Source organism: Palleronia aestuarii, assembly GCF_003253995.1.
Classification (GTDB): domain Bacteria; phylum Pseudomonadota; class Alphaproteobacteria; order Rhodobacterales; family Rhodobacteraceae; genus Palleronia; species Palleronia aestuarii.
The window spans coordinates 1-56,482 of sequence record NZ_QKZL01000022.1; the positions used below are offsets into that span (position 1 = coordinate 1).

Annotated in this window: 53 protein-coding genes and 1 pseudogene (1 of these 54 cut by a window edge); 25 read left to right on the forward strand and 29 right to left on the reverse strand. The window is 61.7% G+C overall.

What is annotated here, in order from left to right; all coding sequences use genetic code 11:
- Together LX81_RS17145 and LX81_RS17155 are read right to left on the reverse strand one after the other, a co-directional pair.
- Window positions 1-207, reverse strand: a 207-nt coding sequence (locus LX81_RS17145; protein ID WP_211322804.1) for a phage integrase N-terminal SAM-like domain-containing protein, incomplete at its 3' end; no start/stop codon positions are given.
- A 757-nt stretch (window positions 208-964) separates the two neighbouring features.
- Window positions 965-2,755 carry a methyl-accepting chemotaxis protein gene (locus LX81_RS17155; protein WP_170134012.1) on the reverse strand — a complete coding sequence of 597 codons (1,791 nt, stop codon included), beginning with the start codon at window positions 2,753-2,755 and terminating at the stop codon, window positions 965-967.
- 1,022 nt (window positions 2,756-3,777) lie between these two features.
- Here LX81_RS17155 and LX81_RS17165 point away from each other — a divergent pair.
- Window positions 3,778-4,275, forward strand: a complete 498-nt coding sequence (locus tag LX81_RS17165) for a cupin domain-containing protein (protein ID WP_111538539.1) — start codon at window positions 3,778-3,780, stop codon at window positions 4,273-4,275.
- Window positions 4,276-4,686: 411 nt separating this feature from the next.
- On the forward strand, window positions 4,687-6,099 hold the full coding sequence (locus LX81_RS21935) for a hypothetical protein (protein ID WP_146259465.1): 1,413 nt from the start codon (window positions 4,687-4,689) through the stop codon (window positions 6,097-6,099).
- 398 nt (window positions 6,100-6,497) lie between these two features.
- Here LX81_RS21935 and LX81_RS17170 read toward each other — a convergent pair whose 3' ends face one another.
- The gene (locus tag LX81_RS17170; protein WP_111538540.1) at window positions 6,498-7,259 is read right to left on the reverse strand and encodes an SGNH/GDSL hydrolase family protein; all 762 of its coding nucleotides are present in this window, start codon (window positions 7,257-7,259) and stop codon (window positions 6,498-6,500) included.
- A 145-nt stretch (window positions 7,260-7,404) separates the two neighbouring features.
- Window positions 7,405-7,734, reverse strand: coding sequence for a hypothetical protein (locus LX81_RS21940; protein ID WP_146259466.1), 330 nt, complete (start codon window positions 7,732-7,734; stop codon window positions 7,405-7,407).
- Window positions 7,735-7,862: 128 nt separating this feature from the next.
- Between LX81_RS21940 and dsbD the strand changes: the two genes are divergently transcribed.
- From dsbD to LX81_RS22570, 9 genes and pseudogenes are all read left to right on the forward strand, one after another.
- On the forward strand, window positions 7,863-9,635 hold the full coding sequence (dsbD, locus tag LX81_RS17175; RefSeq protein WP_111538541.1) for a protein-disulfide reductase DsbD: 1,773 nt from the start codon (window positions 7,863-7,865) through the stop codon (window positions 9,633-9,635).
- Complete coding sequence (locus LX81_RS17180) at window positions 9,632-10,450, forward strand: TlpA disulfide reductase family protein (RefSeq protein ID WP_111538542.1); 819 nt, start codon at window positions 9,632-9,634, stop codon at window positions 10,448-10,450. Before dsbD ends, LX81_RS17180 begins: the two co-directional genes overlap by 4 nt.
- Complete coding sequence (locus LX81_RS17185; protein WP_111538543.1) at window positions 10,447-11,172, forward strand: L,D-transpeptidase; 726 nt, start codon at window positions 10,447-10,449, stop codon at window positions 11,170-11,172. Before LX81_RS17180 ends, LX81_RS17185 begins: the two co-directional genes overlap by 4 nt.
- Window positions 11,172-11,777 carry a DsbA family protein gene (locus tag LX81_RS17190; RefSeq protein WP_111538544.1) on the forward strand — a complete coding sequence of 202 codons (606 nt, stop codon included), beginning with the start codon at window positions 11,172-11,174 and terminating at the stop codon, window positions 11,775-11,777. Before LX81_RS17185 ends, LX81_RS17190 begins: the two co-directional genes overlap by 1 nt.
- Before the next feature lie 3 nt (window positions 11,778-11,780).
- A complete protein-coding gene (locus tag LX81_RS17195) occupies window positions 11,781-13,361 on the forward strand; it encodes a bifunctional metallophosphatase/5'-nucleotidase (protein WP_111538545.1) in 1,581 nt (526 codons plus the stop codon).
- 72 nt (window positions 13,362-13,433) lie between these two features.
- Entirely contained in the window at window positions 13,434-13,976 is a 543-nt protein-coding gene (locus LX81_RS17200; protein WP_111538546.1) for a L,D-transpeptidase, read from the forward strand.
- Window position 13,977: 1 nt separating this feature from the next.
- The gene (locus LX81_RS17205; protein ID WP_111538547.1) at window positions 13,978-14,565 is read left to right on the forward strand and encodes a L,D-transpeptidase; all 588 of its coding nucleotides are present in this window, start codon (window positions 13,978-13,980) and stop codon (window positions 14,563-14,565) included.
- 64 nt (window positions 14,566-14,629) lie between these two features.
- Window positions 14,630-14,866 (forward strand): annotated as a pseudogene (locus tag LX81_RS23370) (TSUP family transporter); the annotation flags it as partial.
- 52 nt (window positions 14,867-14,918) lie between these two features.
- Window positions 14,919-15,416 (forward strand): sulfite exporter TauE/SafE family protein, encoded by a 498-nt coding sequence (locus tag LX81_RS22570; protein WP_211322805.1) that lies wholly within the window; start codon window positions 14,919-14,921, stop codon window positions 15,414-15,416.
- A gap of 40 nt (window positions 15,417-15,456) precedes the next feature.
- Here the strand turns inward: LX81_RS22570 and LX81_RS17215 are convergent, their stop codons facing one another.
- The gene (locus LX81_RS17215) at window positions 15,457-16,377 is read right to left on the reverse strand and encodes a hydrogen peroxide-inducible genes activator (protein WP_111538548.1); all 921 of its coding nucleotides are present in this window, start codon (window positions 16,375-16,377) and stop codon (window positions 15,457-15,459) included.
- A 110-nt stretch (window positions 16,378-16,487) separates the two neighbouring features.
- Here LX81_RS17215 and LX81_RS17220 point away from each other — a divergent pair, with 110 nt between their 5' ends.
- Genes LX81_RS17220 through LX81_RS17235 form a run of 4 tightly spaced genes read left to right on the forward strand, consistent with a single transcriptional unit; the run spans window position 16,488 to window position 21,485 of the window.
- Window positions 16,488-18,182 (forward strand): bifunctional protein tyrosine phosphatase family protein/NAD(P)/FAD-dependent oxidoreductase, encoded by a 1,695-nt coding sequence (locus LX81_RS17220; RefSeq protein WP_111538549.1) that lies wholly within the window; start codon window positions 16,488-16,490, stop codon window positions 18,180-18,182.
- 51 nt (window positions 18,183-18,233) lie between these two features.
- Entirely contained in the window at window positions 18,234-19,970 is a 1,737-nt protein-coding gene (locus LX81_RS17225) for a SulP family inorganic anion transporter (RefSeq protein WP_211322806.1), read from the forward strand.
- 11 nt (window positions 19,971-19,981) lie between these two features.
- On the forward strand, window positions 19,982-20,881 hold the full coding sequence (locus LX81_RS17230; protein WP_111538582.1) for an MBL fold metallo-hydrolase: 900 nt from the start codon (window positions 19,982-19,984) through the stop codon (window positions 20,879-20,881).
- 4 nt (window positions 20,882-20,885) lie between these two features.
- The gene (locus LX81_RS17235; RefSeq protein ID WP_111538550.1) at window positions 20,886-21,485 is read left to right on the forward strand and encodes an SAM-dependent methyltransferase; all 600 of its coding nucleotides are present in this window, start codon (window positions 20,886-20,888) and stop codon (window positions 21,483-21,485) included.
- A gap of 232 nt (window positions 21,486-21,717) precedes the next feature.
- Here the strand turns inward: LX81_RS17235 and LX81_RS17240 are convergent, their stop codons facing one another.
- Window positions 21,718-22,158: a DUF6691 family protein gene (locus LX81_RS17240; RefSeq protein ID WP_111538551.1), complete on the reverse strand. Its 441-nt coding sequence runs from the start codon at window positions 22,156-22,158 to the stop codon at window positions 21,718-21,720.
- A gap of 2 nt (window positions 22,159-22,160) precedes the next feature.
- Window positions 22,161-22,619 carry a YeeE/YedE family protein gene (locus LX81_RS17245; RefSeq protein WP_111538552.1) on the reverse strand — a complete coding sequence of 153 codons (459 nt, stop codon included), beginning with the start codon at window positions 22,617-22,619 and terminating at the stop codon, window positions 22,161-22,163.
- A 107-nt stretch (window positions 22,620-22,726) separates the two neighbouring features.
- Here LX81_RS17245 and LX81_RS17250 point away from each other — a divergent pair, with 107 nt between their 5' ends.
- The gene (locus tag LX81_RS17250; RefSeq protein WP_111538553.1) at window positions 22,727-23,026 is read left to right on the forward strand and encodes an ArsR/SmtB family transcription factor; all 300 of its coding nucleotides are present in this window, start codon (window positions 22,727-22,729) and stop codon (window positions 23,024-23,026) included.
- A 120-nt stretch (window positions 23,027-23,146) separates the two neighbouring features.
- On the opposite strand, the gene LX81_RS17255 is transcribed toward LX81_RS17250, so the two are convergent.
- From LX81_RS17255 to LX81_RS17290, 8 genes are all read right to left on the reverse strand, one after another.
- Complete coding sequence (locus LX81_RS17255) at window positions 23,147-25,360, reverse strand: heavy metal translocating P-type ATPase (protein WP_170134014.1); 2,214 nt, start codon at window positions 25,358-25,360, stop codon at window positions 23,147-23,149.
- Window positions 25,357-26,502 carry a c-type cytochrome gene (locus tag LX81_RS17260; RefSeq protein ID WP_111538555.1) on the reverse strand — a complete coding sequence of 382 codons (1,146 nt, stop codon included), beginning with the start codon at window positions 26,500-26,502 and terminating at the stop codon, window positions 25,357-25,359. The genes LX81_RS17255 and LX81_RS17260 overlap by 4 nt, the downstream gene beginning before the upstream one ends.
- Window positions 26,495-27,220 carry a c-type cytochrome gene (locus tag LX81_RS17265; protein ID WP_170134015.1) on the reverse strand — a complete coding sequence of 242 codons (726 nt, stop codon included), beginning with the start codon at window positions 27,218-27,220 and terminating at the stop codon, window positions 26,495-26,497. The genes LX81_RS17260 and LX81_RS17265 overlap by 8 nt, the downstream gene beginning before the upstream one ends.
- Window positions 27,217-27,855 (reverse strand): c-type cytochrome, encoded by a 639-nt coding sequence (locus LX81_RS17270; RefSeq protein WP_111538557.1) that lies wholly within the window; start codon window positions 27,853-27,855, stop codon window positions 27,217-27,219. The genes LX81_RS17265 and LX81_RS17270 overlap by 4 nt, the downstream gene beginning before the upstream one ends.
- Window positions 27,852-28,475 carry a cbb3-type cytochrome c oxidase subunit II gene (locus LX81_RS17275; protein WP_211322807.1) on the reverse strand — a complete coding sequence of 208 codons (624 nt, stop codon included), beginning with the start codon at window positions 28,473-28,475 and terminating at the stop codon, window positions 27,852-27,854. Before LX81_RS17275 ends, LX81_RS17270 begins: the two co-directional genes overlap by 4 nt.
- Before the next feature lie 10 nt (window positions 28,476-28,485).
- Window positions 28,486-30,078, reverse strand: coding sequence for a cbb3-type cytochrome c oxidase subunit I (locus tag LX81_RS17280; protein WP_111538559.1), 1,593 nt, complete (start codon window positions 30,076-30,078; stop codon window positions 28,486-28,488).
- A gap of 82 nt (window positions 30,079-30,160) precedes the next feature.
- Window positions 30,161-31,510, reverse strand: a complete 1,350-nt coding sequence (locus LX81_RS17285; RefSeq protein WP_111538560.1) for an ATP-binding protein — start codon at window positions 31,508-31,510, stop codon at window positions 30,161-30,163.
- Window positions 31,510-32,178 carry a response regulator gene (locus tag LX81_RS17290; RefSeq protein ID WP_111538561.1) on the reverse strand — a complete coding sequence of 223 codons (669 nt, stop codon included), beginning with the start codon at window positions 32,176-32,178 and terminating at the stop codon, window positions 31,510-31,512. Before LX81_RS17290 ends, LX81_RS17285 begins: the two co-directional genes overlap by 1 nt.
- A gap of 356 nt (window positions 32,179-32,534) precedes the next feature.
- Here LX81_RS17290 and LX81_RS17295 point away from each other — a divergent pair, with 356 nt between their 5' ends.
- Window positions 32,535-33,446 carry an MBL fold metallo-hydrolase gene (locus LX81_RS17295; RefSeq protein WP_111538562.1) on the forward strand — a complete coding sequence of 304 codons (912 nt, stop codon included), beginning with the start codon at window positions 32,535-32,537 and terminating at the stop codon, window positions 33,444-33,446.
- Between the two features lies 1 nt (window position 33,447).
- Here LX81_RS17295 and hemA read toward each other — a convergent pair whose 3' ends face one another.
- From hemA to LX81_RS17355, 12 genes are all read right to left on the reverse strand, one after another.
- Window positions 33,448-34,671 carry a 5-aminolevulinate synthase gene (gene hemA, locus LX81_RS17300; RefSeq protein ID WP_111538563.1) on the reverse strand — a complete coding sequence of 408 codons (1,224 nt, stop codon included), beginning with the start codon at window positions 34,669-34,671 and terminating at the stop codon, window positions 33,448-33,450.
- Window positions 34,668-35,099: a DUF302 domain-containing protein gene (locus tag LX81_RS17305; protein WP_111538564.1), complete on the reverse strand. Its 432-nt coding sequence runs from the start codon at window positions 35,097-35,099 to the stop codon at window positions 34,668-34,670. Before LX81_RS17305 ends, hemA begins: the two co-directional genes overlap by 4 nt.
- Before the next feature lie 82 nt (window positions 35,100-35,181).
- Window positions 35,182-36,534: a c-type cytochrome gene (locus LX81_RS17310; RefSeq protein WP_111538565.1), complete on the reverse strand. Its 1,353-nt coding sequence runs from the start codon at window positions 36,532-36,534 to the stop codon at window positions 35,182-35,184.
- Complete coding sequence (gene soxC, locus LX81_RS17315) at window positions 36,518-37,696, reverse strand: sulfite dehydrogenase (RefSeq protein ID WP_373280295.1); 1,179 nt, start codon at window positions 37,694-37,696, stop codon at window positions 36,518-36,520. The genes LX81_RS17310 and soxC overlap by 17 nt, the downstream gene beginning before the upstream one ends.
- A 94-nt stretch (window positions 37,697-37,790) precedes the next feature.
- Entirely contained in the window at window positions 37,791-38,222 is a 432-nt protein-coding gene (locus tag LX81_RS17320) for a DsrE family protein (RefSeq protein ID WP_111538566.1), read from the reverse strand.
- Between the two features lies 1 nt (window position 38,223).
- On the reverse strand, window positions 38,224-39,921 hold the full coding sequence (gene soxB / locus LX81_RS17325) for a thiosulfohydrolase SoxB (RefSeq protein WP_111538567.1): 1,698 nt from the start codon (window positions 39,919-39,921) through the stop codon (window positions 38,224-38,226).
- Window positions 39,922-40,006: 85 nt separating this feature from the next.
- Window positions 40,007-40,852: a sulfur oxidation c-type cytochrome SoxA gene (soxA, locus tag LX81_RS17330; RefSeq protein ID WP_111538568.1), complete on the reverse strand. Its 846-nt coding sequence runs from the start codon at window positions 40,850-40,852 to the stop codon at window positions 40,007-40,009.
- A 32-nt stretch (window positions 40,853-40,884) separates the two neighbouring features.
- Window positions 40,885-41,214 carry a thiosulfate oxidation carrier complex protein SoxZ gene (gene soxZ / locus LX81_RS17335; protein ID WP_111538569.1) on the reverse strand — a complete coding sequence of 110 codons (330 nt, stop codon included), beginning with the start codon at window positions 41,212-41,214 and terminating at the stop codon, window positions 40,885-40,887.
- A gap of 21 nt (window positions 41,215-41,235) precedes the next feature.
- Complete coding sequence (soxY, locus tag LX81_RS17340; protein WP_111538570.1) at window positions 41,236-41,652, reverse strand: thiosulfate oxidation carrier protein SoxY; 417 nt, start codon at window positions 41,650-41,652, stop codon at window positions 41,236-41,238.
- An 11-nt stretch (window positions 41,653-41,663) separates the two neighbouring features.
- The gene (gene soxX / locus LX81_RS17345) at window positions 41,664-42,149 is read right to left on the reverse strand and encodes a sulfur oxidation c-type cytochrome SoxX (RefSeq protein ID WP_111538571.1); all 486 of its coding nucleotides are present in this window, start codon (window positions 42,147-42,149) and stop codon (window positions 41,664-41,666) included.
- Between the two features lie 98 nt (window positions 42,150-42,247).
- Entirely contained in the window at window positions 42,248-42,829 is a 582-nt protein-coding gene (locus LX81_RS17350; RefSeq protein ID WP_111538572.1) for a thioredoxin family protein, read from the reverse strand.
- Between the two features lie 11 nt (window positions 42,830-42,840).
- Window positions 42,841-43,581, reverse strand: coding sequence for a cytochrome c biogenesis CcdA family protein (locus LX81_RS17355; protein WP_111538573.1), 741 nt, complete (start codon window positions 43,579-43,581; stop codon window positions 42,841-42,843).
- Between the two features lie 35 nt (window positions 43,582-43,616).
- On the opposite strand from LX81_RS17355, the gene LX81_RS17360 reads away from it, so the two are divergent.
- From LX81_RS17360 to LX81_RS17385, 5 genes are all read left to right on the forward strand, one after another.
- Entirely contained in the window at window positions 43,617-44,003 is a 387-nt protein-coding gene (locus LX81_RS17360; protein ID WP_234822672.1) for a thioredoxin fold domain-containing protein, read from the forward strand.
- Window positions 44,004-44,106: 103 nt separating this feature from the next.
- Window positions 44,107-44,436, forward strand: coding sequence for an ArsR/SmtB family transcription factor (locus LX81_RS17365; RefSeq protein ID WP_234822673.1), 330 nt, complete (start codon window positions 44,107-44,109; stop codon window positions 44,434-44,436).
- A 21-nt stretch (window positions 44,437-44,457) separates the two neighbouring features.
- On the forward strand, window positions 44,458-45,516 hold the full coding sequence (locus LX81_RS17370) for a YeeE/YedE family protein (protein WP_111538574.1): 1,059 nt from the start codon (window positions 44,458-44,460) through the stop codon (window positions 45,514-45,516).
- A gap of 929 nt (window positions 45,517-46,445) precedes the next feature.
- Complete coding sequence (locus LX81_RS23375) at window positions 46,446-47,294, forward strand: metallophosphoesterase family protein (protein ID WP_373280296.1); 849 nt, start codon at window positions 46,446-46,448, stop codon at window positions 47,292-47,294.
- 587 nt (window positions 47,295-47,881) lie between these two features.
- Window positions 47,882-48,454 carry a hypothetical protein gene (locus LX81_RS17385; protein WP_111538577.1) on the forward strand — a complete coding sequence of 191 codons (573 nt, stop codon included), beginning with the start codon at window positions 47,882-47,884 and terminating at the stop codon, window positions 48,452-48,454.
- 362 nt (window positions 48,455-48,816) lie between these two features.
- Here LX81_RS17385 and LX81_RS21945 read toward each other — a convergent pair whose 3' ends face one another.
- On the reverse strand, window positions 48,817-50,598 hold the full coding sequence (locus LX81_RS21945) for a restriction endonuclease subunit S (RefSeq protein WP_146259468.1): 1,782 nt from the start codon (window positions 50,596-50,598) through the stop codon (window positions 48,817-48,819).
- 658 nt (window positions 50,599-51,256) lie between these two features.
- On the opposite strand from LX81_RS21945, the gene LX81_RS17390 reads away from it, so the two are divergent.
- The 3 genes from LX81_RS17390 to LX81_RS17400 are packed head-to-tail and all read left to right on the forward strand — an operon-like array spanning window position 51,257 to window position 55,250.
- Window positions 51,257-52,021, forward strand: a complete 765-nt coding sequence (locus LX81_RS17390) for a hypothetical protein (RefSeq protein ID WP_111538578.1) — start codon at window positions 51,257-51,259, stop codon at window positions 52,019-52,021.
- Window positions 52,018-54,240 (forward strand): TnsB C-terminal domain-containing protein, encoded by a 2,223-nt coding sequence (locus tag LX81_RS17395; protein ID WP_111538579.1) that lies wholly within the window; start codon window positions 52,018-52,020, stop codon window positions 54,238-54,240. Before LX81_RS17390 ends, LX81_RS17395 begins: the two co-directional genes overlap by 4 nt.
- Window positions 54,237-55,250, forward strand: a complete 1,014-nt coding sequence (locus LX81_RS17400; RefSeq protein WP_111538580.1) for a TniB family NTP-binding protein — start codon at window positions 54,237-54,239, stop codon at window positions 55,248-55,250. The genes LX81_RS17395 and LX81_RS17400 overlap by 4 nt, the downstream gene beginning before the upstream one ends.
- 345 nt (window positions 55,251-55,595) lie before the next feature.
- On the opposite strand, the gene LX81_RS17405 is transcribed toward LX81_RS17400, so the two are convergent.
- Window positions 55,596-56,482, reverse strand: partial view of a TniQ family protein gene (locus LX81_RS17405; RefSeq protein ID WP_111537489.1) — the end only. Its footprint extends 967 nt past the window's final position; only the last 887 of its 1,854 coding nucleotides appear in the window; its start codon lies beyond the right edge, outside the window; the stop codon is at window positions 55,596-55,598.

Sequence of the window (56,482 nt, forward strand, 5' to 3'; positions counted from 1 at the left end):
CGTCGATGGTGTGACCCCGGTGTCGGTCATGTGGAGCTGATAGGCGCGAAGATCCTCCGGCGTCGCCGTGTCGGGTGATCGCCCAAGAAAGGCCGCGAAATCCTTGATCGCGCGGATATGGGACTTCTGCGCCTTGTCGCCCATCCCGCGGATGCGCATGTCTTCGATCATCCGCTGGCGCAGCGGGGTTGCTCTCTCCTCCTTCATGGGAACCTCCTGTCTGATGATTGAGAAGGCCCCAATCGTCAGCCAGGTCGTGCAGATCACGAAATGCGCGCCGCTATGGGCGGCTCACTCCATCAGCCAAATGCGCCAATGCCGCGGAGCGGCTTCGTCCTTGGGCCGAAACCAGTCCCGCCAGCTGGCATTGCCAGACGACACGCGTGGATACCCGGCGAAAGACATCCTCGATCCAGCGTTGCCGGATGCGGGCCGGAACTACAGCGCAGCGTCGAACGGAGGCCGGCCGCCCTTCTAGCGCGGCGGTCGACCGAGCGCCTTTTGCAGCACAGGCTGAAACATCCCGAAGTCCACCGTCGACGTTAACGTCTCCAGCGGATCGTCCCCCGTCGTCGCGACGGTAGGCTCTGGGCCGAAATCTCCGCCAGCCGGTCCGCGATCGACCAGAACCCCAGCTGACCAGTCATCGCGTTACCTCCACCTTGTCAGAACAACCGATTACGATTCAGCGCTCAGGGCGAGATTTTCGGAGGTGTTCAGTTTCACCCCCAGGCACGTGATCCTGCGATCTGTGCCGGCGAGAAGCAGATCAACCAGGGAGATCGCGCCCACCACCTCCACCGCCGTTTCCGGCGCCCGGGCGGAGTCTGGGGGTGACTGGCCTTCACCGTTCCGCAAGTGAATTGGCCAGGGTCCGACCTGGCAGCGCATCCTCTCTCCGAAACTGGCAATCCAAGGGAGGTACGAAAAGCCTCCCCCGTCCATTTCAGGTTTCGCTGCCGGATTACCCAGCGTAGCGCTGGAAGTCCGCGTCGGAGACCTCTTCGGAGGTAAGATCGAGATTAAGTACGCCCGGCATTTGCGCGCGGGGAGAGTGCTCCGCCTGGGGACTGGCGACGGCGGCGACCTTGGGGGCCTTCTCAGGACGGGGCGCGGCAGACTTGGAGGCCCCGGCGTCTACCTCAAAGTAGGAGATGACGCCGGTCAGTTGTTCGGACTGGGCGGCAAGCTCCTGACTGGTAGCGGCGGCCTCTTCGGCGGCGGAGGCGTTCTGCAGGATCACCTGATTCAGTTCGCGGATCGCCTGGTTGATCTGCTCGGCGCCCACGTTCTGCTCCCGCGTGGAGGCCGAGATCTCGGCCACGAGATCGGCGGTGCGTTGAATGTTCGGGACCAGCGCGTCGAGCATGCGCCCGGCCTCGCCCGAGACTTCCACCGTCTCTTTCGAGAGCTGGCTGATCTCGGCCGCCGCCTGCTGGCTGCGCTCGGCAAGCTTGCGTACCTCGGAGGCCACCACCGCGAAACCCTTGCCGTGAGTCCCGGCGCGGGCCGCTTCCACCGCCGCGTTGAGTGCCAGCAGGTCGGTCTGGCGGGCGATCTCTTGGATGATGGTGATGCGTTCGGCAATGGTCTTCATGGCGTGCAGCGCATTGCCCACCGTCTCGCCAGAGCGACGCGCGTCGTCGGCCGACTGGCCCGCGATCTTCTCGGTCTGGGCCGCGTTGTCGGCGTTCTGGCGGATGTTGGCGGTCATCTCCTCGATCGAGGCGGAGGCCTCCTCCACTGCGGAGGCCTGCTGGGTCGAGCCTGCCGAGAGCTGCTCGGCCGTCGCGGACATGTTCGAGGCCCCGTCGGAGACATGGGTGGCGCTGACGGCCGAGTTCGAGATCACCTCGCGCAGCTTCAGCACCATGTCGCGGAGCGCGATCCCCAAACGGTCCTCCTCGGAACGCGGCGTCACGTCTACCTTCAGGTCGCCTTTCGAGATCGCTTCGGCTGACCGGCTCATGCCCTTCAGGTCACCCACCATCTTGTCCATGGCATTGAGCAGATTGCCGATCTCGTCGCGGCTCCTGGTCGAGGCGTCCACATCGAGATTGCCGCGGGCAACTTCCGTGACCACCCGTTCGGCGCGGCGGACATTGCGCGAGATCGCCGTTGCCAGGAAGGCCGCGACGGCCAGGCCGATGGCCAGGGCGATGGCGGTCAGGGCGATCATCGTGCGGGTGATGCTGGTTTCCGTCATCTCGGCGTGGTGCCGCTCCTTGGCCATCTCCTCGGCCAGCAGATCCAGCTCGTGGGAGATGTCCACGAGGACCGTGGCGAAAGCGGCCTCGGCGGTGCGATAGATCTCGTGGACCTCCTCGGCACCATCCGGCCCGGCGAGCGCTACGGGACGCAGCTGCGCTTCCAGGACGGTATAGGCCTCCCAATCGTCCCGCAGTTCCTCGAGGACCGCGACCTCCGCCTCGGAGGCCTGGGCCTCCAGCTCGACGAGGAGCGCGTCCACCTCCGTCGCGCCCCGATCGAAAGTCGCGATCGCCGCGTCGATCTCGGCAGGATTCCCCCCGACGAGGGCGTCGTCGATATAGGCCAGGACCGCGCGGTCCATCTCCATCATGGTGGCCCGGACCTCCTGCATCACGGCGCGCTTCCGGGCGGTCGTATCCACCAGGAGCTCGACGTCGTGTCCGATGGTGCGGATCCCGTGCAGCCCGGTCAGGGCGGTGATTCCGGTCAGGGCGATCATCACCGCGAAGCCGGCGATGATCTTCGTCTTGATCGTCAGACGCATTGTTTCGCCTCGCCTCCAAGCCATGGGGAATGAACGGAGCACCGACCGACGTGACAGGGGTGGAGGACGTTGGCAGCGCACCTCCCAGGCGGTTATCCAGATGTCGAGTGTCAGCCGAGGAAATGCCGGTTCCGGCTCAGGGTCGGGGCCAATCAGCGAACCACCCGAGTTTCCCGGCCTTTTGCCGGGCGACAGAGTTTCCGTAGCTGCCGCGTTATCTTGCGGAATTACGGGTTAAATCGGCAGTTTGAATTAAAGACATCTGAATCTGCTCCGGGTGCGACGGTCTGTCCTTGCCAAATTCCGCGAGAAACCCGCGCGACCTGTCCAAATGGATAGGGTCGGGAGATCGTCCGGAAAATATCTCAGAAACAATGCAAGCAGGAGTAGAAGTTTGTTCTAGAGCGGACGCTCATCCGACCAGGACGTTCTCGAAGCGACCGAAGGGGATCGTCTAAAAGGATCAAAAGGTCAGCAAAGCCGCGATCCGTTCGAGATGCTGATCGCAACCGATGCCAAAGACGCGCGGCGCCGGTTCGGAGCCCTTGCCGGGCAATTGGTGCAGCCGCCGCTCGGATCGTTCCACCTGGTCGTCGGGGGAGTCGATCGATTTCGGTTTCGCTCCCCGTCGGCCCCGATCCGATCTTTCCGATGCAGAGATCCCGGCTACAGCCGACATTGGAGCGCTATGCAGCGAAAGTCCGCTCGGACCCGCTCAGCCGACCTTGCGTCCTCGCGTCCTCGCCAACGTTCGCAAGCGCAGCGAATGGCAGGTGTGGTGAAGCTGCGGCGCGGCGTAGGAATGGTGACTGGAAGTCCGCTCTGGGCCGTGAGCGTTGGCGGGATCTCCTCGGCGGCCATCTCGGAGCGCCGCGCTGCCGCAAGGCGGCTTCGAGCTCGTTCCACCGAATGATTTACGGTCTTTCGACGTCGGCTTCAGCGATCCCGCGCTTGACGGAACTCGATTACAACGGCCTGAGGGTGGTACAACAACACTGAAGCGAATGGTCGGGGATGCAGGCATGAGTAGAGTTGCGGACGGTACATACATCGTAACGGCCTCCGAGATCGCCAGCATGGAAGGGCTCGCGAAGACGCACTTCCTGAACCCGAACGCCCGCCGGGTGAACAAAAGCCTAGGGGATTTAACCGGCCTGACCGGCTTGGGTTTTCATGTCATAGAGGTGGAGCCGGGCCACGAGACAACCGAGCACCACGTCCATCATCATGAAGACGAATGCGTTTACGTACTGGATGGAGAAGCGACGGCGGTGATCGGCGAGGAAGAGCATCCGATCGGTCCGGGGGACTTCATCGGCTACCGCAAGGGCGGGTACGCGCATTCAATCCGCAACACGGGCGACCAAACTTTGCGCTGCATCGTCGTTGGCGAGCGTTTAGCGCACGATGTTGGTGACTACCCACTGCGGGGAAAACGCCTCTACCGTAACCGTGGTCTGGCTTGGAACGTCGTCGACCACGATGCGATCAGCGAACCGAAGGCGGGCGCGAAAAAGTAGAGATCGTCTGCGCCGAGCGGCCGACAGGCCTACCCGACGAGAACGGACGTTCGCATCAATCGCGGCGAGTAATCATTCCGTCCCGCAGAGAGTGAGTTCGGGGATGCCTCGATCTCGCGACCGCGGCGAATGGCCGGTTCGGTGGGCCGCGCCGCGGCATCCAGAGAAGACGTGAACGGCAGCTGTGGGCCGTGAGCATGGGCGAAACCTCATAGGTCGCCATCACGTACCGCCGCGCTGCCGCAGGTCCGCTTGGAGCGCTGTTTGCGCTTTCGACAGGCTGCCGCGAAAGGTCACTAACACCCTTGAAGCAAGTCAGTATAGCTGCGAGGCATGGCATTACGCTTTAATAAAATTAAAAAACTTCCCGATTATTATAGAAGAATTACAAAAATGTAGTATGGGGGATACATGATTCAGCGTAAATCATTTTTTTTCTATCGACTGAAAGCTTCAGCAGTTATTTTTTTGCTGTTTGCCGCTCCCGTCTATGCTTTTGCACCGACGCTAGAAGGAGTCGACGAATCCTTTGTCCTGAAAATGATGGAGCGGCTAGCTTCAATGGATTGGGTAGACGCTTCGCGTAAAGATGGAGTTGTCTATGCTCTCCCATCTACACGCTACAGCTACGTAAAGATTGGAGTCTCAAATGAGCGTAATCTTGAAAGTCGGAATCAGCAAACACTGCACAATAACCCCTATGCTAATCTCAGCAAACAGGGGAGGGTGAAGCATAGATGCGGTGAAAGATTGAGATGTTGGATCCTTGAACAGACAGTCCAGCACCATTTACAACTTGAGGGCAATTGGCTTGCTCCTTCCTTAGAAACAGAATTCAGTTCGAGGGAGATATACGATATCTCTCCGCATAACGCGCGGATACTTATTATTGCTTACGATAGGGCACTAAAACCCTTCGATAGGTTTATTTCAAAAGCAGCGAAGGTGATGGAAAAAAGTAAGGTCCGCGCTCCCGCTCTGGCGGCACAACTTGCCAAAAAGAGTGCCGCAAGGTCTGCAGTCTTGGCACGGCTCGTGAAGTTCGGCAAAATATCGTCTCGACGCGCTGGTTGGGTCGGTGGGATGCTGCTGATTTATGACTTATACGATTACTCGTTCCCCGCCGAGCAAGATGATTCCGAGCTGAAGCAAATTGCACGGTCTAGAAAGCTTATCCAAGAGGCTGAAGACGAAATTGCCGCGCAAAAGCTCTATACTTGGCTTGATGAAATCGGTTCGGAGCTATCTGCGGATTTGTGGGAATGCACATGGGTTGATGACGAGAGGGTCGATGTGCTCGGCAAGGAAATTGGCCGGAGCAGATTCGAAATTCTGCGCAAGTTTCCGACCTCAGAGTTTGGCTCAATAAGCTGTTCAGAACCGCTTGATCAGCAATGGGATGCCGCGTGGAACGCTAGGTCTATCGTTTGGTTCAGCGACTTGGATTCAGATCACCCTGATTTGTTTGAAGCATTAACGACTGATCAAACTTACCAGGTGCCCGCAGAACCGAGAGTGTCTGCCGAAATAGTGCCATCCGTTAGTGACGAAGACTTCCGCAGATATTGTGGATGGGTTTTCAGATTCGGAGCCGAAAGAGTAGTGAATTCTTTAGCGTGGAGGTACCGATTTTTTGCCTTGAAGTTGCACGGGTGGCGGCTCGGAATGGGAGCTCTTCAAGATATGCGGGAGGTCAAGGAACTGTTCACAAATTACTACGGCGAGGCGAAGCGGCTAAACGCTCGTATGGAGTGGCTAGATAACTTCAGTTCACGAATGGTTCGAGCATGTCGACAAGAAGGCGAAGCACGAGGACTGCTATGAATACAGCTGTCTCTTAAAACGAGTCCAACCGAGATGAGGCTTAGTGGCAGTTGGTCGCTCAGGGCCGAACGACTGGATTGTCCGCATAGTGTGAGTTCGGCTGCCGCGATGCTTTGCGACCGCGGCGAATGGCCGGTTCGGCGGGCTGCGCCGCGGCATCGAAAGCGAAGGCGAACGGCAGGTTTGGGCCGCATGCGCTAGGTGCGATGATGTCCCGAGATGTGGTGTAGCTCACCGCGGGCCTCGCGCTTTCAAGCGGGCCGAGCTGGTCAGTTGCGCTGCGCTGCAGGCAGGCAGAGGTGGTCGCGAGATTTCGGACCAGTTGCCTCTCGACCCTGCGTCCTAAACGCTGCGTGCTTCGCCCGCTATTGGATGTGGCGGGCGAAGCGCGGTGCCAATCAATCAAGTATGGATTTCACCTTCTCCGCGACGCCTCGCCCGATATTCCCGTGGGCTTCGGCCGAGAAATGCACACCATCTATCCCATCGGTTTCGGCTAGGGTCCCGACATCGAGAAATTCCGCCCCAGCGGCCGCGGCGATGGCCTCGTAATATTGCGGAAGCGCCTGCGTTTTCTCCACGCCCCCGGCGAACCGCTCAGCGCGACCCTCGGGGAACAGATCCCCGAGCGGGGGCGGTGCCAGTACCAGGATCTCGGGTGTGTGATAGTCCGTGCCGACGCCGCTGCCGGTTTGCTGCACGATGTCAACGAGCGCTCCCATCCCAAGGCCGATCCGAAATGGAGACCGGTCGAACTGGACCTTCACGTCATTGGTGCCAAGCATGATCACCACGAGATCGAGCGGCAGGTGCGATGCGATGATTGGCGACAACGCTTCGGACCCGTCCAACCCTGCACCAGAGATGTGCGGCAAGCTGGGATCGGCAACGTCGGTGGTTCGCGCGCTCAAGCCTTCTTCGATGATCTCGAAATCATCCCCTAGTTCTGCCTGCATCACGCCCGGCCAGCGAATATCGGCGGGATAGCGTTCGGTCGGGCCGCTCTCGACGGGAATGTAACCCCAGGTATTGGAATCGCCGTAGATCAGGACGCGTTTGGCCTCTTCTGCTTGTTCTTGATCCTGTGCGTGGACTACCCCCGCCGAAACAAGCGCAAACGTGGCGATGGCACCTAGAAGTCTACGACGCGTAGTGGACATGGTTTTCCTCCCCATTGAGAAACCGAGGTTAGCAGGGTCGCGGTCCCAGTCCAAATCGTCGATCGGTGGAGGCTGGTCCTGTTCGCCACCTCGGAGTGGTACGATTGACGCTCTGATCCATGAAGTGGCGCACCAAACTGCGTGATTAGTCAATCGTTTCCTGGGCGGCACCCGAGTGAGGTCGCCATCGCTCTTTGCGGCTGCGGCGAACGGCCAGTTCGGCGGGCCGCGCTGCGGCATCAAAGCCGGCGTTAAACGGCGGCTCAGGGCCGAGACCAGCCATGAAATCGAACCCGCCGGTTCCGGCGGACGTCGAGGCGCCGGTCGTCGATATTGTCCAGAGGCCCGGGACCTTCGTCATGGGAGTGAATTCGAACCCGGAGAGACGCGAAGCAAATTCGGGGCCTGCCCGGAATGCCCCGACCCACAGAACCGCACCGCCGCCGAAGATAAGAAGTTGCCGTCGTGTTGCCATGTCGTTCCTTGTCATCGTTCCAGGCCATTAGTGGCGCGACAGGCTTATCAACACCTTATGGGCGTCACTCGGGAAACTGCCCCCTCATCTTAAGTTTGGCATAAGGTGGCGCCGGCATCGCCGGGGCCATGATACGCTCACACGCACTCCCCGCCCTGGTCGCACTTCTACTGTCCCTCGCGTCGGGTGTGGCCACCGCGCAGTCCGGCACGCCCTTGCACCCCTCAGAGGCTTTCCGGATCTCCGCGGAAAAGACCGACGACGGGACAGTGCTGCACTTCGACATCGAAGAGGGGTACTACCTCTACCGCGAGTATCTTGCCGCGGAAGAACCCGGCGGAGAGATTCCACTCGAGACGATGCCCGGAACGGTCAAGGAGGACCCGACTTTCGGGCGAATGGAAGTCTACTACGACGAGGCGTCGGCACGACTGCCAGCGTCGGGCGGACCGGTAACGGTAACCTGGCAAGGCTGTCAGGATGGCGGGATTTGCTATCCTCCGCAGACGGCGTCGCTGAACGAGATCCCCGCTTCAGCGGGCGGTGCCGGAACCGCAGGTGATGCCTTTGTCGAAGGTGCCGGTGGGCCCACCGCCGTTCAGGAGCCATCGGGCATCCAGCTCGCAGAGGAAGCCGGCCTGGCGGGTCTTGATGGCGGCGCCGGCCTCGTCGTTCTGACGTTCTTCGGTCTGGGCCTCCTCTTGTCGGTCACGCCCTGTGTGTTTCCCATGTTCCCCATCGTGGCCGGCATGGTCACGGGACAGGGCAAGGATCTGACCATGGGGCGCGGCATTGCGCTGACCGGGGCCTACGTGATTGCGATGGCGGCGGCGTTCGGCCTTTTGGGCGTCGCGGCGGCGTGGTCCGGGCAGAACTTGCAGATGGTGCTGCAATCTCCCTGGGCGGTCGGCAGCATCGCGGCGCTCTTCGTCGTCTTCTCGCTCGCCATGTTCGGAGCCTTCGACATTGCGCTGCCCGGGGCGCTGACCAGCCGGGTGCAGCGGCTCGGCAGTCGCGGCGGATCGCTTAGCGGAGCGGCGGGACTGGGCTTTACCTCGGCGTTGATCATCGGGCCTTGCGTCACCGCGCCGTTGGCCGGCGCGCTCCTCTACATCGCGCGGACGGGCGACGTGTTGCTTGGCGCCGGCGCACTCTTCGCGCTTGGGCTGGGGCAGGGCATGCCGCTCCTGGCGATCGGAGCCTTCGGGTCGCAGATCCTGCCGCGTGCGGGCGTATGGATGGAGCGCGCCAAGCAGGCGTTCGGCGTGGTCTTTCTCGGCCTTGCGATCTGGATGATCGGGCGGATCGTTCCCGGGCCGGCGGTCCTGGCGCTCTGGTCCGTGCTCCTGATCGGAACAGGGGTGTTCCTCGGCGGGCTCGATTGCCCGGCACCGGGCGCCGGCCCGGTTCGGCGCGGGGCGACAAGTCTTGGCGTGCTGGCGCTGCTGGCCGGGGCGCTGCAGGGGATCGGCGCGGCGTCCGGAGCGAGCGATCCGCTGCGTCCGCTCGCGGCCTTTGCCGGAGAGGCAGCAGCCGACGATCCCAAGGCGGTGTTTGCCCGGGTTACCGACAGGCCGGGGCTGAAGGCGGCGCTTGCCTCCGCAAGCGGTCCCAGCATGGTCTACGTCACCGCCGAGTGGTGTACGTCCTGCCGGGTGATCGAACGCCATGCCTTGGCCAATCGAGATGTACAGGCGGCCCTGGCGAGCCTTGGAGCGGTCGAGGTGGACGTCTCCAAGTTCACTGAAGAGTCGCAGGCGCTCCTCGACGAGTTGGGATCGGTGGGACCGCCCACGATGGTGTTCCTCGATGGATCACGGCGCGAGGTGCCGGATACCCGCCTTGTGGGCGAGGTCGGTGCATCCGAGGTAATGACTTCCCTTGCTGAGATGACCCGATGAACGCCGTGCAGATCGGCCCGCTCCTGTTCGATGGCGCCCGCTTCACCGCGATCATAGCGGCCCTGGCCTTCGCGGTTACAGCCGGGATCGTCTCCTGGTGGTACGCGCGCCGAGGAATGGAGACCCGTGTCCCGGTGTTCGCCCTGATCGTTGTGTGGATCGTGGCGGCGCGAGTAGGGTTCGTGGCGATAAATTGGGAGACCTTCGCCGCGCATCCGCTCGAGGCCTTCGCCCTGTGGCAGGGAGGCTTCTCGGCCCGTGCCGGAACGATCGGCTTCGCGGTCGTGGCACTGGCCGCCATCCTTTCGCGGCCCGGGACCGTCGCGCCGATCCTCATAGGAGCGGGTGTGGCGGTCCTGGCCGCGAATGCGACCGAGTTCGCCCTCCGGGACGGGTCCGCCGCGACCCTGCCCGGGACCGCCTTCTCCGCCTACGAGGGGGCGCCGGTGACCCTGTCGGATCGGAACGGTACGCCGCTTGTCGTGAATCTCTGGGCCACGTGGTGCCCGCCCTGCCGGCGGGAGATGCCGATGATGTTAGAGGTCGCGGGCCAGGCTGAGGGCATCGACGTGGTTTTCGCCAACCAGGGCGAGACCCCGCCGCAGATCGCAAGTTTCCTCGACGAGACGGGCTTGGACGGCGACGGCATCGTGTTCGATCCAGACGGCCAGCTTCTGGGCGGGCTTGGGGCCATGGGTCTGCCAACGACGCTCTTTTTCGACGCCCAGGGGAGCCTTGTCTCCGCCCATACTGGAGAGATTTCCCGTGCGGCCTTCACCTCGGCCATCGAGGACCTTGGGGGTAAGGTTCGATGACAAGGGTTTCTCTGGCATTCGCGTTTCTTCTCGCCCTCGGGGCCTGTGCGGCGCCGCCCCCGGTGGACACGACCCGGATCGCACCACCCCCTCCTCAATTCGATCCCGAACTTTCCCGCATGTACGGTGCAGTCGCGGACCGCGAGGTCGCCGTGCCGGCGGTGCCGCCTCGATACCTTTCGCAACGCAACAAGCGCCAGCGCGTCGATTACTGGTCGGACGAACCGCCCGGTACCATCGTCGTCGATCCCTACGAGCGGTTTCTCTACCTCGTGCAGGAGAACGACACCGCGCTGCGCTACGGCATCGCCGTGGGCGAGGCGGGACGCCAATTCTCCGGCGAAGCGACGATCCCCTACCAACGGGACTGGCCCTCCTGGACACCGACGAGGAACATGATCGAGCGCGAACCGGAGGTTTACGGGCCATTCGCCGGCGGGCAGGACGGTAGTCTCGAGAACCCTCTCGGAGCCCGTGCCCTCTACCTGCATCGCGGCGGGGAGGACACGCTTTACCGCATCCACGGCACATCGCAGCCCTGGTCCATCGGGCAGGCCGCGTCGTCGGGCTGCATCCGCCTCTACAATCAGGACATCATCGATCTGGCCGACCGGGTACGGAGCGGAACTAAGGTCGTGGTGCTCACCCAAGCGCAATCGGGGCAGGGCACCCGCCTGCCCGGAAGTCTTCCCACACCCTCTCTCGGAACGGAGCTTTACTGATGCATCTGAGCAGACGCAGTCTCATCGGCGCGGCTGGGGCAGCCCTCGCCCTGCCATCGATCGTCCGTGCGCAAGACCGTCAACTGACGGTCGAGGAAGTCCTCTACGATACCGACGCGCCGGTCCTGGCCAATCCCGAGGGCGATGTCACGGTGGTGGAGTTCTTCGACTATCAATGTCCCTACTGCAAGCGGGCGCATCCGATGCTGATGGACGTCACAGCCCGTGACCCCGGTGTCCGTCTCGTTCTGAAGGATTGGCCGCTCTTCGGTGCGCCATCGGTGCGCGCCAGCCAACTCGCCCTCGGCGCGGTGGAGCTCGGAGCATACGGGGCCGTGAACGAGGCCTTGATGGCGACCGAGGGACGCCTCAGCATCGAGACCGTCGAGGAGACGGTGGGATCGGAAGTGGCGGCCGAGGCAGCGATGACGTCCTACCGCGATGCTCGAACGAAGTGGGACGGCCTCATGAGCCGCAACCAGATGCAGGCTGCCGCCTTCGGCTTCCAGGGAACGCCTTCCTTCGTCATAGGAACCACGCTCTTTGGCGGGATGATCGATCGCGACACGCTGGACGCCGCTATCCGCGAAGCACGAAAGGCCTGATCCATGGTACGAACATCGAAGTACCGGCTGATACGGAACCTGACCGTTTTTGGAATGCTCGCCGCCGGTTCCACCGCCGTGATGGCTGAGGAGCGCAGTCTCACAATCCTGCATACGAACGACATCCATGGCCGATATGCGGCTTTCGAGGTTGCACCCGGAAACGCCACTTCGCAGACGGGCGATCCGGGCCGGGATCCGGAGGAGTTCGATCGCTCCGGTGAGATTGGCGGCTTTTCCCGACTGGCGACCAAGGTACGGCAGGTTCGGGAACGGCATGATGCGGAGAATGTCCTCCTCGTCGATGCCGGCGATACGTTCAGTGACGACCTTGTCGGCAACGAGACCGAAGGTGAAGCAATCATTACCCTCATGAATGCCGTGGGGTATAATTTCATGGCGCTCGGGAACCACGATTTCGACTACGGCCTGGAACGAACGCGCGAACTCGAGACATTCGCCACCTTCCCGATGCGTGCCGCCAACATACTTGAGGACGACCAACCGGTCTTCGGAAAGCCCTGGCAGGTGTTCGAGCGGGCAGGGATGCGGATTGCGGTCGTCGGCATCGGCTATCACAATACCGATCAGACCAGCGGCGCCAGTAACATACGCGGATTGTTCTTCACCGACGGGATTGCGGCGGTCGAAGACCTCCTGCCGGAAATGCAGGAGGCATCCGACATCGTGGTCGCCATTTCCCATCAGGGCACGAAGGCGGATCGCTTGCTTGCCTCGCGCGTGGACGGGATCGACGTGATTGTCGGCGGTCATTCGCACGACAGGTTGCAGCCCCCTGAGAAGATCGAGGGCACCTGGATCGTTCAGGCTCTCGCCGATGCGGCGATGCTGGGTGAGCTGACGCTCGTGGTCGACGAAGCGAACCGCCTGCGTCGTGTCGAGGGGGCCGTCCATCTACTCTGGGCGGACGAAATCGAGCCCGACCCTGAGATCGCCTCCCTCGTTACCGATCTTGCCGAGCCATTTGCGGACGCGCGCGATACGATCCTTACGGAGAGCGTCGATCGTATCGGGCGGCAATACCGCAGCGCCAGTCCGTTCGACACGCTCGTCGGCGACATCCTGCGCGACCATACCGGGGCGGACATCGCGATGATGCCGGGCGTCGGTTACGGGCTTTCGTTTGGTCCCGGGCCGGTGACGCGCGGAGCACTTTATACCCTGCTGCCGCATCCCGCCAAGCTGGTGACCTTCGAGATGAGAGGGGAAGATATCGTGGCTGTACTGGAGCAGAGCGCCACGAACCAGAGTCCGGTCGACCCGCAGGACACGGTCGGCGGGCTGGTCCAGACATCCAATCTTGGATGGACCGTCGATCTGACGCGACCCGTCAGCGCGCGCATCTCCGATGTGACGATCGAGGGCCGGCCGATCCAGATGGATGAATGGTACCGCGTCGCGACCAATTCGGGGATGGCCAACGGTCTGCACCGGTACGACTTTTCGGACATACGCGAGAAGACGGTCCACGAAGTGTCTGTCACCAGTGTCGTGGAGGACGAGCTCGCGCGGCGTGAGAGCATCACGGCCCCACCGACGGACCATGTCAAACTGATCCGATGAGGCTCAACGGCCCTTAAGGCTCGCTTAAGCCGGGGGGTCGAGACGGCTCGGAGCACCAGAGCGGAGAGCAGAATGACAGTTTACCTTTCGCGGCGGCGCTTCCTCGCGACGACGTTGGTCGGCCTCGCGACACCCGCCATCGCACGTGCGTCCGCGACCCGCCGCAACGCGTCGAGCTTCCGCATGCAGGATTGGCGGGAGCATTTCGACGATCTGGGCGTGGGCACGATCATCGCCGACACGCGATCCCGTGCCGTGCATTTCTGGAACGGCGACGGGAGCGACTATCGCGTCTACCCCACGTCGGTGCCGACATCGGACGAACTGACCAAGCGCGGCTATACCGAGATCGTGCGCAAGAAGGTCGGTCCGGACTGGACGCCCACGCCGTCGCAAAAGGAGCGGTTCGGCTGGGAATACATGCCGCCGGGGCCCGACAACCCGCTCGGGACGCACGCGATGTATCTCTCGTGGCCCGCCTACCTGATCCACGGAACGCATGATACGCGCAAGATCGGCCGGCGATCTTCGGACGGCTGCATCGGTCTCTACAATGCCCAGATCGAGGAGCTTTATGCCCTTTGCCCGGTCGGGACACAGGTCCGGGTGATCTGAGATGACTATTGCCCGCCGTCGATTCCTTACTGGCGTGGCCGCGCTTGCCTCGGCACCTCTGGCCCTTCCCGCGCAGACCTTCGCACCGGTCATGGAGCCGCAGGTCGTCGCGTTGCGCCATCCGCTGCCGCCCGGTGAGGTCCATGTCTTCCCCGATCACTTCCGGCTCTACTGGACGCTGCCGGAGGGGCGGGCCTGGGTCTATCCGATCCGCGTCGGACGCGACGATCTCTACGAGGCGGGAGAATTCTATGTGGGCGCCAAGAAGGAATGGCCGTCTTGGATGCCGACGCCGGGTATGATCGAGCGCGAGCCGGAGATTTACTCTCAATATGCGGAGGACGGGATGGAGGGCGGCCCTGGCAATCCCCTGGGGGCCCGCGCCCTCTACCTCTTCCAGGAGGGGCGCGGCGACACCTTCCTGCGCATTCACGGAACGAACGATCCGAACAGCATTGGTCGGGCGGTTTCGAACGGCTGCGCGGGTCTGACGAATGCCCACATCGTAAAACTCTACGACCAGGTCCCCCTTAACACCCGCGTGATCCTCTATCCCAAGATGGGATCCTCCGCCTTCACGGCAGGATGAGCAGGCAACCCCGGAACTCCGCCGCGCGGCATGTCGCGAGTGCCGGCGGATGGATGCGTCGAGCATGAATGATCTTGGAGCAATCCAGTACGGTCTTGGTGCAGTCTTGGGCATCCTGATCGGTGTAAAGCTCGGGCTCTTCGGTGGCGGCGGATCGATCCTTGCCGTTCCTCTGCTGATTTATCTCGTGGGCGTCCCGTCCGCGCATATGGCGATAGGAACGAGTGTGTTGGCCGTCGCCGCGAATGCCCTCGCAAGCCTTGCGAACCACGCCCGGCACAGTTCGATTCGCTGGGCCGCCGCATTCGCCTTCTCGGCTGCCGGCATTCTCGGAGCCTGGGGTGGATCCAGCCTTGGAAAAAGCTTTCGATGGCGATCGCCTTCTATTCTTCTTCGCGCTTCTCATGATGGGCGTAGCCATCGCGATGTTTCTGAAGCGCGATACGTCGGGTGGAGCCGCGGCGAAACGGAAGGCCGGCCGTTGGGCAATCGCCGTCGCGGGCGGTGTGACGGGCCTTCTGTCCGGCTTTTTCGGGATCGGCGGCGGTTTCCTGATCGTGCCCGCGCTCATGTGGACAACGGGAATGCCGATACTCGATGCGGTGGGGACGTCGCTCTTTGCGGTCGCATCCTTTGGCCTGACCACGGCGTCCAACTACGCATTCTCGGGCTTCGTCGACTGGCCGCTGACCGCGGCGCTCGTCGCCGGCGGAGCCGCTGGGAGCGTTTTGGGAGAACGAGGAGCCCGCTACCTGTCGACGAAGGATGGTCGGCTCGACATCGGGTTCTCCGCTCGGGTCTTCGTCGTTGCCATCTACATGGCCATCGAAAGCCAGTATGCCGTCTCGTAGCAGGAATGAGGAGCGATTGCATTTCTGCGCCGGACACCTGCTATGCTGGCCAGTGGGCCTCTGCGAAGAGGCCATCTCGCGCCTCCCGGAGGCAACCTCCGATACGGTCGAACGTCTCGGCACGGGCCGAGCTCTTCCGCCAGGCCAGCACGATCTCGCGTGGTCTCGCCCCGCGGAGTGCCGTTAGCGAAAGATGCTGACCCGTGACTGCACCGGCGGCGATGGCCAGGTCGGGCAGCAGCGTGATGCCGAGACCCTCCTCCACCATGGCCGCAAGCGTGGGCAGGCTCGTGGCGGCGAAGCTCTCGTCCTCGCCCAGAAGCGCCTCGGGGAAGGCCGAAAGGGCGTGACGTTGAAGGCAGTGGCCCCGGTCGAGGAGAAGCAGGCGGCGTCCGCTCAGATCCTCGCCGTCCACGATACCGGCATTGGCAAGCGGGTGATCTACGCGCGTGGCGAGATGGTAGCTGTCTTCGAACAGGGCCCGGGTTTCCACACGGGCCGGGACAGGGTGCGGCAGCGCCATCAGTACAAGGTCGAGGCGTCCGGCCAGAAGTGCCTCGATAAGGCTGTCGGTCAGTTCCTCCCGCAGCGAGACCTTCAATCCCGGCAGGTGCTCGCGAATGAGCGGCAGGGCGCGCGGCAGGACGAACGGCCCGACCGTGGGGATCACCCCCATCCTGAGAAGCGCGCCGCCCGTCCCGGCCTCCCGCGCCGCGTGATCCTCGAGATCGGCCACGGAAGCGAGCACATCCCGAGCCCGGGCGGCGAGGTCGTTCCCGAGCGGTGTCATCGATACGCTCTGCCGTGTCCGCTCCGCCACCTGGATACCAAGCCCTTCCTCCAACTCCCGGATGCCGGCCGAGAACGTGGATTGCGTGACGTGACAGCGTCCTGCCGCCTGCGAGAAGCTGCACGTCTCGTCGAGGGCGACGAGGAAGCTAAGCTGGCGGAGCGTGGTCATCCGTTATCGATACAGTCGATCACAACGCGCTGTAAATTCAATTTCACCGCAGGAAGTGGTTATCCTAATAATTGCGGATATTGCCGTCAGGGTCCGAGGAGGAGAAGACCATGGACGTGAAGAAACTCACCGACAGGCTTTCGGTCGGGCCGCAGATCACTCCGGCCGACGTGGCTGACCTGAAGTCCAGGGGCTTTCGATCGATCGTCGTGAACCGGCCCGATGGTGAGGGCGGCGATCAGCCTGCCTTCTCCGAGATCGAGGTGGCCGCACGGGAGCAGGGACTGGAGGCGCGGCACATCCCGGTCGAGACCGGCAAGGTCTCGGACGCCGACGTAAAGGCTTTCGCCACGGCGCTCGAAGAGTTGCCAGGGCCGATCTATGCCCATTGCCGGTCGGGAATGCGATCCGCCACGCTCTGGGCCCTGAGCCAGGCGGGTCATCGTCCGATGGCCGACATCCTCGCGCGCGGTAAGACGGCGGGCTTCGATCTGAACGGTGTCGCGCGGCGGATTGCCAATGGCGGCCGCGTGCCGACCGATACGGGCGACGCGAAGTACGACGTCGTCATCGTCGGCGGCGGGGCCGCCGGGATCGCCGTGGCCGCCTCGCTGAAGTCGCGCCGCTCGGGGCTCTCCATCGCCATCGTCGAACCGGCGGAGGTGCATTACTACCAGCCGGGCTGGACCATGGTCGGCGCCGGCATCTTCACCGCCGACGAGACGGCGAAGACCATGGGCGCTTTGATCCCGAAGGGCATCACTTGGATCAAGGGCGCGGTCGCGGCCTTTGAACCGGAGAAGAACGCCGTGGTGCTCGAGGGATGCCGGGTCGTGACTTACGACCGGCTCGTGGTTTGCCCGGGGCTGAAGCTCGACTGGAACGCAGTCGAAGGCTTGAGCGAGACACTGGGCCGGAACGGCGTAACCTCGAACTACCGCTACGACCTCGCGCCCTATACCTGGGAGCTTGTGCAGGAAATGCGGGGCGGGACAGCGGTCTTCACGCAGCCGCCGATGCCGATCAAGTGCGCCGGTGCGCCACAAAAGGCAATGTATCTCTCGGCCGATCACTGGAACAGCAAAGGGCGGCTCAAGGACATCGACATTCACTTCGCCAATGCCGGCGGCGTGCTCTTCGGCGTCAAGGATTACGTGCCCGCGCTGATGGAATACGTGAAGAAGTACGACGCCACGCTCGATTTCTTCCATAATCTCGTCGCCGTGGACGGGTCGGCGCGCAAGGCGACCTTCAAGGTGACGAAGGAAGGCGAGGAGCCGACCATGCGGGAGATGGCGTTCGACATGCTCCATGTCTGCCCGCCGCAGACCGCACCCGACTTCATCCGAGTCTCGCCGCTGGCCGATGACGCCGCCGGTTGGGTGGACGTGGACCAGCACACCCTTCGCCACAAGAGTTTCGACAACGTCTGGTCGCTCGGCGACGTGATGAATGCCCCCAACGCCAAGACGGCTGCCGCGGCCCGGAAGCAGGCACCGACCGTGGCCGAGAACATCGTGGCGGATATCAAGGGCGGATCGGCCGTCGCTGCCTATGACGGGTATGGCTCCTGCCCACTGACGGTGGAGCGCGGCAAGATCGTGCTGGCCGAGTTCGGCTACGGCGGCGCGCTGCTCCCGACCTTCCCCAAATGGATCCTCGACGGGAAAAAGCCTACGCGGCTTGCGTGGATGCTCAAGGCGCAGATGCTGCCGCCGATCTACTGGCAGGGCATGCTGAAGGGGCGTGAATGGATGGCCGCCCCGGGCCTCGCGCCGCAGGACGCACCAACCGAACGGGCGTGACCTCTACGCCGGCGGCATGGCCGCCGGTCCTCCCGAACCACCGAGTACCCCATGATCCGCACGCTGCGCAGATACCTCCCCATCCTGGACTGGGGCCGCCACTACGATGGCGCCGCGTTCGGCAGTGATGCGCTGGCGGCCCTGATCGTGACGATCATGCTGATCCCGCAATCACTGGCCTACGCCCTGCTTGCCGGGCTGCCGGCCGAGGCGGGGATCTACGCCTCGATCCTGCCCATCGTGCTCTACGCGATTTTTGGGACGTCGCGATCTCTGGCCGTCGGGCCCGTCGCCGTCGTCTCGCTCCTCACTGCGACGGCTGTCGGGCAGGTCGCCGAACAAGGGGCGGCCGGTTATGCGACTGCCGCGCTGACGCTCGCGGGGCTGTCGGGCATGTTCCTCATTCTTCTCGGCGTGTTCCGGTTGGGGATACTTGCGAACTTTCTCAGCCATCCGGTGATCGCCGGGTTCATCACCGCCTCGGGCATTCTGATCGCTACCTCGCAGCTGCGCCATATCCTCGGTATCGAGGCCGGGGGGCACACGCTGATCGAGATGGTCGCGTCGATCGGCGCCAATCTGGGTCAAATCCATCTCGCCACCCTGGCGATCGGGGTTCCGGCCACGGCGTTCCTGTTCTGGGTGCGGCGGGGCATGAAACCGGCGCTGCTGAAGCTGGGCGTTTCGGCGACGTTGGCCGATGTCATGACGAAGGCCGGCCCGGTGCTGGCGGTCGTGGTGACCACCTTGGCGGTCTGGGTGCTGTCGCTTGATCGGGTGGGCGTTGCCGTCATCGGAGACGTACCGCAAGGCTTGCCGCCCTTCACTCTTCCGGGTCTCTCACCGGATCTGGTCCGCCAACTCTTGGTCCCGGCGATCCTGATCTCGATCATCGGCTTCGTGGAATCTGTCTCTGTCGCACAAACGCTGGCCGCAAAGCGACGTGAACGGATCGATCCCGACCAGGAGCTGATCGGGCTCGGGGCGGCCAATCTCGGCGCCGCGTTCACCGGCGGCTATCCGGTGACGGGGGGCTTCTCGCGTTCCGTCGTCAACGACGATGCCGGAGCGGCGACACCCGCGGCCGGGGCCTACACTGCCGTGGGCCTGGCCTTTGCGGCGGCGTTCCTGACACCCCTGATCTACTACCTGCCGAACGCCACTTTGGCGGCAACGATCATCGTGGCCGTTCTCGGCCTCGTGGACCTCTCGATCCTGCGTCGGACCTGGGCTTACTCAAGGGGCGATTTCGCCGCTGTAGCGATCACCATCCTTCTGACGCTCGGGGCGGGCGTCGAGATCGGTGTGGCGACCGGCGTGGTCGTGTCGCTGCTGCTGCATCTCGTAAAGACCTCGAAGCCCCACGTAGCGGAAGTTGGTCTCGTTCCCGGCACCCATCATTTCCGCAACGTCGACCGTCATGCGGTCGAAACCGACCCGGGCCTGCTGACGCTCCGGATCGACGAGAGCCTCTATTTCGTCAATGCGCGGTTCCTCGAGACGCTTGTACAGGATCGCGTCACCGAAGGCTGCGCCCTGCGTCACGTGGTCCTGATGTGCCCGGCGGTGAACGATATCGACTTCTCGGCCCTTGAAAGCCTTGAGGCGGTAAACCTTCGGCTGACCAAGCTCGGCATCGGTTTTCATCTCAGCGAGGTGAAGGGGCCCGTCATGGATCGCCTGAATACCACGCATTTCCTCGACGCGCTGAACGGCCGCGTCTTCCTTAGCCAGTACGACGCCTGGACCGCGCTTGCCGGGACGTCGTCGAGATCCGCAGCAGAATGAAAGAGGCGAAGATGGACATCCTGTCGAAGGTCAGCCCCTCCACCGGGCCCGGCTCCCCCCGCGTGGTAGGGTTCTACGAGCCGGTCTCGGGGTCGTGCCAGTACATCGCGATCTGCGAGGCGACCCGCAAGGCTGCGCTGATCGACGTGGTGCTGAACTTCGACGCGGCCGCCGCGCGGACCTCTACCGAACACGCGGAATGGGCGCTCGCCTATCTGGAACGGGAGGGGCTCGAGCTCGACTGGATTCTCGACACACATCCTCATGCCGATCACCTGATGGCGTCGGCCTGGCTGAAGGAGCGCACGGGCGGGCCCACGGCCATCGGCGAGAAGGTGCGCGACATCGCCGGGCTCTGGAGAGACCTCTACCACATGCCGGACGCCTTCGATCCCGACGTGGATTTCGACCGACTTTTCGCCGACGGTGACACGTTCCGGGTAGGGGAGTGCGAGGTAAAGGTCATGCTGTCGCCCGGCCACACCTTGGGCTCGATTACCTACGTGATCGGCGATGCGATCTTCGCCCACGATACGTTCATGCAACCCGACGCCGGAACGTCGCGCTGCGATTTCCCGGGTGGCTCGGCGCGGGACCTCTATGCTTCATTGACGGCCATCCTCGATCATCCGGACGGGCACCGGATCTTCATCGGCCACGATTACGGCACGGACAGCCGCGATGAGCCCGCCTGGGAGAGTACCGTGGCCGAGCAGAAGGCGTCGAACAAGCATATGGGCGGCGGCACTTCGGAGGACGAATATGTCGAGATTCGCGAGACGCGCGACGCGACGCTCGGCCTGCCGACCCAGATGCTCCACGCTCTTCAGGTCAATCTACGCGGCGGTCGCCTGCCGGAACCCGAGGCCGACGGGCACAGCTATTTCAAGATCCCGGCGAACAGGTTCTGAGGCGATGGATTGGGACGCACGATATGCCGAGAACGCTTTCCTGTTCGGCACCGAGCCGGCGGCGTTCCTTACCCGCCACGCGAACCAGGTTGCCCCGGGGGACCGGGTACTCTGCGTCGCCGACGGGGAGGGGCGCAACTCCGTCTGGCTCTCCGAGCGGGGCGCCAACGTCACGGCTTGGGACGCCTCTCCGGTGGCGGTAGAGAAGGCGAGAGGTCTTGCCCAGGCGCGCGGGGTCGACGTGGCTTTCTCCGTCGATGACGCGGATACGTACGATTGGTCCGAGCGATCCTTCGATGCCGTCGTCGCAATCTTCGTCCAGTTCGCAGGGCCGGAACTCAGACGTCGCATGTTCGCCGGCATGAAGCGCGCAGTCCGGCCCGGTGGAACGCTCCTGCTGCACGGCTACACGCGGGAGCAGATCGACCTCGGCACGGGCGGACCGTCGCAGGTGGAGAACCTCTATACCGAGGAAATGCTACGGGAGGCGTTCGGCGATTGGGAGCTCTCTTTCCTTTCAGCTTATGAGGCCGTGATCGAGGAAGGTTCGGCGCATGCCGGACGGTCCGCACTGATCGATCTCGTCGCCCGTCGGCTGGCATAGCCGAGCGGCGTCGACTGGATCACGATGCGACATCCGTTCTCTCGGTCAAGCAGCGATCGTTCCTCAAATCGTAGGTGCAGACGGCATTAACGAGCGCGATTTTCTCCGTGTTCGGGCCGGAGAATATGAGCTTGATCGACCCGGTACCGGACTCGGACGCCCCAGACGGCTGGATCACCCGCACCTGCTCCCTCGGAGTGGCGCACGACCCGCTGTTGCCGTTTGGCGTGGCTCATTGGAGTGCTCTTTTCGGTGCGAAGATGTCGAGCGATTTCGCCCGTGCGCCGAGCCAGAGGCCGACAAGCATCGCGGGCAGGAAAATCAGCGTGCCGGGCGCGAGCAGCGGCAGCGCCGTCCAGGCGGGGCCGGGGCAGAAGCCGCCGATGCCCCAGCCCGTGCCGAAGAGCGCCGCACCGGCGATCAACGGCCGGTCGATCCGGGTACTGGTAGGGACGTCGAACGCGGTTTCCAGCGCCGGTGCCGCCCGCCGCCAGACGAGGCGGTAGCCGAGAAAGGCGGTCGCGGTGGCGCCGGCCATGACGAAGGCGAGGCTCGGGTCCCACGTCCCCGCGAGATCGAGGAAGTTCAGGACCTTCGCCGGGTTCGCCATGCCCGAGATCACGAGGCCCAGGCCGAAGACGAGACCGCTGAGAAAACCGAGGGCGGGACGCATCTTCATGCTCCTCCAAGAATGTGGCGCAGTACGAAGACCGTGGCGAAACCGGCGGCCATGAAGGTCGTCACCGCCGCCAGCGACCGGCGCGACAGGCGCGCCAGCCCGCAGACGCCGTGCCCCGACGTGCAGCCGGAGCCGAGCGCCGTGCCCAGGCCCACTAGAAGGCCGGCAGTTGCCATGCCGGGAAGGTTCGAGGGAACGGAGTGCGCGACCGTTCCGCTAGCCAGCAGGATCGCGAAAGGCGCGGCCATCAGGCCGAGCAGGAAGGTCAGACGCCAATCCCTGTCCCGCGGCGAGCCGGGCGTCGGCAGGACGGCGCCCAGAAATCCCTGCGTGATCCCGGATATCCCGGCGATCCGGCCGAACAGGCCCATCACCATCACCGCGCTCAGGCCGATCAGGCCCCCGCCGGCGAGCGATGACCACGGCGTGAACGTCGTCTGCAACTCCATCTCCATGACATGCCCCCGTTCTATCGCCCGCGCTTGCACCAGCCGGGATTGCCGGCTACATATGAGTAACAACTAAATAAGTCAATTCTAATATAATGAATTTGGATGCAGACATGTCCGTAATTGCTCTCCAAGGGCGGGCCGATTACGTCGCTGCTCGCTTGGCGCTCGTCTCTAACGCGAAGCGGCTTCTGATCCTGTGCGAACTGGTGAAGGGCGAGCGATCGGTGGGCGCGCTTCAGGCTGCCGTGGGGCTGAGCCAATCGGCCCTGAGCCAGCATCTTGCTAAGCTGCGCGAGGCCGGCATGGTGGAAACCCGGCGGGAGAGCCAAACGATCTACTACCGCATCAGCGACCCGGACCTCGAAGTCCTGATGGCGGCGCTCTACCACTCATTCTGTAGGGACCTCTGAGGCCCTCCCTGCCCGATGCCCCTGATGGCCGAAATGTTCGCTTTTCCGGCACGGTCTGCAAACTTCAGGCCCGAACTGTTCTTCGCAAGATGTCCAATGTGCAAGAAATCCGTGTTCCAACTACGAAGCGGCGTTCGGGGAAGGCGCGGCCCATACCGGGCGGTCTGCGCTGATCCGTCCCGATGCCCACCGGGCGGTATATCTGAGCCGCATCGCATTGATCACGACGCAGAGGGAGCTTGCGGCCATCGCGAGGGCCGCTGCGAGGGGAGGGACCGCACCGGCCACGGCGAAGGCGAGAGCGCCTACGTTGTACGCGCAGGCAAAGACAAGGTTCTGTCGTAGGAGGCGGGCGGTTCGGCGGGACAGAGCATCGAGCTCGAGAAGTGGCCTTAGGCCCCTCCGGGAAAAGACCACGTCCGCGACGGCAACGCTGGCCGAGGATGCGTCGCTCACGGCGATACCGACATCCGCGGCGGCAATGGCGCCGGCATCGTTGAGCCCGTCGCCGGCGAAAGCCACTGGCCCGGGGAGGTCGCGCAGAAGGGCGACCTTCGCTTCCGGTGTGAGGCCGGCATGGAGTGTTTCGGGGGCGAGCCCGAGATCCCGGCCTAATGCTACGACCCGCGCCGCTGTGTCGCCGGATGCCACGAGGACCCGGTAGCCATGCGCCTGCAGCGATGCCACCAGGGCCGGAGCCTCGGGCCTCATGGCGTCCACGATGTCGATATCTCCGGCATGACGGCCCTCGATCGCGACATGGATGCCGGTCGCGTCCTCGGGCACCGACACGCCGTGCCTGGAAAGGAAGGCCCTGTTGCCCACGCACACGCGCATCCCGTCCACCTGCGCGGCGACGCCATCCTCGGACCTTTCACTGTCCCGCGTCTCCAGGCACGTCTCCCTCGCAGCCCGGATCGCGTCGGCGATCGGATGGCGGACATCCCCTTCAGCAGCGGCCGCGATGTCGAGCAAATGCTGCGGATCCATCGACGTGGCGACCGAGCGGATCCCGGGTCGACCCTCGGTCAGCGTTCCCGTCTTGTCGAGGACGATGGTGCGTACGGCGGCGAAACGCTCCGCGGCTTGCGGGCGGCGCAGAAAGATACCCGCGCGCGCCGCGACCGACGCGGCGCGAAGATGGGTGAGCGGAGCCGCCAGCGCCAGGGCGCAAGGACAGGCGACGATAAGGACGGAAAGGGCACGGATGGCACTCTCGGACCCCGGAAGGTCGAACGCGAACCCTGCGAGAAGCGTCGCGCCCGCCAGGCCGATCGCCAAGGGCGCGACCAGGCGGGCCGTACGCGTCGCCAGGGCATCCATTTCCGATCGGCCATGCAGCATCTCGGCGATCGCCTCGCCCATCCGGTCCACGTGTCGCGCGCCGACCCCGGCGATCACCCTGGCCGAGACGGAACGGTCGAGATTGATGAACCCCGCCTCAATCGCGGCCCCTGACCCGAGCGGGCGCGGCGCGCTTTCGCCGGTCAGGCTGGCGGTGTCGAACCGGCTTTGCCCTTGCGTGATCTCGGCATCGAGCGGCACGCGCTCACCGGGGGCGATCCGAATGATCGCACCCGGTCTCACGTCGCTCGCCATGACCTCGCGCACCCGGTCGTGCGTCTCGAGGGCAGCCCTCTCCGGCAGCGCATCCTCGACCGCGGCGATGGCCGCGCCGGAACGGCGCAAGGTGGCGATCTCGATCAGCCGAGCGACGAGAAGCAGGATGACGAGCATGACGGCCGTGTCGAACCAGACTTCGTTCCTCCCGAGACCCAGGGAGGCGACCGATCCGATCGTAGCCGCGAGTGCGCCCAGGGCCACGAGCGTATCCATTCCCGGAGCGCCCGCGCGCAACGTCCGCCAGCCGCTGAAAATCAACGGCGCTCCGGCGCCGAACATTACCGGCAGCGCCGCCAGGCCTGCGCCGGTGGCAAGCATCCGTTCGGGCAGGCCGCTGCCGCCGAGATAGATGAGGATCGACAGCGTCATCGTCCACATGCCGAACACGACGGCGATGGCCAGCCGGATGGCGAACCGGCGCTGCTCGGCTGCAATACGCGCATCGCGGTCATCGTGCCCGCGGCGCGGCCCAAGCGTATAGCCGAGCCGTGTGACGCGGCGGGCGATCTCGCGCAGATCCGTGCCCTCCGACCACAGGATCGCAGCCGAGGCGCTGGCGAAACTAACCTCGGCCCGAGCGACGCCCGGCGTGGTGGCGATCATACGTTCCACCGCCCCCGCGCAGCTCGGGCACCAGAGCCCGTCGATGGCGAAGATGGCCCGGTCCGTCTCAGCATAATCGGCCGGATCGAACGCGGGGGCAGCACTCATTTCGGTGCGGCGGGATCGGGGACGACGGTCCCTGTCGCGGAAGGCGTGTCGGCCGGGTCGCCCGAGACGCCGGCACCGAGAACGGTGCCGTCGACTTCGGCCCCGTAGAAGCCGGGATCGTCGGAATGGAACCGCTCCTGCGCCTCCGCCACCGTCAATCCGCCCTGCGACTGGCGCGGGTCGGCGGGGCGCTCCTGACTGTTGATCCAGGCAGCCACGTCCCATGCCTCTTGTGGCGACAGCGAATAGGGCAAGCCGAGCGGCATGTTGGCGTAGATGAACCCGGCCGCCGTGTTCACGCGGTGCATCCCGGCCCCCCAATTGTAGGCGTCCGACCCCCAGAGCGGCGGAAAGACGTAGCGGCCGTTTATGTCCTGCCGGCCCTGGCCGGTCTCGCCGTGGCAGACCGAACACCGCGCGGCGAAGACCTCCCGCCCGCGCTCGCGATCGTAGCCGGCTTCCGGCATGTCGGGCGTCGGGTATCCGCGCCCTGGAAGTTCGACATTCAGGGGCGCACCGGTCGCGAGCCAGTAGAAGTAACTCTCGAGATCCTTATAGATCTGATGCCCCTTGGGCGGCGCGGCGCCGGATGGGGAGGCCTGGGCGTTCATGGAGTAGGTGAAGCATCCGTTCACCCGATCCTCCATCGTGTTGATCATCTTGTTCTTGCCGCGCCAGGCGGGATATTCGCCCGCCGCGGCCCACATCGGCGCGGCATTTGCAAGACGACCGGCATCGAGGTGGCAATTGGCGCAGGCCAGGGAATTGCCGACATACTCGGTGGCGTTCGCCGCCGGATTGAGGAAAATTTCGCGTCCCCGCCGCACCGACTGGCCGAACTCGTCATCCGGGATCGATGACGGATCGGGCGGCTGGAAATATCCCTCCGCTCCGATCGGCACCGCGGGGGCATGCGGCGCGTTCTCCTCCGCGCCAAGATTGGCAACCTCGTCGTCGAAAGTTGCCCGCGCTTCTCGGCCGGCGCGGGTGGCCGCCTCGCCCGCGCTTTCGGTTTCGGCGGTTCCGGCGATCCGCGCGAGCGTGTTGTTGCGGTAGAGCCCGCCGCCCACGACAACCAGGGCCGCGACAGCGAGGACGATAAGGATTGCCCTGGAGACAGTCGTGCGGTGCCTGTCACTCATCTTGCGGCTCCCGGGTCAGCGATACGCGATCGCGCGGTTGAGGTGGGGGAAGTTCGGCCAGGTAATCCGACACGGACTTTATATCGCTGGCCGAAAGTCCCTTTGCGACGGAATGCATGAGGCCGAGCGGCGAGTTGGCCCGGTCGCCGGACTTCCAGGCGGAGAGCTGGCGGTCGATATAGGCGGCGTGCTGTCCCGCGATCGGCGGGAAGGCCTGCTCGACACCCCAGCCGGACGGGCCATGGCAGGAGAAGCAGGAAGGGACGTCGACCGTCCAATCCCCTTCAAGCGCCAGCGTCCGTCCGCGCGCGAGATCACCGCCCAGTGTGGCCCCGGCCGTCGGCTGCCGAATCTGCGCCGCGTAATAGGCACCGAGCGCCGCCATCTGCGTCGCGTCGAGCCGGTTCGCCACATACTGCATGTTGTCGTTGAGGCGCGCGCCCGCGGCATAGTCATGGAGTTGCTTGACGATATAGCCCGCCGGCAGACCGGCGAGGGCCGGGATCGGCCCCGCGCCTTGGCCGTTCTCTCCGTGGCAGGACGCACAGGCCCAGGCGCCGTCAGTACCCTCACCCTCAACAAGCGGGATCGCGATCAACGGGTCCGCCTCCGCTGCGGCATCCGCGTAGGTCTCTGCGGCGCTCCAGTCCGGCGGTTCATCCTGCGCCAGGGACGCCAGCGGGACGAAAGCCACGCAGATTGCGGCGCGCAGGATCATCGGTCGGCCTCCGGTGCGGGGGCGTTTGTGGGTATGGCGAAGAGTTCTTCGAGCTCCGAACCGCCATCGAGCGGCAAGGTCGCGGCGTCGCCAAGTCCGGCACGGCGGGCCGCGACCTGATCGGGAGAGATCTCGTCGGCGCTGTTCGACCATGACGCCCGAATGTAGGTCAGGATCCTGGCGATCTGCCCGTCATCGAGCGTCGGACCGAAGGTGGGCATGCGGCCGGTATAGATCTCTCCCTTCACCTCGATCGGGCCAGCGATGCCGCGCAGCAGGATGGTGATGGGAACATCGGCGTCGGCCGTGACGTAGCGCGATCCGTCGAGGGGCGGGATCGCGGCGCGGATGCCGGACCCGTTCGCCTGATGGCAGGTGGCGCAGTAATCGCCGAAAAGCGTAGCGCCGTCCGCCGACTCCATGATCGTCTGGTCGGAGCCCGGATCGGCCACGTTCTTTGCGGTCCCCGTTTCGGAGGCCTGCGCATCGAGCCAGAGCGTGACCGCGCCCCAGACGACGAGCGCGAGGACGACGGCGATCAGCGGCCAGGGGATCGGATTGTCGCGCTCGTGCAACTCGAACGCCGGGTCCCGGTCTTGCGCCGAGGCGCTGAAATCGTCGGGTAGCCTGCTCATCCCGACGTCTCCTCGCCCTCGACGAAGCCGTTGTCGCGGAGCGTTGGCTCGTCGGCCGGATAGGTTCGGTCGAGCGAGAGCAGGTAGTCCACGAGATCGAGGGCAGATTGTCTCGCCACGACGACCTCCCCGTCCGGTCGCATGCCCTCGGGCACCTGAACTTCGACATCGCCGTCTTCCACCTCGGGCTTGGTCTCGAAGAGGAAGGGGAAGCCCGGCATGATCGAGGTCGGCGAGATCGCGCGCGGCTGGTAAAGATGCGTCAGGTGCCAGGCACGACTCGGCATGCGGGCGCCGATGTTCAGAAGATCGGGGCCAGTCCGCATTGTGCCGAGCAGATGCGGCGCGTCGTAGACGTAATCGGCCGCGGTCGAGGCGCGCCCCCAGCCACGCTGCACGTCGGGCCCCTGGGCCGGGCTGCGCGGCTGCTGCGAGTGGCAATAGACGCAGCCCAGATCGACGTAATGCGCGCGGCCCCGGAGCTCGGCCTCCGTGTAGGGGGCCAGACCCTCGGGCGCCGCGATCGTTCTGATCTCGGCCGCCGGGACGATCACGAGGAACACGGTGGCGAAGGCCAGGATGCCGGCGGAGAGGAGGATGAGGGGAACGAAGCGGTTCACGGCAGGTCCCTCACTCGGCCGGGGCGAGCGTGTCGGCGGCCGGTGCCCGTGCAGCGCCATATCCGATGAGGATGGCCCCGAGATTCACGGCGAAGAGGACGTGACCGAGTGTCATCAATGCCCCGCCCACGGATCGTCCCTGCAGGTAAGGGATGGTCAGCTCCATGCTCTCCATCCAGTCGCGCGAGGCGTCGAGCATCGCGAGGCCCTGGAGCCAGCCGCCGATGGTCAGGGAGAGGAAGTAGATCGCGAAGCCGATCGCCACGAGCCAGAAGTGCCAGACCATGAGGGAGGGCAGGGGCCATACCCGCTCGACCAAGCGGGGGATCACGTAATAGAGCCCGCCGAACATCACGAGGCTGACGAAGCCGTAGGCGCCGAGATGCGCGTGGGCCACGGTGTAATGGGTGAAGTGGGTGACGGTGTTCACGCTGCGCACCGCCTCGAGCGAGCCCTGAAACGACGCGGCCGTGTAGAGCAGGGCCCCAAGCGCCACGAAACGCAGCGGGATGCTGGCGCGCACGACGTCGAGATTGCCGAGGCTCAGCGTGTGCTGATTGATCGCCACGGCGATGACGGGGACGAACATCATAACCGATTGCACGACGGAGAGCGTCACGACCCAGGTCGGGACGGGACCGCCGATGAGATGGTGCATGCCAACCTGGCTGTAGAAGAGTGCGAGTGCCCAGAAGCCGAGGAGCGAAAGGCGGTAGGAATAAATCGGTTTTCCGATGATGCGGGGAATGAAGTAATAGGCCGCGCCGACACCGAGCGGGGTTAGCCAGAGCCCGAGCACGTTGTGCGCGAACCACCAGTTGACGGTTGCCTGCTGCGCGCCGACGTGGAGACCGGGTATGTTGGCGACGAGAAACAGGGTCGGGAACCAGATCAATGCGCCAATATAGTACCACCCAGTGACGTAGATGTGGTGCACCTGCCGATGGCGCGCCGTCACGAGGAGCGGGATCGCGAGACAGGCACCGCCGGCGGCGAGCAGAATGTCGATCTGCCATGGGATCTCCAGCCATTCCAGACCGTCGGTCCAGCCGATATCGATCGCCACAGCCCCGAGCGCGACGCCGATCGTCCAGAGAGCCGCGCCGAGCGCGGCCAGTCCTGCCAGCCGCAGATGCGTGCCGAGGATCGTCGGCACGAGCCACAGCGCCATGCCGATGCCGACGAGGCTGAGCCAGCCGTAGGCGACGAGGTTGAGATGGACGGCGCGCATCCGACCGAAGGTGAGTGGCGCGGCGCCGTCGAGCCAGTCGGGCAGGTGAAGCTTCATCGAGGCGACGAGGCCGAAGGCGGAACCCGCCAGCATGTAGAGCGTTCCGGCCGAAAAGATTGCCAGGAGGAGCATTCGTGCGAACGGCGAAACGATCGGTTCGCCGGTTAGGTCGGAGGCCTGCGAGGCCTTTTCGGGCGACACGCTCGGATCGTCGATCCCGGTTCCCCGCGCATCCTCAGCGGCGAAGATTGTCCGGGCGTCGTTTTCGTCGAAGCTCATCTGGTTGCGTGCGATTGCCCAGATCAGAACCGCCAGCGCCGCCAAGGAGACCAGAAAACTGACGAGAACGAGCGTGCCGATCGTGAACCCCATGACCCCTCCGGATACGGCCGACCCGAGAAGCTTCTGGCCGACCGTCTGGAGACGACATCCGAAGCTTAAGCGAACCTTAAGCTCACGCGGGTGACGGCATTTCCCGGGGAATGGTCAGACGTACCATCTGGCCTCTCTCCGAGACCGTGAAGTCAATCGTCCCTGCCATTCGCTCCGTCGCGGCCGCCACGATCGACAATCCCAGCCCGCTTCCGGTACTGCCGGGTCTTCGCCCCCGGACAAAACGGTCGGTAACATGGGATCGGATGTCGTCGGGAATACCGGCTCCCTCGTCCTCCACCGTGATCCGGCATGTCCGAGGATCACAGTCCGAGCGGATGGTCACTTCCGTGTCGACAGGACTGGCGAGAATGGCGTTCTCGACGACGTTGCGCACAGCGGCGTGGAAAAGAAACCTCGGCAGGCAAACGTCGTCGGTACTGTTCATCGAAAGCGACAGGGCGACGCCGCACTGATCTGCCAGGTGGCTCAATTCCGCTGTCACATCTTTCAGGATGCTGCTGACCGCGAAGGTCTGTTGCGGCAGATCTTCGCCTTCCACGGCCGCGAGTTCCAGAAGTTGCCTGACGAGTCGATCGGTCCGGGAGATGGAGGTCTCAATCTCGCGCAACGCCGCGACGCGGGTCGCATCGTCCGGGGCAATCTGTGCGATCTGCGCTTGCGTCTTAAGACCCGCGAGCGGCGTCTTCAATTCGTGCGCGGCGAAGGCGGTGAAGTCGCGCTCCGTCTCCCGGGCGCGGGCCACCCGCTCGAAGAGCGCATTCAGGGCATTGCGGACGGGGCGGATCTCGGAGGGGACGGGACCCGTAGGAAGCGGGCTAAAATCAGTCGGCTGCCTGGCGCGAAGAACCTGAGCCAACCGATCGAGAGGGCGCAGGCCACTGGCGACTCCAATCAGGATGATGACCGCCAAAATAGGGAGAACGACCGCCGCCGGCAGAACGAACCCCTCGATGACGTCCCGGACCAGCCTGTCCCGGACGGCGACGCTGTCGCCGACCATCACGCGGGCCCCGATGCGCTCGTTGACGATCGAATAGACCCGCCACCGCTCTCCGTTGATCGTGGAATAGGAGTATCCCTGGTCGACCGCATCCGTCAGCCGGCCGGGCGGAGCCCCGCCTGATTGGCCGATCAATGTCCCGGAAAGAGACCAGATTTGGCATGAAAGCTGGTGGGAATATGCGCTTCCGCCCGGCAGGGCCTCGGCAAACGCGCCACTTGCATTTGTGACCTCGATGCGCCCGTCGGAGAGGAGCGAGGAGACCATGCGCGCAGATTCCGCGAGGCGGGCATCGAGTACCTGCTCGACCTTGCCCCGGGTTGAGTTCTCGATCCAGATTACGGCGGACAGCCAGACGACACCGGTGGCGAGAACGAGGGCGAGGATCAGGCGCAGCCGGATCGACATCAGGAGCCGTTTTCCAAAGCAAGTCGATAGCCGACACCGCGCACGGTCTCGATGAACCGCGCGCCGAGCTTGCCGCGCAATTTATGGATGTGGACCTCTACCGCGTTACTCTCGATCTCCTCGTTCCACCCGTAAAGCCGCTCCTCCAACTCCGCCTTCGAACGTATCGTACCCGGACGTTCCAGGAGATATTGCAGCAGAGCGAACTCGCGAACGGAGAATTTGATTGCTTTCCCTTGGTGCTCGCCAGACATCGTGTCCGGAAAGGCGACGAGCCCATTCCACTCGATGGACGATCGCGCGCGTCCCTCGCCCCTTCGGAGCAGCGCCCTGAGGCGCGCCGACAACTCCGCAAGGTCGAACGGTTTCCCCATGTAGTCGTCCGCTCCGGTATCAAGGCCGGCAATCCGATCCGCCACTTGATCGCGGGCCGTCAGCAGGAGAACCGGGCAGGTGTCGCCGTTTCGCCGGATGCCATGGAGGAGATCCAGGCCCGACCCGTCCGGTAAGCCAATGTCGAGTACGATCGCCAGGAAGCCTCCCGCTTCGATCGCGATGCGGGCGTCCGAAAGGGAGGCAACGGCCTCGGGAGAAAAACCGCCGATCTTCAGACCGACCACGAGCCCGTTCATCAAGACGGGATCGTCTTCGACGATGAGAACGCGCATGGCGGTACCTCCAGCTCGAAGCGATGCCTCCCTATACTTAAGCGAAGCTTACAAGGTATTCGGCAAAGGTTTCGACGTATCGATTGATGGATCTTGTCGACGATGGTTCCAACGCTTGACGGACAGCCTGCGACGCACGGTTCCGGTGAACCTCAATCCTCCGAAGCAGCTACTCGTGCTCCTCAACGTCATTCCGCGACAAAAAATTTTTTCCGAACACAGAGGCTGACGCATACCACCAATTCAAATTCGTGCCGGCGGTTTTTACGAGCTTCGGCAAATATATCCGCCCAAGGGTGCCCCTTACCTGTATGCTCCCTAGAGAATTTTGATCGTATGTTGGGGAAGGGTCTTGCATGGTAACGCGACGCGGCTTTGTTGGCCAAACGGCTTTTCTCGGGTTCACCCTCCTGAACGGGGGACGGCTTTGGTCGGCGACCGAGACGGATCTAGGTGATGCGATGATCACCACGCTGAGCGACGGCCATCTGTCTCTGCCAGAGAGCTTTCTGTTCGGCGATCTGGATCGCGACGCCGTCGAGCGGGTCCTGGGCGAGACGGGGGCATCGGCGAGGGCCCTGGAGCCACCGTGCAACCTCACGCTCTTCCGCGCCAACGGTGCCGTCGTCCTCTTCGACGCCGGTTCCGGCCCCTCGTTCATGCCATCGGCCGGAAAACTGCCTGCGGCGCTCAATGCTGCAGGTGTTTCGGCAGAAGACGTGACCCACGTCGTTTTCACCCATGCCCATCCGGACCATCTCTGGGGGGTGCTCGATGATTTCGACGAACCTGTCTTTGCGAACGCCCAACACCTGATGGGAGGCGACGAATTGGCCTATTGGTCATCCCCCGACACGCTCGAGACCATATCTCCGGAACGACAAAGTTTTGCGGCCGGGGCGGCTCGTCGGATCGAGATCCTGGGTGATCGGTTGGCAACCTTCGATGATGCCGAACGGATCATTCCCGGCATTACCTCTGTCATGACACCGGGACACACGCCCGGACATATGTCCTTCGAGATTGCAGGTGATACCGGTCGGGTTTTCCTCATCGGCGATGCCATCGGCAACGACCATGTCGCCTTCGCCCACCCCGAATGGCATGCTCCCGCCGATCAGGATCCGGAGACGGGAGCGCGCACGAGATTGGCCCTTTTCGAACGGCTGACGGAGGACGACGTACAAGCCGTGGGGTTCCATCTGCCAAGCGGGGGATTGGGCCGGATCGTCCGATCGGGAGACAGGTTCGACTGGGACGCCGGCTAAGCTACTCCGCCGCGATCGATCGTCGTTCGAGCGAGCACCGGGACCACAATTCGCTCAACGCGGCGACGAGGTGATCGAGATCGTCCTCGGAATGAACCGGGGAAGGCGTGATCCTAAGCCGCTCGGTCCCCTTTGGCACAGTCGGATGATTGATCGGTTGAATATAGATTCCGAACTCGTCGAGCAGAAGATCAGCGACGTAGCGACATTTGACCGGGTGCCCGACCAATACCGGGACGATATGGCTGTCATTCTGCATATGGGGCAGACCAACGACATCTAGTCGCCGACGCAATTCCTCGACCCGTGTCTGCTGTTGCCGCCGCTCGACATCGGAAGATTTCAAGTGGCGAACGGCCGCCAGTGCTCCAGCCGCAATGGCTGGAGGCAGCGCCGTGGTAAAGATGAACCCGGAAGCGAAACTTCTGACGAAGTCGACCGCAGCAGCCGATGCCGCGATATATCCCCCCATGATGCCATAGGCCTTGCCGAGAGTTCCTTCGATCACGTCGATCCGATGGGCAAGGCCCCGGGCTTCCGCCACACCTCCACCCCTTGGACCGTAGAGCCCGACAGCATGCACTTCATCGAGATACGTCAGAGCGCCAAAATGTTCGGCAAGCTCGCAAATCTCGGCGATGGGAGAAATATCCCCATCCATGGAATAGACGCTCTCGAACGCGACGATCTTCGGGCGATCTCGAGGGATGATCGCAAGTTGCCGTTCGAGATCGTCTAGGTCGTTATGAGCCCAGATCCTCTTTTCGACGCGGGAATGCCGGATACCCTCGATCATGCTGGCATGATTCTTCGCGTCGGATAGCACCACGCATCCGGGCAGCTTGCCCGCGAGCGTCCCAAGAGCGGCCCAGTTCGCGACATAGCCGGATGTAAAGAGCAGCGCTGCCTCCTTGCCATGGAGATCGGCCAACTCATGCTCGAGCTCGGCATGAAAGACGGTATTTCCGGAAATATTGCGGGTGCCGCCCGCTCCGGCCCCAGCTCGGTCGAGGGCGGCATGCATCGCGGCGAGGACGTCTGGATGCTGACCCATTCCCAGATAATCGTTCGAGCACCAGACAGTGACGTCTGCCAGTTTCGATCCAACGAGACGCTTTGCACGAGGGAAGGCGCCGCGTCGGCGTTCCAGCTCGGCGAAGACGCGATAATTGCCCTCGACCTTCAGGTCATCGATCGCCCGGGCGAACAGACCGTCATAGTTCATTGCCCGGAGGCTTCTCGTGCGATCTCATCAAGCAGGGCTTCCACTTCGTCCATGGGGCCATCCGGGTAGGTTCGGTAGCCCACCATGACCTTTCCATCCCGCTCAGCGACGAAAACGCTATAGGGACAGTAGGCGATGTTCATTGGATCGGCTTCCATCACATTGCGCGATACGACCGCCGAACAAAACAGGTAGGCATCGGCTGCTTCGAAAAGCTTGGTATCAGAGCCCACGTCGTCGCCCGTTCGATTGAGCATGTCGCCGACATGGCTGACAAAGTCGACAACAAGTCCGCGATTGACGATCGCCGTGTCCACACCAAACGCAGCATCCTCCATGCTGCCGTCATACTCGTAGGTAATGACTTCTTGGGCCGAAACCTTGCTTCCAAGACCTATCGCTAGAGCCAGTATAAGGGCATATCGCATATCCACCTCCCATGGATTTTGCTCAGGTCAGTCGTCACCCGAATTTCAAATGAGGCCGCCGTTTAGGACGCCGGCCTGCGGATCAATCCCCGTGGCTCGCCAGGAACGCGATGATGGCCTCACGATCCTCCACCTTGGGCAGGCCGCGGAAGGACATCTTGTTGCCGGGAAGATAGCCACGCGGATCCTCGAGGAAGGCGGCGAGCGTTTCCTCGTTCCAGATGCGACCTTCGCTATTCGCCTCCTGAAGCGCAGACGAATACTTGAATCCTTCCGCGTCGCCCATCGTCCGACCCACGACGCCGTTTAATTGCGGGCCGACCTTGTTGCTCGCGCCCTCGCCTACGGCGTGGCAGGCTTGGCATTTGCGAAAGACCCCTTCGCCGGCTTCGACGAGCTCGGGATCGAGCGCCGCGACCTCGTCCGGCGCAGCTTCAGTGTCAGAAGTGGCCGCCACGCCTTCTTCGGAAACCGTCTCGGCATCCGCCTCCGCGACCTCGAGCGATGTCGCGTTGCCTTCTGCCGCCATGTCGGTGTCGCTGACGGCTTCGGCTGGAGCGCTCGCCGCCTCGTCCACGGCTTTCTCGTCGGTGCCCGGGGTCACGTCGAGCACGGCCGCATGCATCGTGATCTCGACAGCGTCTTTGCACGCTTCCATGCACGGCTCGGTCCGCCACTGTTCGAGCTCGGTCTCGGCCCGGTCATCCATGAAGAAGCCGTCGGTATTCGGCATCTCGACGTCCGCGAACGTCTCCTTGGACAGGACGAAGTCATCCTCCACAATGTTATTGAGATAAAGGATGTAGGCCGTCAGCGCGTAGACTTGGTCGGGCTCCAGCGATTGCGCGTTCCCGAATGGCATGGCGCGATGAATGTAATCGTAGACGGTCGAGAGGTAGGGCCAGTAGCTGCCGACGGTCTTGACCGGGTCCTTACGGGCAAGCGTGTCCCAGCCGCCTGCGATCACGGGCCAGCGGCCGACGGCCTCACCAAAATCGCCGTGGCACATCGCGCAGTTTTCGACCCAGACTTCCTCGCCGGTCCAGACATCACCGGAGCCTTCAGGCAGGCCCTGCCCATCGGGACGGATATCGATGTCCCAAGCCGCGATCTCGTCGAGCAGCGCTTCGCGACCAAGGCCGAAGCCGCCGTCACGGGACAGGATGGTGCCTTCTATATCGTCCGCGGGAGCATTCGTGCCGGATGCCTCCTGGGCATTCGCGGGCGTCGCAAGGCCTGCATAAGAGGGTGCCTCAGGTGCGACCTCTTCGGGTTTTGCTCCATTCACCGCCACGGGAATTCCCGGTTCCGGCCGGACATCATTCGACGGTCGATGAACCATGTGATCGGCCGTCACGACGGAGAGCGCCAGCAAAGCCGCCGTGCCTGTAAGAGCTGGAACCAGGATCTTTACGGTTTCAAGAGATTTCGACATTCTCGGCCTCCCCGTTCTCGTTCACGGACCAGGTCTGGATGCCGTTGTTGTGGTAGATCGAGTTCTCGCCGCGCACCTTGCGAAGCATGTCTTTCGTCGGTTGCACGTAGCCCGTGGAATCCATCGCGCGCGATTGCAGAAGGAGCGGCGAGCCATCCCAGTCCATCTCATAGTAGAAGCGGTGCATCGACTTGTTGAAGCTCGGCCCCGACATCCGTGCCGCGTTCCAGGTCATCCCGCCATCGGTCGTCACATCGACCCGCGGGATCGTTCCGCGTCCTGACCAGGCGATGCCGGTTATGACGAGGGGGCCCTTTCCATGGGTGATCGGCGCCTGCGGCGAGGGATTGGTGATGACCGACTTGGCATCCATCTCCCAGGTGAACTTTCGCGCTTTTCCGTTGTCGAGGAGATCAGTGTATTTCGACGTTTCCTCTCGGTGCTCCCATGGCTGATCTCCAACTTCGAGGCGGCGCAGCCATTTTACCCACATGTTGCCTTCCCAGCCGGGGACGACCAGTCGGACAGGATACCCCTGCTCAGGGCGCAGAGCCTCGCCGTTCATCTTGAAGGCGACGAGGCAATCGTCGAGAGCTTTCTCCATGGGAATCGAACGGGTCATGGCGGCGGCGTCCGCGCCTTCGGCCAACAGCCACTTGCCGTCAGTTCTAACTCCGGCTTCCTCGAGAAGGAGACGTAGCGGCACGCCGGTATACTGGACGTTGTGAATCATTCCGTGCGTGAACTGACAGCCGTTCAGCTGCGCACCGGCCCATTCCATGCCGGAATTGGCGGCGCACTCGAGAAAGTGCACCCGGTTAACGCGTGGAAAGCGCATCAAGTCGGCCATGGTGAACACGAGCGGCGTTTCGACAAGGCCGTTGATCATCACCCGATGCTCAGCTGGATCGACCTCAGCAATGCCCGAATGGTGACGCTCAAAGCAGAGGCCATTCGGCGTAATGATCCCATCGAGCTCATGTAGGGGCGTGAAGTTGACCGAACTGACCGGGTCTGCCGTTAACCATTCGACGTTCCGGCGGACCACGTGGGCCTCATACTCCGACGGATGGCCGTAGGGACGAGCATCGACGCCCTCACCAAGCTGCTGCATCCATGGCTGGAGATTGGTAATGGCGGGATCGGCATCTTGGGCGATCACACGCCCCCCGGCCAGCCCGGCGCCGACGGCAAGGCCGACCTTCAGTACTCCCCGGCGTGTAGTTCTCGTCATCGTGTCATCCTCCATCCGGGGCTCAAGGCCGCACGTAGGCGTAGCCGTCTTCCTGCAACTCGATCAGCCGTACGACGCCCGAGGGCACCATCGAGGCCTCTTGCATGAGCGCGATCTCGTGCCCGGCCTTTTTTTCCATGCCGTCAAGCGTGTTCTGGCAGGCCGAAAACTTGAGATTGGACAGTTCCATCGACATCGTCTCGATCCGATCGGCGACCGGGCTGTCCGCCTCCACCAGCATGTGCAGTCCGGGCCCGTAGGCGACGACCTCGACCACCACTTCATCACCCTGCTCGGCGTAGTACTCGGCCACGTTCGCGACGTTGTTCAGTGCCATATTCATCACCTGAGTGTCGTTCTCGTCGACATGGACGGCGACGCGGTGCGTTTCGCCCTCAGCGAGCGCGGCAGAGGCTGCAAACCACAGGACGGCGGCTAAGCCTAGTCTTGGCATCCTAATTCTCCGACTTGAGAGCAACGGTCGTGTTCTCGGCTACCGAGACGGTGCCACGGTCGCGGATATGGGCTTCGACCACGTTCCAGATCGGCGGACCTTCGGTGCCTTCGTTGACACTGGCCCAGCCGGCGATGACGTAGTTGCGCGAGGGATCGATAGCCTCCCCCGAGGCCAGAAGGACCATGTCACTGATCCGGTCGCCCTGTTTTTGCATGATGTCGATCCGGTAGCCCAAGCCCCCCACGCGAACCATGTCGCCGCCTTGTTGATAGTACGGATCGGGATTGAAGAGGTTGTCGGCCACGTCCTCGAGCACGATCTTCAGCATCTCGCCCGACATCTCGTTGCGGTACGCAGCGGGATAGGACATTGCCGTAGCGTTGAAGATGTCCTCTCGCGTGATCGGATCGCCCGGCAGCAAGGACGCGCCCCAACGGAAGCCAGGGCTGAGCGCGATCTCGGCATCCCGCTGCTCCAGCAGCGCATCACAAATCAGATCGTCCCAGGTACCGTTAAAATTGCCGCGGCGGTAGAGCAGGCTGTCGGTTTTTCCGATTTCTTCGGTAAGCTCTTCCTTAAAAGGCGCGCGAGTCTCCTCCACCAGCGCCGTCATCTCGGGGTCGGGCGCGATCACGTCCGAGAAAATCGGGATCAACCGGTGCTCGAGACCTTGCATCCGGCCATCACGGACGTCGAGATCGACGCGCGAGACGAACTTTCCGTGCGACCCACTTGCAATCAGGAAGGTCTCGCCGATCTGCACCGGTTCGGGTAAGGCATCATGGGTGTGACCGGTCAGGATCACGTCGATGCCCGGCACATCGGCAGCCATTTTGCGATCGACGTCGAAGCCATTGTGACTGAGAACGACAACCACTTCGGCGCCACCGTCACGAGCCTCCTGCACGACGCTGGCCATCCGTTCCTGACGGACGCCGAAGCTCAGATCGGGAAACATCCAAGACGGATTGGCGATCGGCAGGTAGGGAAAGGCCTGTCCGATCACGGCAATCTTAGTCCCGCCACGCTCGAAGCTGGTCATCGCCTCATAGGCTGGCTCGTCCCACATCGCGTCGAAGATGTTGGCGCCGAGGAACGGCATCTGCAGTTCGGACTCGATGATCTCGGTCACCCGCTCGATCCCAAGGGTGAACTCCCAATGTGAGGTCATCGCTTCGGCACCGAGCGCATTGAAGAGGTGCACCATGTCCGCCCCCTGGGTCCGATGCGCAGGCAAGGACCCCTGCCAAGTATCGCCGCCATCAAGGAGGATTGCCTCGGGGGATTGCGCACGGATCGCCTTGACCACGGTTGCGATCCGGTCGAGCCCGCCCATTCGACCATACTCGCGGGCGAGTGCCGTGAAATCCTCGTATGTCAGTGCGTAATCGAGCGCCGATCCATCATCGATCCCGTAGAGCTGGCGGAACGCTTTCCCGGTCAGATGAGGGGGTTGTCCTTCAGCTTGACCGACGCCGAGATTGATCGACGGTTCGCGGAACCAGATCGGCTGGGTCTGGGCATGGATGTCTGTGATATGGATCAGCGTGACGTTGCCCGATCCGCTCTCGCCGATCAGTCCCTCCTGGGTGAGCGATTGCTGCGCCGCAAGGCGCGACCAGTTTCCGAAGCCAGACGTTCCCCAAAGGGCCGAGGCGGCCAGTCCGGCTTGAAGGAAATGTCGACGCGGAATCATGGCAACTCCAGTATTTGCATTCTTATTTCGGAATGTGTCCGAATAGAAAACGCCCCGTCAGGGCAATCCCGACGGGGCGATTGGGTTAGTTTCTGACCGAAGGGCCTTCTACGGACAAGCCGTTGCCGCGTGATGCGACATAGAGTTCAAGCGCGATGAATTCGGGGCTTCCCGGCTCGAAGGTTTCTGCCCGGGTGTCCCGAATACACCCTTTGAAGCGGTCGTGGACGGAGTTCAGCTGAGCGTTCTTGAGACGATAGGCTGGAAATCCGTTGATCTGCCCCTGGCTCAGGTGATCTGCGCGGAGCATGTTGCCGTAATTGTCTTCGTGACAGTTCGCGCAGGCGAGTTCCAACTGTCCGTAACGGGTGTAGTAGATGTCTTTGCCCTGCTCCCATGTGGATTGCGCGGGACCATCGATGGCAACGTTGACCGGCATTCCGCGAGAAACCGAGGCGAGCAACGCCATCATGTTGGTCATGTCGTTCGACGTGTACTCCCAGGCGTCAGTGCTCATCCGCTCGGTCAGGCATTCGTTGACCTGCATCTCGAGCGTCTGAACTTCACCGTGCTCCTCGTCCCATTTCGGGTAGACGGCCCGAGCACCGGCGAGATCCTCGGGCGTATCGTGGCAGGACGAGCAGGCCTGATCGTCCGGCCCCATAGCAGTATCGAACTGCGCGCGGGCATCATCGACGAAGATCATGCCCGGATTCTCGAAGTCGTCTTCCTCGAGAGACTGGGTTTCCGGAGATCGGAACTCCCAGCCCGAGATCACCTCCGGCAGCGCGCCTTCGACCGATGCAGGCGCCTCGGCACGCGTGGTAATCGGGATCTCGCCGTTGATGACGAGTTCAGGCTCCTCCTGCGCGAATGCGGCTCCACCCAGCGCTGCCAGTATCAAGCCGCTCGACGTGAGGGTCATCTTCATCATCAGTCTCCTCCCCCTGAAGGATAACGGTATTATCCGACCGTGACGTCTTTGGACTCGGTGTATTCCGACCCATCGTCGTCGAACCACGTGAACTCAAAGGTGCCGCTTTCGGGGACCTTCGCAACAAACTCGAAATATGGGTTCGTCGAGATCGCGGGCTCCATCGTAACATCGATCACGGTCTCCCCGTTAAAGGTCGTGACGAAGCGATGAATTATCGACCGGGGGATGATATTTCCCTCCTTGTCCTTGCGCTGACCCGACTCCATCGGGTGCGAAATCAGGGTCTTGATCGTGATTTCCTCGCCGGCGCTGGCCTTCGAAGGTACGCGGACGCGGGGTGTGACGTTCTCTGCCATTCTCTCTCTCCTTGTCCGAACTCAACCGCCGCAGCCGCCGATGGTGACTTTCACTTCCTGGCTGGCGCGCTGGAAGGTGCCGTCCGCCATCTTGGCAACTGCTACTACGTCCTGCGTACCGGCGAGGCGAATACGGGTCGAAGCCATCTGGGACGCCGCAAGCGGCCCGAAGGCGAATGTGCCGACATCGGGGTTGGGGTTGCCGGACGCCAGTACGATGATCGATTCGGCGCCCGGCGCATCGACCTCGATCGGAACGGTATTGCCGTTCTCGGCAATTTCGGGCGCCGTCAGCGTCAGTCCCGTTGCCTCGGCCACATCGGCACCGCCGGTGAACTCAGCGATCGCGTCATCAGTGGCCGTGGCCCAGGCGATGCGAGGTCCAAACACCAACGCGGCCGTACCGAGAGCCATCGTTTGTCTACGGGATAGATACATCGTGTTCCTCCTCAGGATTCCTTGAGGGTCATTAAATAGGCTACTACGTCCTCGATCTGCTGAGCCGATAATAGCGGATCGAGCGGCCCTTCGGCCGCCGCTCCAGTAAAGGCGTCACCTGGACGGATATACCCATCGCTCTTGTAGAACGCGGGCATGATCGTTCCGGGGAAAGTCTGCTTAGCATTCGCGACGATGCCCCGCAGATCCGCTTCGGTCCAGCGGTCCGCTACGCCGTCGAGCGCCGGACCGACCTCACCTTGGAAGGGTACGTCCGCAAGATCGGAAACCTGATGGCACGTCACGCAGTTTCCGAGACTTCTGTCGGCAAGAATCTTTGCGCCCTCGGCTGGATCACCGGGTTCGCCCGTCAAGGACGCATCGACCGCCCCGTATTCATCGTAAGTCACATCGCTGGGGGCTGGAGCGTCTGCCGCGTGCGCCGTCGTAGATAAAGACAGGGCAACGCCGGCCAAAAGCCGTGTCAGGTGCGTCATAATTCCTCCCTTAGGTGCCGGGCACCATTGCTGTCATCCTACGCACAGCAGACGCGGGCAATCAATGACAGATTTTAGATTCCGAATGCGTTATGCGTTCATTTCCCACCATCTTGTGCCTCGATCATGCGCGCGTGGTACTTCTGGAATGGTTCGTCGCCGTCATATCCTTCGTCTAGGATCCAGGTCAGAAGGTTCTCCGTGGTCCAGCGCCCGAAAGCGCCGGGCATCGTCACCACGGCTGCTTCCGAGGCTGCCGCGTCGTTGGGCACATCATCGGCATGCTCGGGAAAGAACATGAGTGTCGGCGTGAACATTGCGCCCCATTTCCGGACCGCGTCTTTCTCGGACAGGGTCTCGCCGTCGAAGTCGGTCACCTCAACGTCGCCGAACATGTTCAATTGTACCACGAAGAAGTCTTCGGCCAGCATCGCGTCGATCTCGGGCACGACGAAAACTTCCTCATGCATCTTGGTACAGTAGATGCAGCCGCGCTGCTCGATCATGACGAGAAGCCGTTTGCCCTCGGTGTCGGCCTCGGAAAGATCTTCGCGCAGATCCTTGAACGTGTCCTGCATCCACGGTGCCTTGTGCAGGCCGTCGTCGCCGATCACCGGATCGCGCGGCGCGCCCAGGGCGGGCAGTGCGAAGATGCAGAGAATTGCGACAACGCGAAGCATGGCAGTCTCCTTTAGCCGTAGCGACTGAAGATGGGAAATGTCTCGATCATCCACTGCGCGATGGCGTTGACCGAGTTCGTGGCGATGAGCAGGGCAAAAACGATGAGAAGCGTACCCATTACCTTCTCTATGATGCCCAGATGGCGGCGGAAGCGGCTCATGGCACGCGTGAAGGGTTGCACGAACGCTGCCGCGAGCACGAACGGCAACGTCATGCCAATCCCGTAGCCTAAGAGCAGGAGAGCGCCGCGACCTGCGCTTTCCGCACCTGCGGCCGTGAAAAGGATCGCGGCGAGCACGGGTCCAACACAGGGGGTCCAACCGAAGGCGAAGGCTAGACCGACGACGTAGGCACCGGCGAGCGACAGGTTCGACATGTCGCCCGGTTCGGCCCGGAACTGTCGGTAGAGCAAGGGGATGCGCACAATGCCAAGGAAGTGCAGCCCCATAATTCCAATGATTGCCGCCGCCACGTAGCGCAGAATGTCGAACCAGGATCGAAGCGCCTGACCGACCATTGAGGCAGATGCGCCGAGAGCGACGAAGACGGTAATGATCCCCGCGGCGAAGAAAAGCGCGCCTAGCACAGCTCGCGACCGCAAGGCGGCTGGAACCCTGCCGTCCGCTCCAACGGCCTGCAGCGATCCTCCGGCAAGATAGCCGAGGTAAAACGGAACCATCGGCAGAATGCAGGGCGAGAGGAAGGACAGTAGTCCTGCCAGCATCGCGCCGCCAAGCGTCACGTCAAACATCCATTCCTCCCTTTGATAGATAGAACATTTGGAATATGTACTTCGTCAAGTTCTTTGGCGGAGGAATGGCTTTGCGACCTTTCATATTGGTTCTTGCGACTGTTCTGCTGGCGGGTCCTCTCAACGCCCAAACTGCGCTCGTGATGGTCGAGCAGGATGGATGCGCCTGGTGCGCTAAATGGAATGCCGAGGTCGCACCGGGGTACGCGGAGAGTGTTGAGGGCAAGGTTGCGCCGCTCCGCAGGATCGATTTGCATCAGCCCGTTCCGGCAGAGTTGATGCTCGACAGCCCCCCGCGGGTGACGCCGACTTTCATCCTTGTCGAGAACGGCAACGAGGTAGGCCGGATTGAAGGGTATCCTGGGGAGAACTTCTTCTGGCCAATGCTGGACGCGCTCATGGATCGCAGGGAGAACCGCTAGCACCCAAGTGTGACGCGGGCCATGTTTGCCATGAGCGCATGGAACGATTAACGGTATCCCGTCCCGCTTGACGCAGCCTGCATGGAAATTCGGAGTTTTGATCTTGCCGCTGCCGGTCTTTCGCCAAGATACGACGGACGAGGAGTTCGATCGCATGGCGCAGAATGCGCGCGATGCAGCCGATTTTCTCAAGGTACTCAGCCATGAGAGCCGCCTGATGATTTTGTGCTATCTCGCGACCGGCGAAAAATCGGTGACGCAGCTCGAAGCCCTCTTGTCGGCACGCCAAGCGGCGGTCTCGCAGCAGCTGATGCGTTTGCGGCAGGAGAACCTCGTCACGACCCGCCGCGACGGGAAGGCAATCTACTATTCGTTGACCGATGACCGCACGCAGAAGATTATGGACGTCGTCTACGACCTGTTCTGCACCTGAGAGGTCGGGGCGGGAGGATACATGATTGCTCTAATCGGCGAGCCGGGGTTTGCCGCGTTGATCGGACTGATCAGCGGGATCGTCCTAGGACTCGCGGCACGTCTCGGTCGGTTCTGCACATTGGGCGCGATCGAAGATCAGCTCTACGGTAATGACTGCACACGGCTGCGCATGTGGGGCGTCGCCATCGGAAGCGCGATGGTGTTAAGTTTCGTCGCAATGGCGCTGGGTCTGGTGGACCCAACCGAAAGTTTTTATCTTTCCGAAACGTGGAGCCTTGCTGCAGCGATCCTGGGCGGTCTCGCCTTCGGCTACGGCATGGCGTTGGCCGGAAATTGTGGATACGGCGCGCTTGCCCGTGCCGGGGGCGGCGATCTGCGGTCACTCGTCATCGTCTTGGTGATGGGGCTCGCGGCTTACGCCACGTTGTCGGGGCCCCTCGCTGGTTTGCGCACTTCGCTGTTTCCACGAATGGAGGCTACGGCACCCCAGGGTATTGCGCATGTACTGGGGCCGTTAATCGGTATGCCGATATGGCTCGTCGGGTGTGTGATTGGCGTCGTGATCATAGCGGCATCGATCGTCGGACCTGTACACGGCGTAATTCGTCTTGGTGGGCTAATATGGGGAACGATCGTTGGGCTGGCCATTGCCTTCGCTTGGATCGCAACATCGTGGCTCAACCAAACCGGGTTCGACGAATTACCCGTTGTATCGCACACGTTTTCCGCCCCGATCGGGGAGTTCCTCCTCTATGTTATGACATCCTCCGGCGCGCATTTGTCGTTCGGCATTGGATCCGTGGCCGGCGTTGTAGCCGGCGCGTTTCTTGGATCCTTCGAACGGGGGCAATTCCGATGGGAAGCCTGCGATGATCCGCGAGAACTGCGGCGGCAGATAATGGGGGCTGTCTTGATGGGATGGGGTGCCGTGACGGCCTCCGGATGTTCGATCGGGCAGGGCCTCTCGGCTTTCTCATTCCTTGCGTTCAGCGCTCCGGTGACACTGATTGCAATCTGGATCGGCGCGGCCCTTGGCCTTCGGAAGCTAATGACGGGATATCTACTTCCGACGCTATGATAATCAGCACGAGAAAACGCTAGGCGCTCGTGGCTGGAATCGGTTTTAATGGTGTACCGCTTCCTACCTTGGATCGACGCTGACCCAAGTTCGCACCACATATGCTGTGGGGGGCGGTCGAACGGTTGCATCGTTATCGCCTAAACCACGAAGAAAGTCTGACGGTCTGCAAAGGGGACGACTGACTCAGGATAATCGGAATACGAGCGCCGATCCTGATCGAGGGGTTTCTAAGAGACATAAACGCTTCTGGCTGGATAGAGGAGCAGATCGAAGTCCGTTCGACCGCCTTTCTGCATCTCGCGTATCGCCTCGTCCGACAGCGGAGCGAGCCACCCCGTGTGACACCGTTTCTCGACATTTGCTCCCGTCAGCATGCAAGTCCGTCCCGTCACCTCCGTCAGGGCCGCCGTTATGTCGTTCAACTCTATGCCTGGAGCACAAACATAGAGGCGCGCCCCTCCAAATTTTTCCTTGAAGTCGAGGATACTCGCTTCCGTGCCCCGGTTCCTGGCAAGCCGATCGGCGATCGCGTCCGCTGCCGCTCGTGTCGCGCGCACCCATCCGCGGGGTGGAACGATCTGGCATGCTCCTGTGGCCCCCGCGGTTGTAAGAGTGGCATGGATGCCTTCAATTTCATGCCAGAATTCGTCTACTGATGCAGGCGTGCCTGGTGGTACATTTAGCATGTGAAGTCCCTTTGCTGGACATATCGGCTGCCCTCGCCACTCCCATCGCTTGCCAGCTAGCGATCCAAGCATAGCACGCAGCCGCAGGCGGAGGGGAGGAAAGGGCGGATATCCGATCGATCCGTGCCGAAACGCTGATAGCCACTGCAGGCGTTCGACCTGTCCTCCTTCATCGAGTACGGTGACGTGGATATAACCTTCTCGATCGCCGCGATGCATGTCAGCTTGCCTCCCCGGGTCATGCCGGGAAGCGTTCCGGACGGAACCGAAGTGTTCGCCGTCGGAGATATCCACGGCCGGGCGGATCTCCTGTCCGCTTGCCTTGATGAGATCGCTGAAACAGAGCGTGAACCAGGAACAGAGCGGGTCATCGTCCTTCTCGGGGATCTGATTGATCGCGGTCCCGACAGTCTCAGGGCTATCCGGCTCGCGCTTGATACCGATGCCCTGACCCGAGCCGATCGCTTCGTCCTGCTTCCCGGCAATCACGAGCTGATGTTGCTCGACGTTCTTGACGGTGTCGATCCCGCACTCTGGATCGGCAATGGCGGGGCGACCTTGATGGACGAAATCGAGGGCGAATGGCGCAGGAGGCCATGGAGCGATAGCCTCCGTTTGTTGAACGACAGACTGCCGGACGGGTTCGCGGACATGGTTCGCGCCGCGCCGTCCAACACCCGGATCGGAGACTTTGTGTTTGTCCATGCCGGTCTCGATCCGGAGGTTGATGATGCTGTACATCTCGACCGTCGCCGCCCGGTCGACGACCGGCACTGGGCGTGGATCCGTCACGAGTTCCTGACATGGCAGGGTGGTTGGGACGTGGAATCCGAGACAGGTGCCCGAGCGGTTGGACGGACCATCGTTGTGCATGGGCATACACCGGCCTTGCGGGGGCGGCTAACGGGCAATCCGGGCGAACTGGCGCCGCTTGACGGTGTCGATACGCATTGTGCCGTTTGTCTCGATGCCGGGGCGGCTTATCGCCCCCAGGTCGGGTGGGCCCGGTTCTGGCGAGATGGCGAGACGACCCTGATGCAGATCCACGCCACGTACGACGCACAGCTGGACGCGGGCTGGCTTCCCTGAAGGCAGCCCTCGCCAGAACGGAGCTTTTTGTCCGGCGGTCGGATTGGCAGCCTGCAGCGCGTCAATCCACTATTGATCCATGAGCGAATATGGATGACCCGTCATGACATCGCCGTAACTAGTAGCAGGTGACCGCCGTTCGGTGCGTCATCACCACCGCAGCATCGCGCTGCATGAACACGCCAACGGCCTCACCCCCGCCGCTGTGCGCACGGTGAAACGCTGGAGCGTCCTAGGCTCCCCATAGAACCGAATGACATGCCTCGCGGTCCCGTAGCCGGCGTGAATGCGGTCCTTCCTGATGCGGGCAAGGGTGGCCTGCAAGCAACTTCAATCCGAACCTTTTGCGAAAACAGGAACCCCTCTCTCTTTTTAGAGCGAGCTCTCCATAGATTTTCCGCATTCGCATAAACCTGTTAGTCAAATCCGGATATATTTTTCGCATAATATTAAAGTGCACTATGCAATTTAATATTCAACGTTTCACCTTCGGGAATTTAGTGTATTCATCGTCGCGATGGGGATTATCCTGATAAACAGAGACGCGATTCGTTTACCCGGGTCGGGTCAAGAAGAAGGGATTCCAGATGTCTGCGGATCGGATTGATTATATCCTGACCTTGATCGAGGAGGCGATCGAACGGGAACAAAACGGGATGCGAGACCGGTCTCGGGCAGAGGGAGAAATTGCTGAGTTGATCCGCAACGAAGACAACGATGCGCGGGACCTCGACAATTTGACCCATGCGCTGGAACGACGACGCGCGTCCACCGACTTTGATGTGCCGCATGTCGTCGACTATCTGCAAGGTAGCCTCGACAAGGTGATCCTCCGCGGAGACAGCGAACGAAAATGGTGGCTGAGCGAGCGTGATCGGATGACCTACCGGATCATCATAGTTGCATTCGGAGCGACCGCGTTTTTCGGGATCTTGTCACCCTACATGTCGTCGGACGGAATCGTCGGACTTTTCGCTTGCGCCTTGAGCGGGCTCTGCCTGCTGGGGATGGCCATTTATCCGTTCCGTGCGTTTCCCGCACGGGCGCGCGCTCAGCAGCATTCGGATGCGCTTGGCGCGTTTATCACGTCCGCCCGGACCCTCAAGCTTCGCCTCGCCAGTATTACCTCGATCAAGGGTGATAAAACCGCGGCAGGTTGAACGGAACGCGCTAGAGTGGACCAGAACTTTCAATAATTAGGTTTGGTCCATGAAACAGAACAGGAACGATTTATCCGCAATATCGCAAAGTTTCTTGCTGGTTGATCAGATGTCCTATAAGAACTCCTTTAGATCTAGAGGATCGCCTCTTCAACGTCGCCGCTGCGATAAGCGACCGAGATAACGCCAGTGTGACATGAACAGCGTGGCTATAAACTCCGGGCTACATAGCGTTCAGATTTCAGGGATAGAATGCACCTTCGCTGTTGTGATAGAATTATAAAGAGAATCGCGCAAACTGGTGGGGCCGTAATAGACGAATGACAAGGCCTATTTAATTCCTGCGATTTATGCCGAGTTCTCTATTTATCACTGGTCAGCTTGCAGACCTTCGCTAAACCGTCATCCAGCTGCTGATCCAGTTCGCGTCTAGCTAAAAGATTGTTTCGTAGCGTATCAAACTCCGCAAGTATTGCGGTGCGAGCTGCAGCCATCTCCTCTCCACTTCTTGTGTCGGTCAACGTTCCAATTTTATAAAGGCCTTCAGGCAAGGCGAGTCTTTCGATCTCTTCTAATGGAATCGTGGGGCTGCGAGGATTGGTTGCGATGTCTCTCCAGTGATTTCGAAGTAAAGGGGTGAGAAGATACATGAATAGGAGGCGAGGGTCACATGAAGGACGACCTGCTTCAGCAGCTGTCCGGCGCTTGGCTCGGATAATTACCAGGGACTGAGAAGCCCACCAGTCGTGACGTTCCTCGCTTGCCGCCCTCATCGGGATATGTCCCACCCGTCCAACCGGACCCTTCAGCGCTAGCACGATGTCATTCACCCGTAGCTTTTGCTCTTCGAGCCTGACAAAGATGCCTTCGCGCACGGATATCTTCCGGGAAGTCCCCAAGATCTCGCCGTAATCGGAGATGTCGCTTGGGGTGACCTCTGTCACTCTCTCTTCGCCCCATTGTTCGCCGCGGGTCGTCTTGGGTCTGATCACGTCGAAGACGTCGCTGAGCCGAACTCGCTCCGGCTCCCTCCCCCTTGAAATTATCTTTGCAATCGAACCTCCGCGAAGAGGGCCTGTCGAAAGAAACCTGACAGGTGCCAAGGATCCATTCGCCGCGCGCACTTCATCATAGGATACTTGCTGAACCGCTCCGCGCCGCTCGCGTATGGTCGGTGTCCATTCAGGCCAAGTAGAAAGCAAATCTGACCTTCTCACAACAAAGGATGCATTGGGATGATCATCCGTATCTAGGTCGAGAATGAACCGACTATCAGGTTGGCGGTTTGCCGGTGCTAAAGGCAGTTCGGTGATATGCTTGATTCGTCTGGCCTCTACCAATTCTGACCGAACAGTGTGATTTGACCTTCTGCGACCGGCCAGCACATTTTCCGACACCACAATGCGAGCGGAAGCGGACTGTTGACTTAGATACCTCAGCATGACGCTTTCGACGTCAAGGCGCCCACGGGCGAGCGATTGAGGGACGCGCATCGCAAGGACGCTTGCCTTCAAATGATCCATGTCTTGCAGCTGCTGTTTGTTCGGAGGGAACGAGATTTCGATATCAGGGTCGTCTGTAGATGGTTCATCTTCTTCGAACGGGACACTCCGTTCCCAAGGAGGTCCAGTGTCGACATAGACTCTGAGGTCCAGGAAACGAGTTGCAAACGCCATTAGCCGGACATCTTCGCCAATACCCGCATATCTTACCGGATAATCAGGTGTCCGGTGTGGTGGGAGGTTGAGTGCAGCAAGGTCACGGGCATGTAAGAGGCACGGGTGAATGGCCGGTTCGAAGGAAAACCGTGTGACCTTATCCAAAGAGATCGGACTGACGAACTTCTTGGCAACGTTTCGATCCGGCCACGATGACGTGACGCCATCGTCGCTGGCGAGGGAGATGAGGTCGCAAGCATATTCAAACTGATTATCCCAGCTCTGCCCGTCGAGAAATACGGCGCCGTCGGTCAACACCCCCGGTGTCTTGCTTGCGAATTTTTCAACACCGAGCCGAATATCCGTGTTCTCCACGAAGATGCGCGACAGCTGATCACATCGACGGAGAAGGCCGATCCGGAAGAGCCCGGCGAGCCCGGCAAAAGTAAGCAGCCCGGCTTCGCGGAGGATACCTTCCAAATTCATGTTATCCCCCAGCTCGCTTTTCGGGAGATCATCTTAGACTATGCCGAAGACTAAAAGCCCAGAGTTCACAGTGGACTGTCCAACATCGTCTATCAGGTGCTGATAGAGGTATTTTCAAGTTGTACAACTCACTGGCGAGCCATGCCCGATCTCATTACGTTGGTGAGAGACGAGGAGGGGTGCCGATGGCCGGATCGTGCAGCGGGGGACGAAAATCGTGATCGATCCACGGGACAGCATGATGATCCAAACGTCGGGAAAGCAGTTACGAGCAACAATTTTCGCACTTAAAATCAGTGACTTGACTCAAATCTTCTCATGGGGAATGTCATCAGCCATTCTAGAATCACCACCCGACGCCTCGATGGTGCGGAAGGGAAACAGGAGACATAGCGACGGCGCATGTTCAGGGCACTCAAAAAGGTTCCGTCTCGGACCTATCTCTTGAGTTCGCATCCTGAAGCCAACTGATCCGCTGGCGTACGCCAAGCCCTCGGGAAGCCAGGGGTAATCACCCGGCGTTGCAGCATTCTGCGGCGGCCGTCCTTTGGTGTCCTGATCGAGCATTCACAATTCCGGCTTGGTCACCGGAGATTCCCAAAATGCTGAACACAAATGCGCGCCGTGTGCCGTCGGTCGCGAACAGGAGAGGCATGTCATGTCTACCACGACTTCGAGCGACGCGACCCATCTTTTCGTTGATCCTCCGCACGTGGCCGCTGGAACGTTGACTTTCCCGCCGCTTGCAGACCCTGACGAGCCGCACCGCATTGTTCGATCACACTTGTTGAAGATCGATCTCGGCAAGTCGAGCAGTTCATGCAAGGCTGCCCTCATTACTCGGCTGCATCGAACGACTGCAATGCAGGAATTCTGGTGTGCATCGTTCGAGGAGTCGCAGGTCTATCTAAATCTTGCTGCCCACCCCGACGTGGTAAATTTCAGGGAGCAGTCAACAAGGGTGGAATTTCTCAAGGCAGATGGCTCTGCATCGCACACCGTCGTCGATGCACATGCGCTTCTCCGCAATGGTTCCGAAGTCCTGTTCTCGGTAAAATATGAGGGGAAAGCAAAGCGCGCTTCGTATCTCGAGGAAGTCGAAAGCATCGCCCGACAGTGTTCGCGCAACATCGCAGATCGTTTCGTTGTGGTCTCCCGATACAGCTTTCATTCCGTGTTTCGGGAATGCGCCCTAAAGATTCACATCGCACGCAGGGGCTGGGATCCGGAAGCCGATCAGATCGTTCTCGGGGCAGCGCATGACTTGGGTGCAAGCTTTTCTCTGCAGGAACTCCTCGATCGCTCGGGCTTGGGAGGACGCGGTTACAGGGCGGCTGTTCGCCTTATCGGTGACGGAGATATTGGTAAGCACCCTCTCGATCCCATTGCGTACGACACGCGGCTTCGGGGAGTCAAAGCATGACGTATTTCGACAAGATCACGAAATCGGACCTGGTCACGTTTGAAGGCCGGAGGGTCGATAAAATCACGCCGATCCAGGACAAGATGAGCAAGGAGCTTACCCATTTTCGGTTCGCGGTCGTCGAGGACGACGGCAATGTCGAGCTCCGTAAGGTCCGTATCGAAGCCATCCCTCACCTTATCGAGAACGAAACTGTTGTGATCGATCACGGCTACTTCAGCCGGCAGCGGCAGACGGATCGGGCGCTTTACGGAAGCCGAGAGTTGTGCGGCGCGAGCCGACAACAGCGGGAGAATGTGGACGAGATTATCTTCACTTGTTCTCTGATGCAGCGATTTCGGAATATGGGCATGAAACTGACACGCAGCGGTGTGGAAGATTTCCGCCTTCTGATGGATGTCGAATACCAAGCTTACCAGTCACGTAAGAACTACGGCACGGAAAAGCCGAACTCAAAGCAGAGACTGAAACCACTGCCCTCAGCCGACACGCTGCTCGTACGGTTCCGAACGTACCGAAACTCACAGGGGGACCCCAACGCGTTCTTGGTTCCCCGTGCCGAACCATTCGATGCCGGCCTTCAGGCAAGCGCTGATTTCTGCTTCATCGTTGAGCGTCTTGGCGGCTATGCAAGTGCGACGCGTCCATCAAAAGCGTACGTGATAGAGGAGCTCAACAAAGATCTCGAGAAGCACAACGAATATCGGCTTGAGAACAATCTTGATCCGATCGAGATCCTTAGCCATCGAACTTACGAACGCTGGATCGATAATTACCTCGATCCGTATCTGGTATGCCTGCAGCGTGAAGGGCTCTCAGCCGCAAGGAAGAAGTTCGACTCCTTTGAGGATGGTCGAATTGCCACGGTTCCCGGGCAGATCGTATCGGCTGATGCGTGGCAATTCCATGTGGTGACGCTCGACACGACCCGAGAGAAGTACAACCGGATGACGGAGGAAGAGCGTAAGAAGGTAAAGCGAGTCCGTCGCTGGGTTGTCGTGATCATTGATCTCGCGACCCGCTGTATCCTGGGGTTCTCGATCTGCCGTGCGCCCAACGAGCAGGCATCACTGGAAGCTTTGAGAATGGTTTTTATGGACAAGACTTATCTTTTCAGGGACGCCGGTATCGCAAAGTCGTTCTGGGATTATCGCTGCGCAATCATTGAAATGGTCAATGATAGTGGCTCGGAATTCGGTAAGACCCCATTTGGAGGTGCGTTGTTTGCGCAGGGTGTCCGGACGGTTTCGGGAACCTTGATGAACACTGTAGCCGGCATTGCAAATCTCCGGGGCCACATCGAGCGGTACTTCTGGACGCTGGACCTCAAACTGGCGCGTTTCCTGCCTGGCTATACCGCGAACAACCCCCAGCGTCGGAACGACCGTAAACCGGGGGAAGAAGCCTGTATCACTGATGATGAACTGCACATCATCTTCGTCAGCTTCGTGGCGGAATATCACAATACGCCGCATCGGGGTCTGCATTTCCGTACGCCGTCCGCGGTCTGGGAGGAACTGACCAGGGGTCACGATTTTGACATTACGCAGATGCCGTCGCCGAGCCAGCTCCGGGAGGCCTGTGGTTTTTATGGGCAAGCGACTGTAAGCGCGACCGGGATTAAAGTCGCGGGAGCCGAATACTCGAATGAGATCATCCGGCTTGAGCGCCGGGCGCGGGTCGTCGACCGCATTGCCGCTCCGGGCAGGAAGGTGGAAATCAAGATCGATCCCTTCGACATGGGTTCCATCTCCGTGTTGGCGAACGGAGAGATGGTTTCCGTCCCGTGCCGCGATCCAATGATGCGGGGGAAGACTTTGCGCGAATGGCAGTCGGAACGTCTGTTCCGCAAACGGCAAGCTGAGGCGGAAGCTTCGATGCGGAAAGGCGCCCGGGACGAAGCCAGTGATCGGTGGCGGGACCTTGCGAAGTCGATCGCTCGAAGCGCCGATGTCGGAATCCATGGTTATACTCAAGCAGAAATCGATCGCATCTTCCGGGAGCGCGACTTCGGTAAGGGAGGTCACAAGGAGCCATACATTGATCCTGACGAGTACATCGATCCGGTCTACGGCGGCTTCGAAACCGAGCAAGATGTATTCGACGAGACCGGAGATGTCGAAGAGGAGTATGAGGGCGATGGACCAAACAGCATGGATCGGTTCCGCTCACGCTCGAGAGCACGGAAAACCAACCAAAATCGGAAACTCAAGAAATGACGATCTCCGACCAGGATTTGGCGGCCTTCCATCAGTACGGTAGGACTGCAGCTAAACTGGTTTCGCTCGAAAGGCGGTTTGTGAAGACCGATGCCTACCGAGAATTCCGGAAGCGGGTGATCAGTGTTCTCGAAGCGCGAGAAGCGCGCCTTAAGGCGGGTAAAATGGAGCAAAAGGGGGCAGCGTTGATCGGGCCTGCGGGATCGGGAAAATCCCGGATCGCGGAAGAGGTGATCGCGGAGTATCACGCTTTGGCAGAGGCAAGCGGTGGACGCGAATTCGGATTCCGGATCGTCAGCGTCATTGTTCCCGGCCGGGCAACCGTAAAGGAGACCTTGAAGGAAATTCTCCGCGCGCTCGGATACCCGGTGAAGACGTCTCGCGACGAGGATTACCTGACACAGCTTCTCGTTCATCAACTTAAAATGCAACGGATTGCGGGCATCCACCTCGATGAGGTTCAGGATAGCGGGCGATTCAAAACAAGCGACAGCATCGAGGCATTCTCAAAGCGTTTCCGGAACCTCACACAGGACAAGGAGTGGCCAATCTGCCTGATCATGACGTCCACACTGGAGGGCAGGGCGATGATCAACCATGATCCTACTCTGACGAGACGCCTCCGTCCGATGGAGCTGAAACCGATGACCTATAAGACCGACGGTCTCTTGCTACGCTCGTCGGTGGAGGACCTCCTGATCGATGCTAGTCTTGATCACGATGGGCTCCTTGAGCAGAACGAGTTCATCAAGATCCTGATTCATGCGTCGGCAGCTAGGTTTGGCGTTGCCCTGGAGATCGCGATTGAGGCAATCGGAGAGTGCCTCGAAGACGGCAGCGATGTAATCGATATGGGGCACTTTGCTGACGCCTATTCATTGCGAACCGATTCCGATGAAGAACTGAATCCGTTCGTAGTGGAAAACTGGAGCACGGTTGATACCGGTAAAGTTCTACAAAGATATGAGGAAGAATACCGACACCGGCGGCGGCGTTCAAAGCATTCGTGACTGCCCAAAAAATCTATTGGTCAAACCGCCCTTCGGGGCGGTTTTTTTATGGACGGTTGTGAGCCTGAAAACTTTGAGACGGATATTGCGTGTCGCAGTACGGATTTGAGACGTCGCAATACGGTTTTACGTCTGTCGGTTGAATGTATAAGGTATTGAAAACATTGATATCGATAAATAGCGAGAACGGAGTTTAGATGTCGGATATCACTGTGACGTCCGACAACGGTTCTCCGTTTTTACGACAAAAGACGGATTTGAGTGCGATGGACCTGACGCTAATCTCGCCGCGTTCGACCTTGCGGACCTGCGGTTCCCGGCGGGCATCTTACCGCCTACATTCCCTCAAGGTCGCAGGGATAGCGCCCGTTCGACATCTGCCCGGAGATAGACCGGACCGTAATCCTCGCCGGCGGGTCGGAAACGCTCGACACCGCGTTTCTCGATCAAGGAGTTCGCGGAGTTCCGGTGCAGACCGGTTTCGCGGATGATCGTGGAGATCGTCATGAACTTTGCATGGAATGCCGCAGCGTCTTCCTCCGTAATATAGACATGTACGCGGTGCGTCCTCGGGTTCGGGAGCGGCGTGCCCGGTGTATGACCATCATCCACGAGCCTTTGGAAATCAGCCCGGTTCCGCAATCCGATCGATCGGCCGAACTCGCCCGCGCTTGGAAACTCCGGTCTTTGTCGCCGAGACCGGTGGTCCTTCAGGACGTCGACGTCGTTCCTGCAAACGAAGATACCGGCATACCCTGCAAGATCGGGTCGATGCCCGACCCGCAATCGCTTCTCCTCGATCGCCTCGACAATCCTTCGCAGATCGACGCCAGTCCGGATCCGCGCGCGGTTGATATGCTCCCAGTCTCGATCGGCCGGATCGATCCGGGTCGCACCGGCGCGTAGAAGGTCGAGGAGGCGCGCCCCGTCCGACAGCCGCCACGGGAACTTGACCGTCGAAATGTCGATGCGTGGCACGAGAAGGCCGGCGTCGACGAGGGCCCGGAACTGTGGCAGTGTTGCGCTGATGGCGCGGCGCATCTCCTTCGGCCCGACGAGCGTCGGGATCTCGGCCAGCAGATCGGCGTAGGCCGCGGCGTCGAACGTTTTCCGGGTATCGGGCCGGTCGTCATCCGGCGCGATCGCGCCATGCCGGACGAGGAACTGCTCGAGGAACTGTGACCCCACGCCGATCTCGCGGGCGGCGGATCGCAGGGAATGAAGCCGCCGGA

What these genes read in the sequence shown, in the direction of transcription:
- LX81_RS17155 (WP_170134012.1), bottom strand. Translation starts at nt 2,755, where the DNA reads ATGCGTCTGACGATCAAGACGAAGATCATCGCCGGCTTCGCGGTGATG.
- LX81_RS17165 (WP_111538539.1), top strand. Translation starts at nt 3,778, where the DNA reads ATGAGTAGAGTTGCGGACGGTACATACATCGTAACGGCCTCCGAGATC.
- LX81_RS21935 (WP_146259465.1), top strand. Translation starts at nt 4,687, where the DNA reads ATGATTCAGCGTAAATCATTTTTTTTCTATCGACTGAAAGCTTCAGCA.
- LX81_RS17170 (WP_111538540.1), bottom strand. Translation starts at nt 7,259, where the DNA reads ATGTCCACTACGCGTCGTAGACTTCTAGGTGCCATCGCCACGTTTGCG.
- LX81_RS21940 (WP_146259466.1), bottom strand. Translation starts at nt 7,734, where the DNA reads ATGGCAACACGACGGCAACTTCTTATCTTCGGCGGCGGTGCGGTTCTG.
- dsbD (WP_111538541.1), top strand. Translation starts at nt 7,863, where the DNA reads ATGATACGCTCACACGCACTCCCCGCCCTGGTCGCACTTCTACTGTCC.
- LX81_RS17180 (WP_111538542.1), top strand. Translation starts at nt 9,632, where the DNA reads ATGAACGCCGTGCAGATCGGCCCGCTCCTGTTCGATGGCGCCCGCTTC.
- LX81_RS17185 (WP_111538543.1), top strand. Translation starts at nt 10,447, where the DNA reads ATGACAAGGGTTTCTCTGGCATTCGCGTTTCTTCTCGCCCTCGGGGCC.
- LX81_RS17190 (WP_111538544.1), top strand. Translation starts at nt 11,172, where the DNA reads ATGCATCTGAGCAGACGCAGTCTCATCGGCGCGGCTGGGGCAGCCCTC.
- LX81_RS17195 (WP_111538545.1), top strand. Translation starts at nt 11,781, where the DNA reads ATGGTACGAACATCGAAGTACCGGCTGATACGGAACCTGACCGTTTTT.
- LX81_RS17200 (WP_111538546.1), top strand. Translation starts at nt 13,434, where the DNA reads ATGACAGTTTACCTTTCGCGGCGGCGCTTCCTCGCGACGACGTTGGTC.
- LX81_RS17205 (WP_111538547.1), top strand. Translation starts at nt 13,978, where the DNA reads ATGACTATTGCCCGCCGTCGATTCCTTACTGGCGTGGCCGCGCTTGCC.
- LX81_RS17215 (WP_111538548.1), bottom strand. Translation starts at nt 16,377, where the DNA reads ATGACCACGCTCCGCCAGCTTAGCTTCCTCGTCGCCCTCGACGAGACG.
- LX81_RS17220 (WP_111538549.1), top strand. Translation starts at nt 16,488, where the DNA reads ATGGACGTGAAGAAACTCACCGACAGGCTTTCGGTCGGGCCGCAGATC.
- LX81_RS17225 (WP_211322806.1), top strand. Translation starts at nt 18,234, where the DNA reads ATGATCCGCACGCTGCGCAGATACCTCCCCATCCTGGACTGGGGCCGC.
- LX81_RS17230 (WP_111538582.1), top strand. Translation starts at nt 19,982, where the DNA reads ATGGACATCCTGTCGAAGGTCAGCCCCTCCACCGGGCCCGGCTCCCCC.
- LX81_RS17235 (WP_111538550.1), top strand. Translation starts at nt 20,886, where the DNA reads ATGGATTGGGACGCACGATATGCCGAGAACGCTTTCCTGTTCGGCACC.
- LX81_RS17240 (WP_111538551.1), bottom strand. Translation starts at nt 22,158, where the DNA reads ATGCGTCCCGCCCTCGGTTTTCTCAGCGGTCTCGTCTTCGGCCTGGGC.
- LX81_RS17245 (WP_111538552.1), bottom strand. Translation starts at nt 22,619, where the DNA reads ATGGAGATGGAGTTGCAGACGACGTTCACGCCGTGGTCATCGCTCGCC.
- LX81_RS17250 (WP_111538553.1), top strand. Translation starts at nt 22,727, where the DNA reads ATGTCCGTAATTGCTCTCCAAGGGCGGGCCGATTACGTCGCTGCTCGC.
- LX81_RS17255 (WP_170134014.1), bottom strand. Translation starts at nt 25,360, where the DNA reads ATGAGTGCTGCCCCCGCGTTCGATCCGGCCGATTATGCTGAGACGGAC.
- LX81_RS17260 (WP_111538555.1), bottom strand. Translation starts at nt 26,502, where the DNA reads ATGAGTGACAGGCACCGCACGACTGTCTCCAGGGCAATCCTTATCGTC.
- LX81_RS17265 (WP_170134015.1), bottom strand. Translation starts at nt 27,220, where the DNA reads ATGATCCTGCGCGCCGCAATCTGCGTGGCTTTCGTCCCGCTGGCGTCC.
- LX81_RS17270 (WP_111538557.1), bottom strand. Translation starts at nt 27,855, where the DNA reads ATGAGCAGGCTACCCGACGATTTCAGCGCCTCGGCGCAAGACCGGGAC.
- LX81_RS17280 (WP_111538559.1), bottom strand. Translation starts at nt 30,078, where the DNA reads ATGGGGTTCACGATCGGCACGCTCGTTCTCGTCAGTTTTCTGGTCTCC.
- LX81_RS17285 (WP_111538560.1), bottom strand. Translation starts at nt 31,510, where the DNA reads ATGTCGATCCGGCTGCGCCTGATCCTCGCCCTCGTTCTCGCCACCGGT.
- LX81_RS17290 (WP_111538561.1), bottom strand. Translation starts at nt 32,178, where the DNA reads ATGCGCGTTCTCATCGTCGAAGACGATCCCGTCTTGATGAACGGGCTC.
- LX81_RS17295 (WP_111538562.1), top strand. Translation starts at nt 32,535, where the DNA reads ATGGTAACGCGACGCGGCTTTGTTGGCCAAACGGCTTTTCTCGGGTTC.
- hemA (WP_111538563.1), bottom strand. Translation starts at nt 34,671, where the DNA reads ATGAACTATGACGGTCTGTTCGCCCGGGCGATCGATGACCTGAAGGTC.
- LX81_RS17305 (WP_111538564.1), bottom strand. Translation starts at nt 35,099, where the DNA reads ATGCGATATGCCCTTATACTGGCTCTAGCGATAGGTCTTGGAAGCAAG.
- LX81_RS17310 (WP_111538565.1), bottom strand. Translation starts at nt 36,534, where the DNA reads ATGTCGAAATCTCTTGAAACCGTAAAGATCCTGGTTCCAGCTCTTACA.
- LX81_RS17320 (WP_111538566.1), bottom strand. Translation starts at nt 38,222, where the DNA reads ATGCCAAGACTAGGCTTAGCCGCCGTCCTGTGGTTTGCAGCCTCTGCC.
- soxB (WP_111538567.1), bottom strand. Translation starts at nt 39,921, where the DNA reads ATGATTCCGCGTCGACATTTCCTTCAAGCCGGACTGGCCGCCTCGGCC.
- soxA (WP_111538568.1), bottom strand. Translation starts at nt 40,852, where the DNA reads ATGAAGATGACCCTCACGTCGAGCGGCTTGATACTGGCAGCGCTGGGT.
- soxZ (WP_111538569.1), bottom strand. Translation starts at nt 41,214, where the DNA reads ATGGCAGAGAACGTCACACCCCGCGTCCGCGTACCTTCGAAGGCCAGC.
- soxY (WP_111538570.1), bottom strand. Translation starts at nt 41,652, where the DNA reads ATGTATCTATCCCGTAGACAAACGATGGCTCTCGGTACGGCCGCGTTG.
- soxX (WP_111538571.1), bottom strand. Translation starts at nt 42,149, where the DNA reads ATGACGCACCTGACACGGCTTTTGGCCGGCGTTGCCCTGTCTTTATCT.
- LX81_RS17350 (WP_111538572.1), bottom strand. Translation starts at nt 42,829, where the DNA reads ATGCTTCGCGTTGTCGCAATTCTCTGCATCTTCGCACTGCCCGCCCTG.
- LX81_RS17355 (WP_111538573.1), bottom strand. Translation starts at nt 43,581, where the DNA reads ATGTTTGACGTGACGCTTGGCGGCGCGATGCTGGCAGGACTACTGTCC.
- LX81_RS17360 (WP_234822672.1), top strand. Translation starts at nt 43,617, where the DNA reads ATGTACTTCGTCAAGTTCTTTGGCGGAGGAATGGCTTTGCGACCTTTC.
- LX81_RS17370 (WP_111538574.1), top strand. Translation starts at nt 44,458, where the DNA reads ATGATTGCTCTAATCGGCGAGCCGGGGTTTGCCGCGTTGATCGGACTG.
- LX81_RS23375 (WP_373280296.1), top strand. Translation starts at nt 46,446, where the DNA reads ATGCCGGGAAGCGTTCCGGACGGAACCGAAGTGTTCGCCGTCGGAGAT.
- LX81_RS17385 (WP_111538577.1), top strand. Translation starts at nt 47,882, where the DNA reads ATGTCTGCGGATCGGATTGATTATATCCTGACCTTGATCGAGGAGGCG.
- LX81_RS21945 (WP_146259468.1), bottom strand. Translation starts at nt 50,598, where the DNA reads ATGAATTTGGAAGGTATCCTCCGCGAAGCCGGGCTGCTTACTTTTGCC.
- LX81_RS17390 (WP_111538578.1), top strand. Translation starts at nt 51,257, where the DNA reads ATGTCTACCACGACTTCGAGCGACGCGACCCATCTTTTCGTTGATCCT.
- LX81_RS17395 (WP_111538579.1), top strand. Translation starts at nt 52,018, where the DNA reads ATGACGTATTTCGACAAGATCACGAAATCGGACCTGGTCACGTTTGAA.
- LX81_RS17400 (WP_111538580.1), top strand. Translation starts at nt 54,237, where the DNA reads ATGACGATCTCCGACCAGGATTTGGCGGCCTTCCATCAGTACGGTAGG.